The following is a 54,877-nucleotide window of genomic DNA, read 5'->3' as shown; positions in this document are numbered from 1 at the left end:
AGCGGGTCGATCCGGACCGGGTGCTGGTGTGTCCCGGCGCGCAGGCCGCCCTGGCCGCCGTGATGCTGGCCTACAGCCGGCCGGGCGACGGCATCATCGCCGAGCCGCTGGTGTATCCGGGCCTCTTGACCGCGGCGCAGCAGTTGGGCCGGCGCGTGCTGGTGGCCGAGACCGACGCCGACGGCATGACCCCCGCCGGGCTGGAGCGCGCCTGCCGCGACGGCGGCCGGCTGGTCTACCTGAACCCCACGCTGCAGAATCCCACCGCCCACACCATGAGCGCGGCGCGCCGCCGCGACCTGGCGCGCGCCGCGGCGGCCCGCGGCGTGCGCATCATCGAAGACGATCCCTATTCACTGTTCCTGGACGACGCGCCGCCGGCGCTGGCCAGCCTGGCGCCGGCCTCGGTGTTCTACATCGCCACGCTGGCCAAGACCCTGACGCCCGGCCTGCGCACCGCGTTCGTGCTGAGCCCGGACGAAGACGGCCGCCGCAACGTGCTCGCGGCGATGCGCGCGTTTGCCGTGATGGCGGCGCCGCTGATGGGGGTGCTGACCACGCAATGGATCGCCAGCGGCACGGCGCGGCAGATCCTGGACGGTGTGCGCGCCGAGGCCCATGCGCGCCAGCAATTGGCGCGCCGGTTGCTGCCGGGGCCATTTCCGGCCGCGGCGGCGGGCATCCACCTGTGGCAGCCGTTGCCCAGCCTCTGGACCGCGGTCGACCTGGAACGGGTGGCGCGCGACGAAGGCCTGAGCGTGACCTCGTCGGACGCCTTCCACCAGGGGCTGGGCGCGCCCAACGCCATCCGCATCTCGCTGGGCAGCATTCCCGGGCGCGAGGCCCTGGCGCAGGCGCTGGAGCGGCTGGCTGGCCTGGTGCGGCGGCGTCCGCGCGGCCTGCGCGACGTGATCGTCTGACGCGCAAGCCGTAACATGGGCGTCATGCCTGTCTTGCCGTAACGCCTCATGTTGTTCGAGACCTTTCATTCCCTGCAGCAGACGCTGGTCGATTTTGCCCGCACCCACGCCGACTGGCTGGCGCCGATGGGATTCGCCTTCGCGTTCCTGAAGTCGCTGCCGCTGGTGGCGCTGGTGATACCGGGCACGGCGTTGCTGCTGTCGATCGGCGCCATCCTGGGGTTGGGCGACAGCGCTTTCGTGCCGGTATGGTTGGCGATCGCGATTGGCGCGGCGCTGGGCGACTGGGTGCAATATGCCTGCGGCGTGTGGTTCGGACCCGGCCTGACGCAATTGAAGCCGCTGCGAAAACGCCCTGAACTCCTGCACCGCAGCGCCGTGTTCATCCAGAAGTGGGGCGTGCTGAGCATCGTGCTGTGCCGCTTCTTCGGCCCCTTGCGCGCCACCGTGCCGATGATCGCCGGCATCTGCGGCATGCGCGCCGCGTCGTTCCAGGCCGCCAACTGGGCCTCGGCCTTCCTGTGGGCGGCGGCGCTGCTGCTGCCCGGCTGGTGGGGCACGCGCGCGTTCCTTTGAGCCGGCGCGCGTGGCACCGGATCCGCCCCGTGGCGGCGCGGGGGGCGCCCGCGCCGCCACGGGGCGCGCGTCAGAACAGATGGCGGATGCCGACCGAGGTCTGCAGCGTGTGCGATGCGCGGATGTCCAGGCGGTTGACGTAGGCGTACAGGTTGGTGCGCTTGGACAGGTCATGCTGGTAGCCCAGGGCCCAGCCGGTGATGTCGGAGCTGGTGGCGCGCTGGTACGACGCCATCAGCGTGCCGGCCTTGCCGGTCGGCATGCTGACGCCGGCGAGGTACGAATTGACCCGGTCGTAGCCCGCCGAAGGGCCGGTATTGGCGTTGCGCAGGTTGCCGTAGGTGCCGTGCAGCTTGATCCACTCGAAGTCGTACGAACCGGCCACTTGCAGGTTGCCGGCCGTCTTCTTGTTCGGCAGTTGCGAATTCGGATTGAGCCGCTCGTAGGTCAGCGCCGCCGCCACCGGGCCGCCGTTGTAGCGCAGGCCCGCGGTCAGCACGCGATCGTGCGCGTCGGTGGCGAAGGCCTCGCCGTCGTGCGATTCGAAGCTGTAGCCCAGCCCGGCCTGCCAGCCGCCCAGGCGCGGGGTGGCATAGAACACCGCGTTGTTGACGCGGCCGCCGGCGCCGAAGTCGCCGTCGTTGTAGCCCAGGCTGGCGTTGTTGGAAGACTGGCCCCAGCCGGTGCCGAACGGCGAGCCGACGCCGGCCCACTCGAAGCCGTAGACCCACTGGCGCCCCAGCCGCACTTCGCCGAAGCCGCCGGCCAGGCCGACGTAGGCCCAGCGGCCGAACATGCGGCCCTGCGCCTGGGTGCCGTTGTTGGCATTGAAGCCGCTCTCCAGGCGGAACACCGCCTTGTAGCCATTGCCCAGGTCCTCGGAGCCGCGCAGGCCCCAGCGCGAGCCCGATTGGTTGCCGCTTTTCTGGCGCAGGCTGGACGCGCCGTCCTTGCGTTCGTAGGTGGTGCCCAGGTCGACCAGGCCATACAGCGTCACGCTGCTGGTTTCGGCGGCCTGGACCGGACTCAGGCATCCCAGCGCCAAGGCGGCGCCCAGGACTCGGCGGTGGCGGATGATTCTTTTCATGGTGTGATCCCCTCGATTGGTATGGCATTGGACAAAAGAAGCCCCTGCCGCCGGCGTGCCGGCGGCAAAGGATGAAGCAAGCGGTTGTCGGGGCCGGGCGCTAACGGGTCATGGCAGGGCCCCATGCGCGGGCAGCGGCGCCAGGTCCCGCGGCGCGGCCACGCACAGCGTGACGCTGGACGGATGCGCGGCCGACAGGTGCACCGTGTTCAGCGCGATGCGCTTTTCGCGGGCGTCGGCGGCCGATTCGCCGCTGTTCGGGTTGACGTCGTACTTCGGGAAGTTGCTGCTGGAGATGTCCAGGCGGATGCGGTGGCCGCGCTGGAACAGATTGCAGGTGGCGAACGGTTCGATGGTGATCTCGTAGACCTTGCCCGGCGTCAGCGGCCGCGCTTCGTCCCAGCCTTCATGGAAGCGGCAGCGGAAGATGCCGTCGGTCAGGTTCAGCGCATAGCCCTGCGGGTAGTCGGCGCTGGGCGGATAGACGTCGATCAGCTTGGCGGTGAAGTCGGTGTCGGGGCAGTCGGACGACACGTACAGCTTGACGCTCACCGGCCCGGCCACCGCCAGATCCTCCGGCAGCGGTTCGGTCTGGAACACCAGCACGTCGTCGCGCGCGGCCAGCGGCAGGCCGGGCTGGCGCACGCCGAAGAAGCGCGCATCCTCGCGCTGGTCGAAGCCGCCGCCCTCGAACACCGGCTGGCCCGAGGTCAGCGCGCCGCCGATCGTGGGCACCGGATTGCGTGGGTCGTACTGGTAGCGCAACCGGCCCGCCGCGTCCGCCGGCGACCGTTGATCCAGGCGGCCGTCGGCGTGCAGGTAGAAGGCGGTGGCGCGGGCCTGCGGCACCGGCCAGGCGTCGGCCTGGATCCAGGCGCCGCCGTGGTCGAAGCGGCCCTGCGCGTCGCGCGCGCCGCTGCCGCCGCCCATCAGGAACAGGCGCGCGGCCGGGTCCGGCGCGGCGCCCGCCGGCGCATCCTGCAGCCAGCGCTGGAACCACGCCAGCCGGAAGTCCAGCCAGTGCCGCGCCAGGTTGCCGTCGAAGGCCGCGCGCGGACCGAATTCGGCGTCGCCGCTGTGGGTGGTGTTGCGGTCGCCATGTAGCCATGGCCCCATGATGAGCCGGACTGGCGACTGCCGGCCCTGCGTCAGGCCGGCGTAGTTCTCCAGGGTGGTGCGCACGTAGGCGTCGTACCAGCTGGACATCAGCGCCACCGGGATGTCGGGAATCGCGTCGTAGTAGCCCTGGGCGTAGATGCCCAGCTGGCGCCAGGACTCGTCGAAGGTATCGGCGCGCCATTGCTCGAACAGGTAGTCCTCGTATTCGGGCACGCTGGCCAGCGGCGAATGGCCGGGACGCCACGGCATGCGCGTGAACCACTGGCGGATGTCCTCGGCCTCGAGCGCGGCCAGCACCAGCGGGTCCTGCTGCGCGGCGGGGCTCAGCTTGGCCTGCTTGTAGGCCCAGGTGGCCTGCTTCAGCTCGAACGCGCCGGATTGGCGGATGCCGCACTGGTAGCCGTTGGAAAACCCGCCCGAGTCCAGCACCATGCAGGCCAGGCCCGGCGGGTTCAGGCAGGCCAGCGCCATTTGCGTGTGCGCGGCGTACGACAGGCCCATGGTGCCGATGCGGCCGTTGCACCACGGCTGTTGCATGATCCACGCCAGCGTGTCGAAGCCGTCCGGGCCTTCCGACAGGTACTTGGTGAACTGGCCTTCCGAGCCGTAGCGGCCGCGGCAGTCCTGGAACACCACGGCGAAACCGTGCGCGGTGAAATAGCGCGCCACCTCGGGCCGCGGCACGCCGAGCCGGCCGTCGATCTGCTCGGAGCGCGACACCTCCGCCTTGCCATAGGGCGTGCGCTCCAGGATCACGGGCAGCGGCGCGTCCAGGCCGGGCCGGTAGCCGGCCGGCAGGTGCACGTCGGTGGCCAGGCGCACGCCGTCGCGCATGCGCACCATCTGGTCCGCCAGCAGCGCGGCGGGAGAAACTTCGGGGGCGGTCATTTTGCTTCCTGTATGTACAGCATGGAGGTGCGTTCGAGCTTGTTGGCGCGCATGACGGTGCCGTCGCGCGCGGCCCAGAAGGCCACCGGGAAATACAGCGGCACGATGCCGACGTCGTTGAAGGCGGCCTCGGCGGCCTGGCGCAGCAGGGCGTCGCGTTGCGCCGGGTCGAACTCCACGGCGGCCCGCGCCAGCAGGCGGTCCACCGCCGGGTTGGAGTAGCGCGCGCGGTTGAAGGCGCCGGTGCCGGCGGCCTTGTCGTAGGTGGCCAGCACGTTGGTCAGGCCGTTCGACGAATCGCCGGTGCTGTTGCCGTACGAGAAGATGAAGGCGCTGTACTGCTGCTTGCCGCTGGCGCCGGCATAGACGTTGTAGGGCTGGGTCACCACGCCGTTGATGCGCAGGCCGGCGCGCGCCATCATCTGCGCCAGCGCCTGGGCCAGGTCGCTGTCGCCGGCGAAGCGGTCGTTGGATGAGTGCAGCGTCAGGCCGAAGCCTTGCGGATAGCCGGCCTGGGCCAGCAGGGCGCGCGCGCCTTCCAGGTCGTAGGCGGGCGCGGGCAGGTTGGGGCTGTGGCCGCCCAGGCCCTCGGGCACCATCTGCCCGGCCGGCACGCCGGCGCCGCTGAGCAGGCGTTCGGTGATCGGGCCGCGCATGAACATCTTCGAGATCGCCTGGCGCACCCGCGCGTCCTTGAGTGGATTGACCGTCATCGGCTTGCCCTGCGCGTCGGTGACGAACGGGCTGGCGTCGCGCGCCGAGTCCAGCGCCAGGTAGATCAGGCGCGCCGACGGCGAGCGATAGAGCGTGTAGCCGGCCTTGCCCTCGAGCGTCCTGGCATCCGTCGGCGGCACGCTGTCGATCAGGTCGACCGTGCCCGACAGCAGCGCCGAGATGCGCGCCGCGTCGTTGGCGATGTAGCGGATCACCACGCGGTCGAAGTCCGGCCGCGCGCCCCAGTAGGTCTCGTTGCGCGCCAGCTCCAGGCTGTCGCCCGGCTGCCAGCGCACGAACCTGTAGGGGCCCGTGCCGATGGCCGCCACGCCGCTGTTGAAGTCTTCCGAGCGCTTGCCTTGCGCGGCGTGGCGCGACAGCATGTAGACCAGCCCGATCTGCTCCATGAAGTCCGGCGTGGGCGCCTTGGTGCGGATGCGCAGGGTCAGCGGGTCGACCACCTCGACCGCGGCGATGGAGCGCACCGCGCCGCTGAAGGGCGCCGGACTGTTGGGCACCTTGGGCGCGCGTTCCAGCGAGAACACCACGTCGTCGGCGCTGAACGGCGTGCCGTCATGGAAGCGCACGCCGGGCCGCAGCCTGATCTCCCAGGTGTCGGGCGCCAGCACCCGCCACGACAGGGCCAGGCCCGGCCGCATCTGCATGTTCTCGTCGGTGGAGACCAACCGTTCGAAGATGTTCTCGGCCGCGGCCTGGTTGTTGCCGGTGCGCGAGAACAGCGGGTCCATCGACGACGGTTCGCTGGAATGGCCGATGGTCAGCAGCGGCCGCGCCACGGCGGGCGCGGCGCCGGCCAGCAGCGCCAGCAGGGCCAGCGCCGCGGCGCCGCGGCGGATCGGGGTAAGCAGGGGATTCATGCGGCGGAGGTTCCTTGTGGGCGCGCGGCGCCGGCGCCGTCGAGCAGGTGACAGGCGGCCTGGTGGCCGTCGGCCGTGACGCGCAGCAGCGGTTGTTCGGCCTTGCATCGCGCCATGGCCTGCGGGCAGCGCGGATGGAAATGGCAGCCGGGCGGCGGATTCAGCGGCGACGGGATCTCGCCCTTGATGGCGTGAAAACGCCGCTTGCGGTTCGACAGCCGCGGCACTTCCTGCAGCAGGGCCTGGGTGTAGGGATGGCGCGGCGCGGCGAACACCTCGGCGGTGGGGCCCGACTCGACCACGCGGCCCAGGTACATGATGACGGTGCGGTCGCTGATGCGCCGCACCACCCCCAGGTCGTGGCTGATGAAGAGATAGGTCAGGCCCAGGTCCTGCCGCAGGTCCATGAAGAGGTTCAGGATCTGCGCCTGGATCGACACGTCCAATGCCGCGATCGACTCGTCGCAGATCAGGAAGCCCGGCTTGACCGCCAGCGCCCGGCCGATGCCCACGCGCTGGCGCTGGCCGCCCGAGAACTGGTGCGGAAAGCGGTTGCGGTAGTCCGGGTCCAGCCCCACGCGCCGCATCACCTGCACCACGTAGTCGTCGTAGTCGCGGCGCGCGATGATGCCGTTGGCCAGCGGCGCCTCGCCGATGATGTCGCGCACCCGCTTGCGCGGATTGAGCGAGGACATCGGGTCCTGGAAGATCATCTGCGTGGCCATGCGCTGCGCGTGCGCGGCGCGGCCGGTCAGGGCGGACAGTTCGCCGGCCGGGGTCTGGATGCTGCCCGTGGTGGCCGGCAGGATGCCCGCCAGCACCCGGCCCAGCGTCGACTTGCCGCAGCCGGACTCGCCCACCAGGCCGACCACTTCGCCCTGGTGGATGGTCAGGTCGACGCGATCGACCGCGTGCACGGTGTGCGAGGCGACCTTGGCGCCCAGCAGGCCGGCCAGGCGTTCGGCGTAGTCGGGCCGCTTCACGAACAGGCGCGACACCTGGTTGGCCTGCATCAGGATCGTCGGGCTCACGAAAGGGCTCCTGTCTGGGGATGGAAACAGCGCAGGCCGCGGCCGCCGGCGGCCTCCAGCGGCGGCTGTTCGGCGCGGCAGCGCTCGGTCGCATGGCCGCAGCGCGGGTTGAAGGCGCAGCCGGCCGGCAGCGCCAGCGGCGACGGCGCCATGCCGGGGATCTGGTACAGGCGGTCGCCGGTGTGCTCGTTGCTGGGCACCGAGCCGATCAGGCCGATGGTGTAGGGATGGCGCGGACGATCGAGGATGTCGTCGGTGCCGCCGGACTCGACCACGCGGCCGGCGTACATCACACAGACGCGGTCGGCCAGGCCCGCCACCACCGCCAGGTCGTGGCTGACCCACACCATGGCGGTGCCGGTCTCGGCGCACAGCTTCTGCATCTCGGCCAGGATCTGCGCCTGGATGGTGACGTCCAGCGCCGTGGTCGGCTCGTCGGCGATGATCAGGTCGGGCTTGTGCAGCATGGCGATGGCGATCGCCACGCGCTGGCGCATGCCGCCCGACAGCTGGTGCGGATAGGCCTTCAGGCGCTCGGCCGGCGAGGGGATGCCGACCGCGGCCAGCGTGTCGCGGGCGCGGTCCCGGGCCGCCTTGCGGCTGCAGCGCTCGTGGCTCAGCACCGTCTCGACCATCTGGGTCTCGATGCGGAACACCGGGTTCAGCGTCATCATCGGATCCTGGAACACCATGGCGATGCGGTTGCCGCGCAGCTGGCGCAGTTCTTCGCGCGACAGCGTCGCCAGGTCGGTGCCCTTGAACAGGATCTGGCCGCCGTCGATGCGCCCGGGCGGATCGATCAGGCCCAGGATGGAAAAGCCGGTGATGGACTTGCCCGAGCCGGACTCGCCGACCAGGCCCAGGATCTCGCCGGGATGGACGTCGAAGCTGACGTCGTCCACCGCCCGCACCAGGCCGGCGCGGGTGTGGAACCAGGTGCGCAGGTTGCGCACGGATAGGGTGGGGGTTGCCGATTGCATGGCGCTTCCTATTTCTGCAGGCGCGGGTTGAGCGCCTCGCGGACGCGGTCGCCCACGATGTTCATGGTGAAGACCACGGTCAGCAGCAGCAGGCCGGGAAACACGCTGATCCAGTACAGGCCGGCCAGCATCTGCTGGTAGCCGTTGGCGATCAACAGGCCCAGCGACGGCTCGGTGACCGGCAGGCCGATGCCCAGGAAGCTGAGCGTGGCCTCGGCGGCGATGGCGTTGGCGGTCTGGATCATGGCGATGACGATGACCGGCGGGATGCAGTTCGGCAGCAACTGGCTGAACAGCGCGCGCCGGTGGCTCAGCCCCAGGCACAGCGCCGCCTCCATGTATTCCTTGCGGCGCTCGACCACGGCGGTGGCGCGCACCGCGCGGGCGAAGTAGGCCCACTGCACCACCACCAGCGCCAGGATCACCTTGTCCACGCCCTGGCCCAGGATGGCCAGCATCATCAGCGCCACCAGGATGGTCGGGAAACCCAGCATCAGGTCCACCAGGCGCATGATCAGCGCATCGATGCGGCCGCCGAAATACGCCGCCGTCAGGCCCAGCACGGTGCCCACGGCCATGGCGAACAGGCCGCTCAGCACGCCCACGGAAAGGCTGGTGCGCAGGCCATACATCATGGCCGACAGCATGTCGCGGCCCTGGGCGTCGGTGCCGGCCCAGTAGATGTCGCCATAGATGCCCTGGCTGCCCGGCGGCATGCGGCCGTCCAGGATGGTGATGGCGGCCAGGTCATACGGGTTCTGCGGCGCGATCCACGGCGCCAGCAGCGCGGCCAGCACCAGCAGCAGGAAGATGATCGCGGCCAGCGTCGCGGGGCGGCTGTCCAGCACGCCGTGCAGCGCCTGGCCGAAAGTGGTGTCGCGGCCGGGCAGCCATTTTTTCGCAAGCAATGTCATTCGGAGGCTCCCACGCGGACACGGGGATCCAGCACGGAATAGATGATGTCCACCAGCAGGTTGAGCACGATGAACATGGTGACCACGATCAGCAGGTAGGCAACCACCACCGGGCGGTCCAACTTCATGATGCTGTCGATGATCAGCTTGCCCACGCCGGGCCAGGCGAAGATGGTTTCGGTGACGGTGGCGAAGGCGATCAGCGAGCCGAACTCCATGCCCACCACGGTGACAATCGGGATCAGGATGTTCTTGAGCACGTGCATGTAGATCACGCGCGATTCGCGCAGGCCCTTGGCGCGGGCGAACTTCACGTAGTCCAGCGGCATCGTCTCGCGCACGCCGCTGCGGGTCAGGCGCACGATCAGCGCGATCTTGAACAGCGCCAGGTTCAGCGCCGGCAGGATCAGGTGGCGGATGCCGTCCCACGACGCCAGGCTGGTGTGGATGCCGAGGATATCGCCGGTGGGGCCGCGCCCGGTCGACGGCAGCCAGCCCAGCGTCACCGAGAAGATCAGCACCAGCATGATGCCCTGCCAGAAGTTCGGCAGGCTGAAGCCCAGGATCGAGCCGGTCATGATGCCGCGATCCAGCGCCGAATCCGGCTTCAGGCCGGCCACCAGGCCCAGCGGCAGGCCGATGGCCAGCGCCAGCAGCAGCGCCACACAGGCCAATTCCAGCGTGGCCGGCAGGCGTTGCAGGATCAGCTGGATGGCGGGCTGGTTGAAGACGAACGAGGTGCCCAGGTCGCCGTGCAGCGCGTTGCCGACGAACTTCAGGTATTGCTGGTACAGCGGCAGGTCCAGGCCCAGCGACTGCACCGCCTGCGCGATCTCGGCCTGCGTGGCGTCGGCCGGCACCAGGATCTCGATCGGGTCGCCGATGGCGTAGACGCCGGCGAAAACGATCAGCGAGGTCAGCGCCAGGATCACCAGGCTCTGGCACAGCCGGCGGATAATGAACGCGGTCATGGCGCCTCGCGGCGACAGGAAGCGGGGAACGGAACGGCGCGCATCTGGGGGCTCCTTGCCGGAAGATATCGGCGATATCGCGTATTGATTGCGGATTCATGAATGGCGAGAATCCGGATGGGCGGAATGTTCGATCCATCGCGCCCGACTGGCAACCGTATGCGAAGGCGGCATATGGCTATGTGAATGACGAGAAATTTGGTGTTAACCCTAGGCCTCGCGCGTGCCGTGCCGCGCGGCGCCGATATTGCGGACCCCGCGGGACAGGATGAATTTCAAGCAGCTCGAGGCTTTCCTCGCCTTCATGACCACCGGCTCGACCATCGAAGCCGCGCAGCGGCTGGGTTCGTCGCAGCCGGCCGTCAGCCGCCTGCTGAGCCAGTTCGAGACCGACCTGGGCGTGCCGCTGTTCGTGCGTCGCAAGGGTCGGTTGCATCCCACCGCCGAGGCCGAATCGCTGCTGCCCGACGTGCAGAACATGATCTCGGACGCCGAGTCGCTGCAGCGCCACGTCAACCAGTTGCGGCTGGGCGGGCAGCGGCGCACGCTGATCCGCGTGCAGCTGCCCAGCACGGTGGCGCAGTCGGTCATGCCCGCCGTGGTCGAATCGTTCCTGGCCGACCATCCCGACGTCGCGCTGGAAGTGCTGGTGGGCACCTACGAAACCAGCGAAGTGGCGGTGCTGGGGCGCGAGGCCGACCTGGCGCTGGTGCGCTCGCCGCCGATGAATTCGGGCCTGGCCATGTTGCGGCGGCTGGCGACCGAGGCGGTCTGCATCATGCCGCCGGGCCATCCGTTGCAGGCGCTGGACGAGATCGGCCCGGCCGACCTGATCGGCGTCGACCTGGTGCTGCTGGGCCGGCAGCGTTCGCTGCGCCTGCAGATCGACCAGGCCTTCCGGCAGGGCCGCATGATGCCGCAGATCAAGGCCGAGGTGCATTCGGTGGAAATGGCCTGCCGGCTGGCGGCGCAGGGCATCGGCGTGTCGATCGTCAACGGCCTGTTCGCGCGCCTGTGCCAGGACATGGGCATCGTCTGCCGGCCGTTCCGGCCGCGCATCGACTACTGCGTGGGCATGGCCACGCTGGCCGGCCAGCCGCCGCACCCGCTGGTGCCCGAACTGGTTCAGCGCATTCTCGACGCCATGGCGCGGCGGGCGGGGCCGGACGCGTTCACGCTGTTGGCGCCGGACGACGCCGCCGCGCCTGCCGCGCCGGCCTGAGGCGCGCGCCGCCGCCGGCACGGACGCGGGATACAGTACGACGCAAAAGCGGCGGTCTTGCGACACAGGCGGGATACAGCGTCTTGGTGCAATGCGGGTTCCTCAATTCCGATACCAGGAGCCATCATGTCCCAAGCGCTGGAAACCGTGCTGTACACCGCCCACACTCACACCACCGGCGGCCGCGAAGGCGCCGGCCGCAGCGATGACGGCGCGCTGCTGCTGCCGCTCAGCCCGCCGGGCTCGGGCCGGCCCGGCACCAACCCCGAGCAACTGTTCGGCATCGGCTATTCCGCCTGCTTCATCGGCGCCATGCAACTGGCCGGCGCCAAGCTCGGCATCGCCGTGCCGCGCGACGTGGCGGTCGATGCCGAGGTGTCGCTGGGCAAGACCGACGGCGGCGCGCGCTACGCGCTGGCAGTCAGGCTGAACATTTCGCTGCCGGGACTGTCGGACGAGCAGCGGCGCCAACTGGTCGACACCGCGCACCAGACCTGCCCCTACTCGGGCGCGATCCGCGGCAATATCGACGTGGAATTGGCGATTCTCTGAGTCCGTAGTTTCAGAAGCAACGCCCCGCGATGGCGACATCGCGGGGCGTTTTTCATCTGGAAAATCGAAGCGCGCGCTACCTCGCCGCGCTCAGGCGGCGGGCCGCAGCAGCACCTGCGCCTCCAGCCCGCCGCCCTCGCGATTGCGCAGCCGCAATTCGCCGTCGATCACGTCGGCCAGTTGCCGCGCGATCGCCAGCCCCAGGCCCGTGCCGCCGCTGTCGCGGTTGCGCGAGCCTTCGAGCCGGTAGAACGGTTGCAGCACCGCCTGCAATTCCTGCTCGGGAATGCCGGGGCCGCGGTCCAGCACGCGAATCGATACACCGTGGCCGTCCTCGGCCGGGCCGATCAGGACTTCTGCCGCGCCGCCGAATTTCAGCGCGTTGTCGATCAGGTTGCCCAGGATCCGGCGCAAGGCGCGCGGCCGGGTCTGCCATGGGCCAGGGCAGTGGCCTTGCAGCGTCACCGGCTTGCCGATGTCGGTGTAGTCGCACACCAGGCTGTCCAGGAACGCGTCCAGGTCGATGCGCGCGGGCGGCTCGGTGGCGGCGCCCGCGCTGCGCGCGTAGGCCAGGCCGTCGCGCACCAGCTGCTCGACTTCCTGCAGGTCGTGCGCCAGCTTGTCGCGGTCGGCCGAATCGTCCATGAATTCCGAACGCAGCTTCATGCGCGTGATCGGCGTTTGCAGGTCGTGCGAAATCGCGCCCAGGATCTGCATGCGCTCGGCCAGGTGCGCGGCGATGCGGTCCTGCATGGCATTGAATGCCGCCGAGGCCTGCGCCACTTCGGCCGGCCCGTCCTCGGCCAGCCGCGGGCTGCGGCGATCGGGGCTCATCGCATCGGCCGCGCCGGCCAGCTGCGTCAGCGGCCGGATCGCCAGCCGCACCGCCAGCCACGCGCACAGGATCAGCAGCGCCAGCTGCGCCAGCAGCACCACCGGCAGCCACATCGCCAGCGGCATCACGCTCATGTGGATGTCGAGCGTGACCGCTTGGCCGTCGGCCAGCGTGGCGCGCGCCTGGATGTGCTTGGGGTCGTCGCCGACCGTGCCGAAGGCCAGCGGATAGGCATTGCCCAGCGCCGCCTGGATCGAGTCGCGCACCGCCTCGGCGGCCGGCGTCTGCAACGGCCGGTCGAAATCGCCGGGTCCCAACAGGTACTGGCGGTTGCTGGCGCTCAGTCGCGGCAGCCAGGCGGCGCGCTCGTCGGCCGGCAGGCGGTTCAGGATCGCCAGCGCGACCACCACGTCGCGTTCCAGGTTGTCGAGCATGACGCTCCTGGCCGACTGGTAGCGCTCGTAGAACTGCAGTCCAAACGACAATCCGTGGGCCAGCACCAGGCCCACCAGGAAGACCAGGAACAGCCGGCTCGCCAGGGTGCGCGGCCAGCGGCGCCAGGCCGGGACCCGGGCGGCCATCTACGTGGCCTCGGACACGTCGACCTGCGCGGCGAATACATAGCCTTCGCTGCGCACCGTCTTGATATACATCGGCTCGCGCGCGTCCTCGCGCAGCCGCTGGCGCAGGCGGCTGACCAGCAGGTCGATCGAGCGGCCGAAGAAATCGGCGTCGCGCCCCTGCGTCAGGTTCAGCAGCTGGTCGCGGTTCAGCACCCGCTGCGGATGGTCCAGGAAGACCCGCAGCAATCGGTATTCGGCGCCGCTCAGCGACACGATCGTGCCTTCGGCATCCAGCAGGTGGCGCGCGGTGGTGTCCAGCGTCCAGGCGCCGAACCGCACGGCGCGGCCGGGCTCGGTGACCTGGAAGTTGGGCGGCAGCATGCGGGTGCGGCGCAGGATCGCCTTGATCCGCGCCAGCAGCTCGCGCGCCACGAAGGGCTTGACCAGGTAGTCGTCGGCGCCCATCTCCAGCCCCAGCACGCGATCCATGTCCTCGTCGCGCGCGGTCAGCAGCAGGATCGGGGTGCGGCGGTGCTTGCCGGCGCGCAGCTCGCGGCACAGCACCAGGCCGTCGTCGCCGGGCATCATGATGTCCAGCACGATCAGGTCGACGGTCAGCGTTTCGAGCAGGTTGCGCATCTGCCGGCCATCGGCCGCCAGCGTGACGTTCAGGCCGTTCTTCTTGAGGAAGTTGCCGGCCAGCTCGCGGATCTCGCGGTCGTCGTCGACGATCAGGATGTGGTCTGGATTGTCCATGGCGCATTCTACTCAGCGGGGGGGGTGCGGCGGCGGTCCTGGCTGTTGACGATCAGCTGGCATGGGCCGGCCTGGACGGCTTCGGCGCCCAGGCCGCCGGCCAGCAGCGCCAGCACGGCCAGCAGCCGGCGCAGGGTGGGGCGGGGACGCGGCGGGGGGGCGGGGTGCTTCATGGTCGGGCTCCGGCAAGGGGTGTCCGGCAGGTTATAGCGCCGCCCGCGGCGCGAAGTGTGTCGTAGTGTATGCGCGGCCGGACACGATACAAAAGCCGCGCAAAAACCCCGCTTTCCGGCACAGGGCGGATACCCGCCGCGCGTCCAATGCGGTCATCGAGACTGAAACGGACCGCCCGCCATGACCACCCTCATCGACACCCCGCTCGCCCTGGCCGCCGGCATGCTGACGGTAGCCTCGCCCTGCGTATTGCCGCTGCTGCCGATCCTGCTGGGCAGCGCGGTCGAGCGCGCCGGGCGCCTGCGGCCGCTGTGCATCGTGCTGGGCTTCGTGCTGGCGTTCTCCGGGCTGGGTATCGCGCTCAGCCTGCTGTCGGGCGCGGTGGAATCGGCCCATGAGGCGGTGCGCTCGGTGTCCGTGGCGGCGCTGGCGCTGTTCGGCCTGGCGCGCATCTGGCCGCGGCCGTACGACTGGCTGGCGGCGCGGCTGAGCGGCCCGCTGCAGGGTGTGATCGGCCTGGGCGCCCGGGGCGGTTCGGGCAATGCCGGCGGCTTCCTGCTGGGCATGTCGCTGGGCGCGGTCTGGACGCCCTGCGCCGGGCCGGTGCTGGCATCGATCCTGATCCTGGCGGCGCGCGCCCAGGACCTGGCCCATTCCAGCCTGCTGTTGCTGGTCTACGGGCTGGGCGCCGGCATCCCGATGCTGGTCATTGCCTACGGCGGCGGCTTCGCGGCCCGCCGGGTCGGCGCCATCGCCCGCCACGCCGTGCGCCTGCAGCGCGCCTTCGGCGTGTTGCTGGTGGCGTCGGCCATCGCCATCCATTTCCAGTACGACGTGCTGGCCTATGCCTGGATCAGCCGCCTGTTCGCGTGACCTGTTTTTTTCCTGTCCGTTTTTCCGCGACCTGTTTTTTTTCAACCCGACTTTCCGCAACCCGATTTTCCGTGACCTGAAGGAGCGCACCATGCCATCCATCCGCCTTTCCGCCCGCCGGGCCCTCGTTTCCGTCAAGCTCGCCGTGGCTGGCCTGTTGCTGGGGACCGCGGCGCATGCCGCCGCCCCGGCGCCGGTTCCCGCGCCGGAATTCACCGGCATCCAGACCTGGCTCAACAGCGAGCCGCGCACCCTGGCCAGCCTGCGAGGCAAGGTGGTGCTGGTGGATTTCTGGACCTACACCTGCATCAACTGCATCAACACGCTGCCGTACGTGAAGCAGTGGCACCAGAAGTACAAGGACCAGGGCCTGGTGGTGGTGGGCGTGCACACGCCGGAATTCCCTTTCGAGCGCACAACGAAGAATGTGGCGGACGCCATCAAGCGCTTCGGCATCGAATACCCGGTGGCGCAGGACAACGACTACAAGACCTGGGACGCCTACCGCAACCAGTACTGGCCGGCGTTCTACCTGATCGACAAGGGGGGCAACATCGTCTATCGCCATTTTGGCGAGGGGCGCTACGCCGAGACCGAGGCCGAGATCCAGCGCCTGCTGGCCCAGCCCCAGTCCTGAGTCCCGCGCACCGGGCCGCCGTCGCGAATGCCGTTGCGGGCGCCATTGAGACGCGTGCGATGGCTCGCTGGCGCGTCCTGTGCCGGCCCCGCGGCGGTTCAGCCGCCGGCCAGCGCCAGCATCAGCAGCGCGCCCAGCAGCGCCGGCGGCATCACCCAGGCGCCCAGTTTCAGGAAGCGCAGCGCGCCCACGTGCTGGCCCTCGCGCCGCACCGCGATCAGCCACAGCAGCGTCGCCAGCGAACCGGTGATCGACAGGTTGGGGCCCAGGTCCACGCCGATCAGCAAGGCGCCGGCGGTCTGCGCCGGCAGGTCGGCGATCTGGCCGACCGACCCGGCGATCAGTCCGGCCGGCAGGTTATTGATGACGTTGCTGGCCAGCGCCGCGACGATGCCGGCGCCCCACAGCGCGCCGCCGGCCGAGTCGCTCGCCAGCCGCAGTAGCGCCCGCGCCAGGGCGTCGATGGCGCCGCTGAGCGCCAGGCCCTCGACCAGCACGAACAGGCCGGCCACCATCGGCAGCACGCCCCAGGCCACGTGGCGCAGCACCGGCAGCGGATTGAGCCGCTGCCGCAGGTGGATGAAACCGGCGGTGGCCAGGCCGGCAATGAAGGTGGGCAACCCCAGGTCGGCATGCAATGCCGAGGCCGCCATCAGCACCAGCGCGGTCAGCAGGATGCCGATGCCGGTCAGGCGCGCGCCGCTGCCCAGCGGCTGCGGCACGATGTCCGCCCGCAATGGCTGGCGCAGCGCCTCGCGCTGGCTGTAGCGCAGCGCCAGGTAGGTCAGGCCGATGGCCGCCAGCGACGGCAGCGTGAAGCGTTGCAGCCAGTCCAGCAGCGGCGGCATCTGGCTGCCGTACACCACCAGGTTGGCGGGATTGGAGATCGGCAGCACGAAGCTGGCGGCGTTGGCGATGAAGGCGCAGATGAACAGATACGGCAGCGGCCGCGCGCCGGCGGCCCGCGCCGCGGCGTACACCGCCGGCGTCAGCACCACGGCGGTGGCGTCGTTCGACAGGAATACGGTGACCAGGATGCCCACCAGGAACACCAGGTCGAACAGCCGCCGCGCCGACCCGCGCGCATGGCGCGCCGCCACCATCGCCAGCCAGTCGAACAGCCCCTGCTGGCGCGCCAGCTCGGCCAGCACCATCATGCCGATCAGGAACAGGTAGACGTCCAGCCCCTTGCCGACCGCGCCCAGCGCTGCCTGCCAGGGGATCAGCCCGGTCGCCGTCAGTAGCAGGGCGGCGCCGCCGGCCCAGACGTATTCGGGCAACTTCCAGGGGCGCAGCAGGATGCCGACGATCGCCAGGGCGGAAATACCCCAGAGGGCGAGGGAGGCGTGGGAGGCTGGCATGAATGGTGGTCGCGTGGCGGGAAGCTGGGCATTATCGCCCGTCTCGCGGCCGCGCGGGCGGGGCGGCCCGCTGCTTCCGCACTGCTCATGCCCCGCGCCGATCCCGGGGGGGGCCTCGTGATGCGAGCAGGTCCTAGCCTAGTTGACCTGCAGTGTGTACATCGCCTGTCCGCGCACCAGCGTCAGCAGTAGCGGTTGCCCCGGCGCCGCGCCGCTCAGCAGGCCGCGCAGGTCGGCCAGCCGGCTCACCGGGCGCTGGTTGACGCCGATGACGATGTCGCCGCGCTGCATCCGCGCCGCCACCGGCCCGCGCTCGGGATAAGTGGCGCTGACCGCCACGCCATCGTTGCCCTTCAGGCGCTGCGCGCGGCCGATCTCGGTGAACTCCACGCCATTCAGGCGCGCATCCAGCGAACCGCCGTGCAGCCGCTCGTTGCGCTCCGGCTCGATGCGCAGCGTCACTTCCGAGCGCTGGCCGCCGCGCGACAGCGTCAGCCGCACCTGCTTGCCCACGGGCAGCAGGCCCTCGGCATTGCGCAGCTGGGCGCTGGTGCCGATCGGCTTGCCGTCCAGCGCCACGACCAGGTCGCGCGCCTGCACGCCGGCCTGTTGCGCCGGTGAACCGTCCGCCACCCGCGCCACCACCACGCCGGTGGCGTTGGGCGCCATGCCCAATTGGCGCGCGTTGCGCGGCGTGATGTCGATGGTGTCCAGCCCCAGGCCGCCGCGCTGCACCTGGCCGTGCTGCAGCAACTGGCGCATGACCTCGCCCGCCAGGTTCGACGGAATCGCGAAGCCGATGCCGACATTGCCGCCCGATGGCGTGTAGATCATGGTATTGATGCCGACCAGTTCGCCGTTCAGGTTGACCAGCGCGCCGCCCGAGTTGCCCGGGTTGATGGAGGCGTCGGTCTGGATGAAGTTCTGGTAGCCGGCCGCGCGCAGGCTGGAGCGTTCCAGCGCCGACACGATGCCGGACGAGGCCGACTGGCCCAGGCCGTAGGGATCGCCGATGGCGACCACGAAATCGCCCACCCGCAGGTCGCTCGAGTCGGACAGCGTCAGGGCCTGCAGCTTGTCGGGCGGAATGCGCAGCACCGCCAGGTCGGTGTCCGGATCGCTGCCGACCACGGTGGCGGTGAAGCTGCGGCCGTCCTGCAACGACACGCGGATGGACGTGGCGCCGCGCACCACGTGGTGATTGGTCAGGATATTGCCCTGGGCCGCGTCGACGATCACGCCCGAGCCGATGCTCTGGCGCCCGCCGCCACCGGCCTGGCCGAAGGCCGACGCCGGCGCGCCATCGCCCTGGGCGGAAATGTTGACCACCGCTGGCGTCACGCGTTCGAGCATGGGCGCCAGCGAGGGCAGGGGCTGGCCGTCCACGGCCATGGGCAGCGCGGCCAGCGCGTGGGACGGGGCGGTGAGCGAGGTCGCCAGGGCGGCGGCCAGCGCCGCGGCGGACAGGATGCGGTTCATAGGGGCCTTGGTGAGTCTGCGCCGCAGTATCGCCGCGCCCCGCGTCGTCCATATGACCGATCAAGCCCCTTTCCGGCGGCGTGTTCCGCCGCCGTGCCCGCCAGCCCTAGAAGCCGACCGCCTGGCCGTCGCGGCGCGAATCGGACGCAGCCACGTAGCCGCCCTGCGGCAGGCGGCAGATCAGTTGCGCCGAGCCGAATTCCAGGCTGTCGGCGGGCGCCACCGCCACGTTGTGGCCGCGCTGGCGCAGCGCCTCGACCACGTCGGCGGGCAGGTGCGCTTCGACGTTCACCACCGGCCCCTTCTCGACCCGGAAACGCGGCGCATCGCTCATGGCCTGCGGGTTCTGGCCGAAGGCCGCCAGGCGCGTCACCATCTGCAGATGGCCTTGCGCCTGCATCGACCCGCCCATCACGCCGAACGACATCACCGGCTCGCCGCCGCGGGTGACGAAGGCCGGGATGATGGTGTGCATGGGCTTCTTGCGCGGCGCCACCTGGTTGGCGTGGCCCGGCGTCAGCACGAAGTTCAGGCCGCGGTTGTGCAGGCTGATGCCGGTGTCCGGCACCACCACCCCGGAACCGAAGCCGTGGTAGTTGGATTGGATGAACGACACCATGGTGCCGCCCGCGTCGGCGGCGGTCAGGTAGACCGTGCCGCCGCTGGCGGGCGTGCCGGCCACCGGCACGGCGGCGCGGTCCATCGAGATCAGGCGCGCGCGCTCGGCCAGGTAGGCGCGATCGAGCAGGGCGCGGGCGTCGGTGCGCATGTGGCGCGGATCGGCCACGTGGTGATGCAGGTCGGCAAAGGCCAGCTTCATGGCCTCGATGCTGACGTGGTAGTAATCGGCGCTGTCGCGGCCCATCGCTTCCAGGTCGAACTGCTCCAGCATGCCCAGCGCCATCAGCGCCGAGATGCCCTGGCCGTTGGGCGGGATTTCGTGCAGTTCGTAGCCGCGGAACGACTGCGAGATCGGCGTCACCCACTCGGGGCGGTGTTCGGCCAGGTCGGCCGCGCCCAGGGTGCCGCCGGTGCGCGCCGCGAAGTCGACGATCCTGCCGGCCAGCGCGCCGCGGTAGAAGCTGTCGCCCCCGCTTTCGGCGATGTCGCGCAAGGTGCGCGCCTGCGCCGGAAAGCGCCACCATTCGCCCGCCCGCGGCGCCCGGCCTTGCGGCAGGAACGCCTCGGCAAAGCCCGGTTCCTGCGCCAGCTTGGGCGCCTGCGTGGCCCATTGGCGCGCAATCGTCGGGCTGACCGCGAAGCCTTCCTCGGCATAGGCGATCGCCGGTTCGAACAGCTTGGCGAAGGGCAGCTTGCCGAAGCGTTCGGACAGCGCCTTCCAGCCCGCCACCTGGCCGGGCACGGTCACCGTGCCCCAGCCGGTGCCAGGCATGGCGTCGCGGCCGGCGAAATACTCCGGCGTCCATGCCGCCGGCGCGCAGCCGCTGGAGTTCAGGCCATGCAACCGCCCTTCGTGCCAGACCAGCGCGAACATGTCGCCGCCGATGCCGTTCATCACGGGTTCGACCACGGTCAGCGCGATGGCGGTGGCGATGGCGCTGTCCACGGCATTGCCGCCCGCCAGCAGCATGCGCAGCCCGGCCTGGGCCGCCAGCGGCTGGCTGGTTGCCACCGCGTTGGCGGCCAGCACCGGCATTTTTCGGGAAGCGTACGGAAAAGACCAATCGAAGGGGGAGGACATGATGGCGTGGAGACTCTGTGGGAAATTACTGCGGGGTGATGCCGGCCTGGTCGATCAACTGCTTGGTGCGCGGGATCTCGGCCTTGATGAAGGCGGCGAATTCCTCGCGGCTGCCGCCACGCGGCTCGGCGCCGGCTTCGGCCAGCTTACCGCGCAACGCGGGATCCGCAAGCACCTTGTTGACGGCGCGGTTGAGCTTGTCCAGGATCGGCGCGGGCGTGCCTTCCGGCGCCACCAGCCCGTACCACGGCGCGATGTCGTAGCCGGCGTAGCCCTGCTCGGCGATGGTCGGGATGTCCGGCGCCAGCGACGAGCGCTGCGAATTGGACATGCCCAGCGCCAGCAGCGCGCCGCTCTTGACCTGCGGCAGGCCGGTCATGATGGTGTCGAAGTACATCGAGACCTGGCCGCTCAGCAGCGCCGGAATGGCTTCGCCGGCGCCCTTGTAGGGCACGTGCAGGATGTCGATGCCGGCCACCGACTTGAGCATTTCCCCCGCCATGTGCGAGGTGGTGCCGGTGCCGAACGAGGCGTAGGTCAACTTGCCCGGATTGGCGCGGGCATACGCGATCATCTCGGGCAGGGTCTTGAACGGCTGCTGCGGATTGGCCAGCAGGATGTTGGGCGTGTAGGCCACCATCGACACCAGCTCGAACTTGTCCGGATCGTAGGCCAGGCGCTTCTGCAGGAAGCGGTTGGTGACGATGGCGGCCGGGCCGCCCATCAGCAGTGTGTAGCCGTCGGCCGCCGAGCGCGCCACCGAGGCGCTGCCGATCGCGGCGGCGGCGCCCGGGCGGGCCTCCACCACGAAGGGCTGGCCCAGTTCGGTCGACAGCGCCGCGCCCAGCTGGCGCGAAATCAGGTCGGTGGCCGAGCCGGCCTGGAACGGCACCACGATGCGCACCGGATGCTGCGGCCAGTCGGTGGCCTGGGCGCCGGCCTGGGCGGCGAAGGCCAGCGCGGCGGCGCCCGCCAGGGCGCGGATGAGACGGAAAGGCATGGATTCCCCTTGAATGCGTTGTATCGGTGAGCGCCAGGCGGGTCTGTCGCCCGTTGCGGTCCCCGGCGGGCGCGCACGGCCGGCGCGCCAGTCACGGATTTGACGCGAGCCATGGCGATCCGAACATAGGTATTTGCATCCATGGATCACTGGATCCAATTTGTGTTATTTTTGCGTTTATCTATCATGGCGGCTTTGAAAACCCGGGGACGAGGATGCTGCAGTATCAGAAGACAGCCGTCAGCGCCGAAGAAGAGGCCTACCAGCACCTGCAGCGCGAAATCCGGCTGGGCAACTATCCGCCCGGCCACCGCCTGGTGCCCGAAGTCATCGCCAGCGAAATCGGCACCAGCCGCATGCCGGTGCGCGGCGCGCTGCGCCGCCTGGCGTCCGAAGGCCTGGTCGAGATCCGCGCCAACCGCGGCGCCGTGGTGCGCGGCCTGAACCAGCAGGAAATGCGCGAAGTCTTCGAAATGCGCTCCGTGCTCGAAGGGCTGGCCGTGCGCAATGCCGTGCGCCACATGAGCGCCGAGCACGTCCGCCGCCTGTCCGGCATGCTCGACCAGTTGGAGCAGGGCCTGGGCGACTACCTGGACTGGACCAGCGCCCACCGCGACTTCCACGAATACCTCTGTAGTTTCTGCCAGCAGCCGCGCCTGTTGCGGCAGATCTCCGAACTGCACTCGGTGGTCGAGCCCTACATGCGCCTGTGGGCCGCCCAGCCCGGCCGCGTGTTGCGGGTGCGCGAATCGCACCAGGAGCTGATAGACGCGCTGCTCACCGGCGACCCCGATCGCTGCGAAGCCGCAATGCGCCAGCATGTGCTGAACACCGTGCCGGCGTTGCAGGCGTTCCTGGAGCAGGGCGGCTGACGGCTGTCCGCCCGCGCCGCGCCGTTCAGGTCCTGCCCGGCGCCGGCTTGCCGCGGCGCTTGAATTTCACCTCGCTGGCCAGCACGCCCGCCACGATCAACGCCGCGCCCACCAGCGCCAGGCCGGGCAGGCGCTCCCCGGCCAGCCGGCCGACGATGCCGCCCCACACCGGCTCGCCGGCGTAGATCACCGTGGCGCGCGTGGGCGACACCGACTTCTGCGCCCAATTCATCGTCAGCTGGATCACCGCGCTGGCCAGGCCAAGTCCGATCGCCCCGCCGGCCCACAGCCATGAAAATTCCGGCACCGCCTCGCCCAGCGCCGGCATCAGCGCGAACGACACCAGCCCGGCCGTCAGCAGCTGCACCGCCGTGACGCGGCGGCTGTCCACCGAGCTGGCGAAATGGCCGATCAGGATGATCTCGGCCGCAATCGCCGCCGCGCCCGCCAGCGTGGCCAGTTCGCCCGCGCTGAAATGCAGCGCGCCGGCCTCCGGACCGGCCAGCAGCACCAGCCCGGTGAACGCCAGCGCCACCCCGACCCAGCTCATCAGTCCGGGCGGGCGCTTGAGCACCGCCCATTGCAGCAGCGGCACGATCGGCACGTACAGCGCGGTGATGAAGGCCGACTGGCTGCTGGTGATGGTGCGCAGGCCGAGGGTCTGCAGGTAATAACCGAGGAACAGCGCGCAGCCGATCGCCACGCCCGCGCCCGCTTCGCGCCGCGTCAGCCGTGCCATGTGCCGGCGGAACAGCTGCATCGACACGACTCCCGCCAGGGTGAACCGCACTCCCACGAAGAACAGCGGTCCGCTATGCTGCATGGCGATATGGATAACGAGGAAAGTGCTTCCCCACAGCATGGTGACCAGCACCAGGGCGATTTCCTGGCGCGACAAGGCAAACATCGATTCGGATTTCACGGCGGACTTCGGGTGTTACAGATTTGAGCAATATACTGCACATTACCAATTCGGACAGCGATGTCCTCACCCACGTGGGGGCCAATCTAAAACGGTTGCGCAAGGCCGCCGGCCTGAGCCAGGGAGCGTTGGCCGAGGCTTCCGGCATCAGCCGCCGCATGATCGCCGGCCTGGAAGCGGGCAACTCCAATATCAGCCTGTCGAGCCTGGACAAGCTGGCGCAGGCGCTGGAGGTTGGGTTCGTCGACCTGGTCAGCGACCCGGCGCGCGAACGGCGCCGCATCGAGGCCCGCGCCTGGCGCGGCAAGCGGCCGGGCAGCCAGGCCATGCTGCTGGGCGCGGCGCCCGCCAGTTGCGAAGCGCAACTCTGGCTCTGGACGCTGGCGCCGGGCGAAACCTACGTGGCCGAACCCGATCCCGAAGGTTGGCACGAGATGATCTACGTCATCGAAGGCACGCTGCAACTGGAACTGTCGGACGTCGTGCAGCAGGTCCAGGCCAACGACTTCGCCATCTATAGCAGCGCGCAGCCGTATTCCTATCGCAATGACGCCGACGCCCCCCTGCGCTTCGTGCGCAATGTGTTGCGGTAGGTCCGCGCCGGCGGGGGAGGGGGCGCCACCCGGGGACGTCGGTTCGCCGCAACGGCCCGGTTTTTCTTGCGCCACGGCGGCGCAACGGTCGGCTAGAATCGAGAATAATATTCATTCCTGAGTCGCTCGGTTGCATGGGCGTCAAGTGCGTCCCATGTCCGACCTGGTTCCCGCTCCTACCCTCGAAGCGCTGTACTGCGACCATCACTCATGGCTGGTCGGCATGTTGCGCCGCAAGCTCGGCAATGGCGACAGCGCCGCCGACCTGGCCCAGGACACCTTCCTGCGCGTACTCGCCAACCGCAATGTCGACGCGATCCTGCGTCCGCGCGAGTATCTCGCCACCATCGCCCGCGGCCTCGTCACCGATGCCTACCGCCGCCAGGCCATCGAGCGGGCCTACCTTGAAACCCTGGCGGCGCGGCCCGAGCCGGTCGCCATCTCGCCCGAAACCCGCGCCATTCTGCTGGAAACCGTGCTGGCCATCGACCGCATGCTGGACCAACTCGGCCCGCGCACCCGCGAGATATTCCTGCTGGCGCAGTTCGAGGAATTGACCTATGCGCAAGTGGGCTCGCGGCTGGGCGTGTCCGTTACCACCGTCAAGAAGCACATGGTGCGCGCGTTGACGCAGTGCCTGTTGCTGGCCGCCGACTGATGCGGCCCGCGGCTGAACTGCTCGAGGCCGCCGCGCAGTGGTATGTGGCCTTGCGCGAGGCCGATGCCGACGATCCCGCCCGCCTCGCCTGGCGCCGCTGGCTGGATGCCGACGTGCGCCACCGCCAGGCATGGGCGCGGATGCTGGCCTTGCAGGAACAGCTTGGCAGCGTGCCCGGCGATTTGCTGTTGCCCACCCTGCGCGGCGCCCGCCGCCAGCAGCGCCGCCGCTTGCTGGCGCTGGCCCTGCTGGCGGGCGGCGGCGCCGCCTTCGGCTGGATCGCCACGCCGCCCTGGCGCGTCCTGGCCGCGGGGCTGCGCACCGCCATCGGCGAGCGTCGCACCGTCACGCTGCCCGACGGTGGCACTCTGTACCTGAACACCGCTTCCGCCGTCGATATCGACTATGGCCCTGAACGCCGCCTGCTGCGCCTGCATCAGGGCGAAGTGCTGGTGCAGACCGCGCCCGACCCCGCCGGCCAGCGGCCGTTCGAGGTCTGGACCGAGGACGGCGGCGCGCGCGCGCTCGGCACCCGCTACAGTGTGCGGCGCGAGGCCGGAGGCACGCGCGTCGCGGTATTCCAGGATGCGGTGCTGCTGCAACCGGCCGATCCGGCGGCGCCATCGCGGCGCCTGGAGGCCGGCCAGCTGAGCCTTCTGACGGCCCGCGCCGCCGCCGCGCCCGCACCGGTGACGGTGGGTCTGGCGGATTGGGTCGACGGCCGGCTGGTCGCCATCGACCAGCCGCTGGGCGACTTCATCGCCGAGCTGGCGCGCTATCGCCAGGGCAGCCTGAGCTGCGATCCCGCGGTGGCGCACCTGCGGCTGTCGGGCGCCTTCCGCCTGGCCGATACCGACGCGGTGCTGGAGAACATCGCCGCATCGCTGCCGGTGGCCCTGCGCACCCGCACCCGTTATTGGGTGCGCGTCGTCCCGCGTTGATTTTTTTCGTCGCGGGGGTTGCTCTTTTTCATTCTCATCCGGCCTACCACGGAAGGCCGCCGGGTCAGGACCTGGCGGCTTCCCGAGTCCCGTTCATGAGAGCCATCGTGTCCCGCAAGCCGCAAGCCGCCGTTCCCCGTTTCGCTTCCCACCTTCGTCGACCTGCGGCCGCGCGCCCGCCCATCCGGGCCAGGCCGCGCCTGTTGCCGGCGCTGGTCGCCGCCGCCGTCTGCGCCGCGGCATCCGCTGGACCGCTGGCCTCCGTGGCGCAGGCCCAGGCCGCGTCCGCGGCGCGCAGCTACGACATCGCCGCCGGGCCGCTGGACGTGGTGCTCAGCCGCTACGCCGCGGCCGCCGACATCACCCTGTCGTTCAACGCCGACCAGACCCGCGGGCGCCAGTCCGCCGGCATCCGCGGCGCCTATGGCGTCGAGGCCGGCCTGGCCCGCCTGCTGGCCGGCAGCGGGCTGGAGGCGCGCCATCGCGGCGGCGGCAATTACGTGCTGCGCGCGCTGCCCGCCGCCGGCGTCGCCACCCTGGATGCCGTGACCGTCACCGGCGAAACCGCCTTCGGTCCGGTGCCGGGCTATGCCGCCAGCCGCACCGCCACCGCCACCAAGACCGACACCCCGATCCTGGAGGTGCCGCAATCGGTCTCGGTGATCGGCCGCGAGGAAATGGAGGCGCGCGGCGCCCTCGACGTGATGGACGCCATCCAGTACACCCCGGGCGTGTCCGTCAACACCTACGGTCCCGACAACCGCGGCTGGGAATACATCAGCCTGCGCGGCTTCATGACCTACAACGTCACCATGCGCGACGGCCTGGCGCAGAATCCGGCCGGCGTCACCTACTACTCCACCGAGCCCTATGGCCTGGAGCGCATCGAGGTGCTGCGCGGCCCATCGTCGATGACCTTCGGCCAGAGCGATGCCGGCGGCCTGCTCAACCGCGTCAGCAAGTTGCCCAGCGGCGACCGCATCCGCGAAGTCGAGGTGCAGTACGGTAGCTTCGAGCGCAAGCGGCTGGCGTTCGACCTGGGCGATGCGTTCGGCCCCGGCGACGCGCTCAGCTACCGCCTGGTGGGCGTGGGGCTGGACAGCGATGACCAGGACAAATACCCCAACGGCGACAAGATCAACCGCAAGCGCCTGTACCTGGCGCCGTCTCTGCGCTGGCAGCCCAGCGCCGCCACCTCGCTGACGCTGCTGGGCGAATACATCAAGGACAAGTCCGGGGAAGATCCGTACTACTTCGCCAAGGACTACAAGCTCACCGACGTCAAGATGGGCGATCCGGGCTTTAGCCGCATCAAGCGCGAGCAGGCCTCGATCGGCTACCAGTTCGAGCATCGCTTCAACGACGCCTGGACCTTCCGCCAGAATTTCCGCTACAGCCATCTGTCGCTCGACCGGCGTGCGGTCTGGACCGACGAGATCAACGAAGACGTCACCGCCATCACCCGCGTGGCCCGCACCTGGGACGATCCGATGAGCCAGTCCGTGCTGGATACGCAGATGCTGGGCAAGCTGCGGCTGGCCGGCGCCGAACACACGGTGCTGTTCGGCGTCGACTGGAACGACCAGCACGCCAAGGCCAACCGCTTTATCGGCCCCGCGCCCGGCCTGGACCTGCTCAATCCGGTCTATGGCGTGCCGATTCCCACCCCAACCCAGCCGCTCGCCAACTACCGCCAGACCATCCGCCAGGCCGGCCTCTACCTGCAGGACCAGATCAAGGTGGATGACCACTGGATCGTGACCCTGGGCGGGCGCCAGGACCGCGTCACCTCCACCACCGACAACCGCCTCGCGGGCACCCATGCTCAGGTCCGCGACAACGCCTTCAGCGGCCGCGTCGGCCTGACCTACGTGGCCGACAACGGCGTGGCGCCCTACATCAGCTATTCGGAATCGTTCCTGCCCAGCAGCGGCGTGGATGGCGACGGCAACCCCTTCAAGCCCAGCCGCGGCAAGCAGGTCGAGGTCGGTGTCAAGTACCAGCCGGCGGGGTCGCGCAGCCTGTACACCGTGGCCGTGTTCGACCTGAACAAGACCAACATCGTCAGCTTCAACCCCATCACCAACGAACAGCGCCAGATCGGCAAGCAACGCGCCCGCGGCATCGAGTTCGAGGCCAAGGGCGAGCTGGCGCGCGGCCTGAACCTGGCGGCCTCGTACACCTGGCTCGACATGACCGTGCGCAACAGCGGCGATCCGCAGGAAGTCGGCAAGATCCCCATGGGCGTGCCCAAGCAGACGGCGGCTTTGTGGCTGGACTACACCCTGGCCGAAGGCCTGGGCGTGGGCGGCGGCGTGCGCTACATCGGCCGGCGCCAGAACGACGAGCACAACACCAGCAGCGAACCGGGCGTGGCGCTCGTCGACGCCGTTGTCCACTACGAGAAAGGCCCGTGGCGCCTGGCGCTCAATGCCACCAACCTGTTCAACCGCGACTACTACTCGATCTGCTACATGGGCGAGTGCTATCGCGGCGCCGAGCGCACGCTGATGATGACGGCGCGCTACCGCTGGTAACGCTTGCAGGCGCCGCCAGCCGCGCGGCGCCTGGCCGCTCACCGGACAGGATTTCACCGTTGCCCCGCCACCCGCATATAGCCGGGAGTAATATGGCGCGTCCGGCGGTCGGCTTCCGTCTCCTCGCATCTCCGATGCCCGTGTACCGAAGCGCCCCGGCGCGACAAGAACACAAGGAGAGAGGCAAGTGGACAAGCAAGCATCGGGCGGCTGGTATTTCGGCTGGAACATCGTCGGCGCCGCCACCGTACTGACCCTGCTCACGGTGGGGCTGCGCATGGGTATCGGGCCGTTCTTCCTGCCCATGGCGGACGGCCTGGGTTTCTCGCGCAGCCTGCTGTCGGGCATCGTCGCGGTCGGCATGCTGTGCTACGGCCTGGGCATGCCGCTGGCCGGCTACCTGGTCAGCACCCGCGGCACCCGCTTCGTGCTGCTCACCGGCACCGCCATCGTGGTGGCTTCGTCGATCTGGACCGTGTTCGCGCGCGGCCCCATCGAATTCCTGCTGGCGTTCGGCGTGGCCCTGTCGATCGGGCTGGCCTTCACCAGCCCGGTGGCGCTGACCCCCGTCATCAGCCGCTGGTTCACGCGCCAGCGCGGCATGGCGCTGTTCTTCCTGTCCACCGGCTCCATGGCCGGCATCGCGCTGATGACCCCCACGCTCACCTTCGCCATCGGCGCCGTGGGCTGGCAGGAAACCCTGCTGGCCTTCGCGGTCCTGTTCGCGCTCTTGACCGTGCCGGTGGCGCTGTTCGTCATGCGCGACCAGGCGCCCGAACACACCGACCTGCTGCCCCACCAGATCGTCGAAAGGAAAGCCGGCGCCCGGCCCGCCGCCAAGGCACCCGACCTGCGCGTTGGCGACGCCGTGCGCACGCTGCCGTTCTGGCAGGTGGCGCTGGGCCTGTTCGCCTGTGGCTTCAGCATGAACCTGCTGGGCACGCATGGCATGCCCATGCTGATGGATCATGGTTTCGACGCCACCACCAGCTCGCTGGGCATCGGCCTGATCGGCCTGGTGGCGATCTTCAGCACCCTGGTGCTGGGACGCATGTCCGACCAGGTCGAGCGCCGCAACATCCTGGCCGTCATCTACCTGGTGCGCGGGCTGGGGTTCTTCGCGCTGGTCATGGTCGGGGCGCACTGGGAACTGTATGCCGCCGCCACCATCGGCGGCGTGGTCTGGGCCGGCAGCATCGCGCTGTCGTCCGCCATCCTGGCCGACGTCTACGGCCTGCGCCTGGTGGGCGTGCTGTACGGGCTGACCTACCTGGGCCACCAGGTCGGCGGCATGATCAGTTCATGGCTGGGTGGCTGGGCCTTCGAGACCTTCCATACCCACTGGGTGGCGTTCGGCGCGGCCGGCGCCTTGCTGCTGCTGGCCGCCGCCATTTCCCTGCAACTGCCGCGGCGCGGCGCCTTGCGCGCCGTGCCGGCGATGGCGGCGGGCGGGCGCTGAACCCGCGCCGCCGTCAGGCTCAACGCTCCCTTAACGGTCCTTGAGCAGCGACACCAGTTCGGGCACGTAGCGTTCGCCGCCGCCCTGGTTGACCGCCTGGTCATAGGTGTGCAGCACCGCGGCGCCGATCTCGCGCACCGCGCCGGTCTCGGCCGCCATGGTGTTGTAGTACGAAAGGTCCTTCTGCGCGTTCGACATGAAAAAGCGCAGCGACGACGGGTCCTGCTCCAGCAGGTAGGGCTTGAGGCGCTCCAGCGCCACGCCGCCGCCGCCGCCCTTGGTCAGCACCTCGGCGAACACCGCCGGATCGATGTCGGCGCGCAGCGCGCACGCGGCCGCTTCCGACAGCAGCGCGATCGCGCCCAGCGACACATAGTTGTGCAGCAGCTTCATGCGATGGCCCGCGCCCACCGGACCGGCATGCGCGATGTTCTCGGCAAAGCATGCCAGGATCGGCTTGCATTCCTCGAACAAGGCCTTGTCGCCGCCCACCAGCAGGTTCAGGCGGCCTTCTGCGGCTTCCTTCGGCGTGCGCGTCATGGGGGCGTCGAGGAAACGGCCGCCTTTCTCGGTGACCGCCTCGGCCACCTTGACGGTGGACGAGGGAATGGCGGTCGAGCAGTCGATGATCACCGTGCCCGGGCGCAGCCCTTCCAGCACGCCGCCCGGCGACAGCAGCACCGCCTCGACCTGCGGGCTGCCCGTGACGCACAGGATGATCACGTCCGACTGCGCCGCCAGCGTCGCGCCGTCGGCGCAACTGGTGGCGCCCGCCGCCTTCAACGCGTCCAGCGGCTGGTTGCCCGGATGCTCCAGCACCGTCAGCGTGTGACCGTGCTTGACCAGATTGCTTGCGATGCCATGGCCCATCAGGCCGATGCCCACCATACCGATTTTTGCCATCTTCCACTGCTCCTGCCACATGGGCTGTTTGTTATGGCTTAAATCTTACTCTCAGATCCACGCGCGGCCGGCCGACGCAGCGCGATGGCGCACGGCGCTCCCCGCCTTGCGGCGCCCCGCCGCATGCCGGGCGGCCAGGCGCCAAGACCAGCCTGGCGCCGGGGACGGCGGCCAAGGCAGCCCGCGCCGCGCCTCAGACGATGCGGATGCTCAACTCCGGCAGGCCGTCCACGTGCGCCACGATCACGTCGCCGCGCACCACCGGCCCCACGTTCTCCGGCGTGCCCGAATAGATCAGGTCGCCCGGGAACAGCTCGAAAGCCTGCGACAGCCGCGCGATCTGCTCGGCCACCGACCAGATCATGTGCGACAGCGTCGCCTGTTGCTTGCGCTCGCCATTGACCGCCAGCCAGATGCTGCCTTCCTTGTAGTGTCCCGTCTGGCTCACCGGATGGATCGGGCCGATCGGCGCCGCGTGGTCGAAACTCTTGCCGATTTCCCACGGCTTCTTCTGGTCGCCCATGCCGCGCTGCAGGTCGCGCCGCGTCATGTCCAGCCCCAACGCGTAGCCGTAGACGCAGTCGAGCGCCCGTTCCACGGGGATGTCGCGGCCGCCTTGCGACAAGGCCGCCACCAGTTCCACCTCGTAGTGGTAGTTCTGGGTCAGCGGCGGGTAGGGGTGATCGGCCACCGTGTCCGGAAGCACCACCTGGATCGCGTCCGTCGGCTTCTGGAAAAAGAACGGCGCTTCGCGGCTGGGGTCCGAACCCATCTCGATGGCGTGCGCGGCATAGTTGCGGCCGATGCAGTAGATGCGGCGCACCGGAAAGCGCAGGTCGCCGCCGGCGATCGGCACGGTGGTCTGCGGCACGGCAAACGGGGTCTGGGCGGATTGGGTCATCGCGGGTCTCCTGAAGGTTGCGAGGGGTCACGGCCAGATTAGGTCCGCGCCACCCGCGTCGCCTGGAGACGATTACGCAATCCGTGGACGATTCCGCGCATTTCGCGGCGTGCCCTGCCGTCCCGTTTGCGTGGCCTTTCGCCCCGTCTTTTGCCCGGCCTCCTGCGCGACCTTCGGCGGCGTCCGCGCGCCGTCGCCGCGCAGACGCTCGCGGTAGCCGGTCGGGCTGACGCCTTCCAGCTGCCGGAAGCGGCGCGAGAAATACGCCTCGTCCGCGAATCCCGCGGCATGCGCCACCTGCGCCACGCCGCGCGCCGTATGCGCCAGCAGATCGCGCGCCAGCGCCATGCGGCGCTCGGCCACCAGCTCGGTGAAGGTCTTGCCGGTCTCTTTCTTGAGCAGGTGCGCCAGGTAATTGGGCGACAGGAACGCCGCCGCCGCCGCGTCATTCAACGTCAGGTTGTCGGCCAGGCGCGCGCCGATGTGCGCCAGCACCCGTCGCACGCTCTCGCGCCGGCTGCTGCCAGCGTGATGGCGCGCCAGGTGCAGCAGGTCGGCCTCGTAGCGTGCGCACACCAGCCCGATCAGCTGCAGCAGCAGCCCGCGGATCGCCGTCGACGAACCGAAGCCGCGCCGCCGGTTCTCCGCCATCAGCCGGGCGATCAGCGTCTCGGCCTCGGCCAGCCCCTGCGCGTCCAGCTCGAAATCCAGGTATTCCTGGAACAGGAACGGCGCCAGCGCCGGCGCCTGCGACACCGGCACGTCCTCCAGGTCCAGCGCGTCCACCGCCAGCTCCGGCCACAGGAAGCGCTGCGCGAAATTGATGATGACGTAGCGCGCGCCGGGCGGATGCGGCACCAGGTGCACCCGGTACGGCAGCACGAAGCTCAGCCCGCCGCGCGGAAACGGCCGCGTGGTGCCGCTGATGGTCTGGCGCGTGTCGCCCTCCAGGTTCACCTGGATCTGGAAATACTCGTGCCGGTGCGGCTGCTCCAGCGGCTCGCGCACCTGCTGCGCCCGGATATCGAAGTCGAAATAATCCGCGCGCTCGGCCATGCCGTAGGTCTTGATGCGGTTCATGCGTGGGGCGGAGAAACGGACGATTGCATGGGCAGAATGTAGCGCCGGCGCGACGGCCGCGCCAGCCGCCGCCGAAATTGTCCGCTCACCGGTCGCCGCCGGCCGGCGCTGGCGCGCGCCGTGCGCTTTGCGCTACCGTGGGGCATTGCGCAGCAGACACTTACCATCCCATGACAGACACCATCCCCGCCGGCTTCGCGCCGTGGCAACCCAGCAGCCAGTTCATGCGCCACCTGGCGGACCTGGGCGGCTTCTACCGGCGCGCGGTCGACGACGTGCTGGCCATGCGCATCGGCGCGGCCCACGGCAACATGCACGGCATGGCCCACGGCGGCCTGCTCGCCACCCTGGCCGACAGCGCCCTCGGCTATGTCATCGCCCATCAATGCCAGGCCTCGGTCGTCACCGCGCAAATGTCGGTCGAATACCTCAACGCCGTCATGCCCGGCGACTGGCTCGAAGCCCACGTCACCATCGACAAGCGCGGCAAGCGCCTGATCTACGCCACCTGCCATCTGAAGGTGGACGAACGCCTGGTGCTCAAGGCCAGCGCCGTCTTCGCCGTGCGCCAGGCCGCGGTGCCGACCTCGGACGGTTGATGCGGCGGGCGGCGAAGCCGCCAAACGCAACCGGCGGCCAGCGGCCGCCGATTTTCCCGCATGCCGGCGCCGCCGGGCTCAGAGGTAGGGCGTGGCCAGCCAGATCACCTTGTTGCGCAGCCGCTTGGCGAACGGCGCCTGCTGCAATTCATCGAGCGTCTGCCGGCGCGCGTCGGCCACCAGCGCATCGATGCGGGCGCCGATCCAGCATGCCACCTGCGGGTCGTAGATCTCCGTATCCAGCTCGAAATTCAGCCGCAGGCTGCGCGGGTCCAGGTTCGACGACCCGACATAGGCCCAGCCGTCATCCACCGTCATCAGCTTGGAATGGTCGAACGCTCCGCGCGAGCGCCACACCCGGCAGCCGGTGCGCACCACCTGGTCCAGCTGCGCCGTCATGGCATAGTCGACCAGCCGCAGATTGTTCTTGCCCGGAATCACGATATCGACGATGACCCCGCGCCGCGCCGCCGTCGCCAGCGCGCCGATCAGCGGTTGGTCCGGCAGGAAATAGGGCGACTGGATCCGCACGTGGCGCTGCGCCACCGCCAGCGCGCCCAGCAGGATGCTGTGCGCGCTGCCCATGGCCCGGTCCGGCCCCGACGGCACGCAGCGCATCGGCACCACTCCATGCACGGGCTGGGCGTGCGGATCGAACCACGGCCGCGCCGGCAGCGACTCGTGCGTCGTGAAATTCCAGTCGTGCGCAAACACCGACATCAACTGCGTCACGATCGGGCCTTCCACCCGGAAATGCGTATCGACATTGGTGGCCGCGCCCGACAGCGCCGTCACGAACGCCGCCCGCACGTTCATGCCGCCGGTGAAACCGATGCGGCCATCCACCACCAGCACCTTGCGGTGGCTGCGCAGATTGGCATACGGCATGCGCAGCACGCCCAGCGGATTGGTCATGAACCGCGCCACCGGCACGCCGCCGCGCGCCAGCATCCGCACGATCGGCGGCCGCGAATACTTGGCGCCGATCGCATCGATCAGCACCCGCACCTGCACCCCGCGCCCGTGCGCCTCGATCAGCGCCTGCGCCATCTCGCGGCCGATCGCGTCGTTGTCGAAGATGTAGCTCTGCATCGCCACCGCGTGGCGCGCCTCGCGGATCGCCTGCAGCATCGCCGGATAGGCCTCATCGCCGCCGGCCAGCGGCCGCACCGCGTTGCCGCCCAGCAGCCGGAAGCGGCTGACCTGGTCGCCCAGCACCTTCAGCGACGCGAACTGCGGGCCCGAGATCGGCGCCACGTCCACGCTGGGCGTCTCCACCAGCGCCGCGTCCACCAGCATGGCTTCGTCACGCTGCTGCGACAGCCGCGTTTTGCGGATCCGGTTGATCCCCGCCACGAAATAGGCCGCCGCCCCGAACAAGGGCGAGAACAGCGCCAACCCGACCCAGCCGATGGCCGAGCGCACGTCCTGCTTGGTCATGGCGGCATGCACCGCCGCGCCCGTGCCCGCCACCACGCTGATGCCGAACACCATGTGCGGCCAGTAAGCGGTCAATAATTCATGTATGCGATCCATGGCAACGGCGCGACGCAGGCCTCCAGAGGGTGATTCGAGCGCCAAGGATAGCAAGGCGGGCAGGCGTGGCAAGAGGGGGCGGACGAGGCCGAGGCGGCAGGATCGCGGGGCGTTTTACACCGCCGAAAAAAACATGCTAGAATTCGGCCTCTTTGCAGTTGAACACGAAATTTCTGGTGTCAGCAATTTGGTGCAGCGGTTTGGTGTCAGCGCAAGAAAAATGTGGTGGCTGTAGCTCAGTTGGTAGAGTCCCGGATTGTGATTCCGGTTGTCGTGGGTTCGAGTCCCATCAGCCACCCCAAAGAATTCCTTTACATTACAGGCACTTAGGTGCCTGTTTTGTTTTTTCGGGGAACATTCGGGGTAATTGCGGATTCCAGGCGGGTCATTTCTAGGTCGTCGTGGGCACCGTCCAGCCACTTGGCATAAGTGGTCAGAAACACCTGAATGCTATGCCCCATCTGCTTGGCGCAGAACGCCGGGCGAATCCCAGCCATCAACATCATCGTCGCGTAAGTGTGCCGGATGTTGTACGGGCGCCTGTATCGGATTCCCAAGATCTTCAAGGCTGGCGACCAATAGCTGCGGCGAAACGTCCGCTCATCCTCCCAGGCCGTTCCGTACCTGGGATCCAGCCAAACCTGCTCACCACGCATCCGCGAGTGTTTCTCCTGCCGATGGAAGGCGGCGAAGCTGCGGCTGTTGAGCTTGACCAGGCGCCCGGTATTGGTCTTCGTGCGGGATTTTCGCTCCCCACGCACAATGGCTTCCACGATTTGCGCCGTCTTGTCCCTTAGATCGACGTTCGGCCATCTGGTGCCGAACACTTCGGACGTGCGAAGGCCCGTGAAAAACCAAGCTTCGATCATGTTGTAGACCGGCTCGGGATACTTCTCTGCCGCGTAGGCGATGATGGCCTCGGCCTCTTCCAGGCTGAAAGAGTCTGGTGGCTCCTTCTGGTGCTTGGCCCGCGGCACGCCCTCGGCCGGGTTGTCGGTCAGAACCTTGTCCTGCACCGCCAGCTCAAGAGCCTGCCGCAGGACGGATATCCTTGCCGGGCCTGCCGGCTATCTGGCTGATGGTTTCCAGCGACATGGCCGCCTCGTGTAGCCTGCCCGCCAGCTCGACACCGACCCGCTCAACTTCCAGCAGGGCGGCATTGTGCGCCTCTGCTGAAACATCCCCGGCGCGCTGCTGGCCGCCGTCCTTGTCCGCCTGGGTCTTGAGGGCGCGCAAGTTTTCAGCCGCCCGTATGCAGTCATTCCAGCCATCTTTCCATGACGCGCCCGCAAGCCCATCATCTTTGTCATAGCGCACCATTTCCGGGAGCGCCGCATTGCGCACGTCCTCGGCGCTGGCCTGGGGCGCGGCATCGAGCAGATCGAGAATCGCGGCCACGGTTGTGCTGATTTGGCCCCGTTGCTTGATGTCGTGTTCCGCCAAGGCCCGCGCATTGCCGTACCGATGCACCGCTTCGAGCAGCAAGTTGCGGAAGGTGTCCGTCGCCTCCCCGGCTACAGGGGCGCTTGCCAGCAATGCCTTGTTCGCCCAATGACGGTAGTCCGCGCCTATGTCATTGCCGCCGTTTGCCGCTGCCTGGGCAGACCACCACGATTCAAAACTGTCGGCTACAGGGGCGCGCAGCTTGGACAGCAGGGCGGTTTCGATGGCGATGGCCATTTCCCGGTCGTGGTTGATCGGCTCGCGGATGAACTGGCACAAGATGCGCTCGCGCTCATCGAACGAAAGCACGGTTTGAGGTTTGGCCGCCTGGGTGGCGTTGTTCTGGTTGGTCATGCTGCCTCTCCGGTCCTCGTGTACGATCGCTTCGCTGCAACACGACCAGCGAGGCGGGCATGACAGAGGTCAAATTTGATGATTGGCGATTGACGGGTTTCTGGGTAGGCGTTTCGGTGGCTACCGCGATAGCCGGCTTTGTCCTGGGCTGGTGCTGGCGGGATCGTCCGGGCGTTCTGGCATCCGTAAGTTTTCTGAATGTGATGACTGCGGTTGGCACCGTCGGCGCGACAGTGGCGGCAGTGGCTGTGCCGATGTATCAGAATTGGGATAGGAGAAGGGAGCAACGATTGAATCAGCTTCTCGCCGACTGGGCGATCGCCGAGGAAGTCCACCGAGTTAGCGGAAGGGTCCGCGATATTGCAGGAAGGTTGCAGGACATCCGGAATACACCTCCCTTGGCGACAGTGCAGCACCTGTATGCTCAATTGGAGATCGCAAAGCAAGGAGCTACGGAGAGGCTTGGCAGGCTGATCATTGCGGATCTGCTTGACTTCACGAATACTGTTCAGGCGGAGATTGAACAACGCCTCGAAAGCAAGGGCACCATGATGGGTGATATGACCTCGTTGGCAAGACTGAAAAACGGGCTGAGCACCGAGCTGGAGAGGGCGGATCAGTTGCACCAGAGCACGTATCGCTGCATGGAGCGCATTCTGGTGCAATTCAAGAAAATGAACGCTGTGCCCCCGTTTTTCGTGATGGGCAGCGGGACGGCGAACATGTCCTTGAATGCGAAGAAATCTACCTGATCGCAGTTTTATAGTCTGTGTCGAGGCAACCCGAGGAAGCGCTTTCATGCGTGTGTCTTCGGTCCAATCAGCAGAGGTCAATTTCCAGCGGGCGGAAAGGATCGTCGCCATGGTCATTTGCTGTCTCCCGAGATGATGACGCGAACGGCTACGGGCTCGCCGACCACTGCCATGTCGTTGTGCTTCTGGAGGGCGATATGCAAACTTTGCTTGGCCTCGCGGATTACCTGTTCACGCAGGCTGGCAAACGTTGCTGTCTCGTTCCAAGCACCGACATGCACCTCAACCTTCAAGGTGACCAGGACCGATGCTGATGTGGGCGTGGTCATGCTGCCTCCCTTTCGATGTCGCGATACATGCGGTCAACCGCCTTCTGCCGGGCGTCCAGCTTCCGGGTGCGCGAAATGTGATCTTGCAGAGCCTTGTCGTATGGTTCGATCTCGCGCAGTAGACGAAGCCTTTCGTGTATGTCTTTGCTGGCATTGCATTGGATAGCCAAGGCATCCCGCTTTTTGAAATCGGGCTTTTCCGCATCCCAGCGGGCAAACTCCGCGTCAAAGTCGGCCATCAGCTTCTTGCTAGCAGTCTTCCAGTGGATGAAAAGCAGGTCTCGGCGACTGATGCGCAGGAATAGCCCCTTTTCACGCACGAAGGCGATGATTTTTTCCTTCGTGAACTCGTTGAGGATATCGATGCCGGTTGTCATTTCTCACCGCCTTTGCCCTGCTGGGCTGCAAAGGCGGTGTCGATGGCTTCGTTGATCGTGTCGCTGAACGCTTCCCCGCCATTCACGCCAGTGGGGCAATATTCGGGATCAAGGACCGTGACAGTCCCCGCGCCCTTCTCCAATTCGATCTGGATCTGCCAGCCCTCGGGAAGCTCGGCGCAAGCGCGATTCAGCGCCTGGCCAATGGCCCGGTGTTCACGGTCGCGGCTGTGATGAGCCGAACCCCGCGCATCGCCAGCAGCGGGAGCGTGGAGACCGACCCATTCGGCCAGGTATTCGAAGCATCGGCGGAACTCGACCCAATCCGAACACAGCCGCAGATCGCCGCCCTGGCTTTCGAACGGGTACGCTTCCAGCCGATCCGCCAGCACACGGCCATTCACGATGGCGCCGCTCGGGAAGCTGGCATACTCCACCATGGATACGCCAGGGGCGGCGGGAGCGGCGTTGAGCATGGCGGTGTAGATCCGGCGTGCTCGCGGGCCGAGCACATTCCCCGCTTCATCAGCATCTGCGACCATGTCAATGGTCGGCTCGATGGGAACCAGCTTCCAGCCGGCGGGAAAGGTGGTGGTCATGTGGGATCTCCAGCGTCGAGTCGGACTCTGACGCATTTTCGGCATTGCGTAGGGATTCTCGTACTGAAGTACGATCGCCTATCTCGAAACTAGGTAGGGGTACGGGAAGATGGAAAGTTGCGAGTTTTCGTGCGGCAGAATCGCTGCAATTGTTGGAGTGGCGGGCCTGGCCGCACTCTTTGTCTGGCAAATGCCGGATTTCAAGAACCACTCGTCTGATTGGGCCTCTTGGGTACAGGCATTTGGCTCGATCGGCGCTATTCTCATCGCGGTTTGGGTGTCCCATCGGGATAACCAGAACGCGGTGGAGCGCGCAGCACGTGCGGAGCAAGAAGAGGGGGAAAGAGCGGCGGAGGCGCTCGGAACCGAATTGCTAGTCCACTGGAAGCACTATCAGGATGTAGCAGGAGCCGCAATCGAGGGTCATAGCGCGGGGACGGCGTTTAAAAGCTACTGGTTACCACCCGAAGACCCTTTCCCGATGTTCCATGCTTACGCCGGGAAGATGCACCTAATCGCGAATGCAAACCTACGTGAGCAGTTGGTGTATGCATACTCAAGCTTCCAGACATTGTTTTCGGCCTACAAATCCAACAACAAATCCATGGACGAGTTGAATGAAATTAATCGCCTGATGTCGCAGAATTACAGTGAGGCGAACGCATTGGGCAAGGTTGTCATAGAGCGAATGACTCGCTATAGCGCATCCGTCAAGAATGCGCATGATCGGGCGAAGCATGCCACTGCAAAAGTGGCAATGCTCCTTGAAGGGTAGGATCTAGAACGGGATGTCGTCGTCCATGTCGGCCAAGTTGGAACCGCCACCCGCGGGTGCGGCCTGCGGTGCCGGACGCTGCTGCGGCGCTGGGCGCTGCGCCGGCGCGCGTTGCTGGCGCGCCGGCGCGTCGTCGTAGCCACCACCGCCGCCGCCGCCGCCGCCGCCGTCTTCGCGGCCGCCCAGCATCTGCATCTGGTCGGCGACGATTTCGATGCTGTAGCAGTCAGCGCCGGTGTCCTTGTCCTGCCACTTACGGGTCTTCAGGCAGCCTTCGATGTAGACCGAGCGGCCCTTCCTCAGGTATTCGCCGGCGATCTCGGCCAGTCGGTTGTACATGACCACGCGGTGCCATTCGGTTTCTTCGCGGCGCTCGCCCGAGGCCTTGAGCACACCTCCTGCTTGGGATGAGGTCGAGCCTTCTCGCCGCTGGGCCCTCAAGATTCTGGTCGAGAACGAACGCAAAGGCGGAAAGCGCTATGCGGTCACGGTCCTCATCATGGCAAAGAGGGCCCTCGGGTTGGCGCTGAACGCCGGGGAGGCCGCGTGATCGTTGTGGAACTATCCTGGCCGCCGAAGGAGCTGAGCCCCAACTACCGCGGCCACTGGGCGCCCATCGCGCGTGCGAAGCAATCCTACCGGTCCGCCGCCAGACTTCTGACCAGGTCTGCCTTGGCCAAAGCCAGGGGCTACTCCCAGTTCGGGGCAGTGCGCCTGTCCTATGAATTCCACCCACCGGCGGCCCGAGCCTACGACCGAGACAACCTGGCGGCGCGCATGAAGGCCGCGACCGATGGCATCGCCGATGCCCTGAACGTCAACGACCGAGGCTTTCACTTCGCGCCGCCTCATATCGGGGGAGATGGTCAAGGGCGGCATGGTGCGGGTCCGTATCGAGCAACTGGGGGAGAGTTGATGCAGATAAGCGCGCCAGCGGTGGGGCGCGGCGCCTTTGCGGAATACTCCATGTCCCACAAGTGGGACATGAGCCCGCCAAAGGTGGGACAGGAAGTGGGACAATTCTCTCGGGCTCTTGCGCCTTGAAGAAGTGAATCTTGGTGCTGCTAACCGGGGCCTTCTCAGTGAAGAAGGCTGTTGATGGCTGCTACAACCCCTGAAGCAACGAGATTCCCAGCTGCGCCTTCACAGATTGTTTTTGCTGACAGAAGCAATCCCCGAATTTTTGACTGATTCGGGGCTGCTGAGACCGATTCTCTTTGTAAATCTGCTACGACGGGCCCAAGTTTCGCGCGAGTCGGCGGCGGCAAATTATCTTGGAGTGCATCCACTTGGTCGAGCATATTCCGCAGGGCCGATGCGTCAATATCCTTGATCGCCGTCTGGTGATTTGACACCTGAGCGTGATCAGTCACATTTCCCAGAACGCCGAGGTTCTGGATATTGAACTGCTGGGTGGCGGGGGCAGCTTTCTCACGTTCCCGTTGGCTGAATGTCATCCCTTCTCCTAGCACGCCAGCCGCCTCCATCTGCAAACTCCAATCGACTATCAGGTTTCTCACGGCATCCACTATTCCGACTACCGCCGCCCGGCTCAACATTAACGCCGGCTCAAGCTGATATTGGATTGCGTCCATTAACATCTTCTTGAGCTGCGGGGATAGATTGAACTGAAGATTGTCGTCGTTGGTTGCGAGGATCGATTCCAGTTCGGGGAGAGCCTGGCCGATGGATGCCTGGGAGCATAAGTCCGCCATCTTCGGATCACCGAAGATGACAGGCTGGTACCCGTGGAAAGGATTGAGGGCTTTGAGAACTCCTCTCAGCTGACGGTACGCGGGGAGCTCATCTCGCGAAATGTCGCGATATCCGTTTAGCTCCCGTTCGACCCACTTCATATCTGTCGCAATATTCAGCTTTGCCGCGGCGACCTTCACCTTTCGTAGCAAGGTTGACACCGGGATCGTCTGATCCAACGCGTCAGCTTGAATTTCATGTATCAGCCCAGTCATAGGTTCTCCTCCTGAGCCTAGTTTATTTCATTTGTAGCTTTCACTTACGTGTCCCGCGCTTCCTGGTAAAGCGGTCACTGGTCCCGAAGAGTTACAGGATCGTTTGAGGCGGCGGGTCCGCGAGATCAATCAAATCCATTTCCTTGAGATTCGACATGGCCCTGACTCCAAAGCAGGAGGCCTTTGCCCTTGCTTATGTGGAGACGGGCAATGCTTCCGAGGCATACCGGCGCGCCTACAACGCCGGGAAGATGAAACCGGACTCCGTCAACCGAAAGGCGAAGGAGCTTCTGGACAACGGCAAGATTACGGCAAGGGTCGCGGAACTGCAGGCCGGTCACGCTGAACGCCACAAGCTGACCGTGGATGACCTTCTGCTCGAGCTGGAAGAGGCTCGCCAAGCCGCGCTGACTGCGGAGACGGCTCAGTCGTCCGCCGCTGTTGCCGCCACGATGGGCAAAGCCAAGCTGCTGGGGATGGACAAGCAAGTCATCGAGCATTCCGGCCCGAACGGCGGCCCCATCCCCACCATGCCCGCTACGATCCAATTGGTTGCGCCAGGTGACGACGGCTGAAATCCAACTCCCCCCTAAGCTAATCCCGGTGTTCTCTGGGCCGGCGCGGTCCGGGGCGGCAAGAGGTGGCCGTGGTAGTGCAAAGACGCGCAGCTTCGCCCTGATGACGGCGGTGCGGGCGTACATGTTCGCTCAGGCCGGCGTGTCGGGTGTGATCCTGTGCGGCCGGGAATACATGAACAGCCTGGAAGACTCCTCGATGGAGGAGGTCAAGCAGGCCATCCGTTCCGTGCCGTGGCTGGACGCCTATTTCGAGATCGGTGAGAAGTTCATCAGGACGCGCAATCGCCGAGTCTCGTACACCTTCACGGGCCTGCGGCACAACTTGGACACCCGACTTTGTGGCGGTAACGTCCTCTCGCTTGGGTACGAGGCCGAGGGCTTGTAGCGGCGCTAAATCTGCAGCGCATGGACGTAATGTGCCACAAGAAAAACTAGCATGTGAGGTTGTAACGATGCAGAGCGGGGCCCGCCTGTGTGCCGCAACCAACGGACATGAATTGTCTGAAATTGTTAAAGTAGGGGCACTACCTGGGGCCTTGGCCCCTCACCATTCAGGAGAAGCAATGAAAAGGACGGGAAAGGTCGCGTTGGCGGTGCTGTGCGTGGCAATGGTGGCCGGCTGCAAGACGACTGTCGAAACTGAGGTCAACCTGACCGATCTGCTGAAGTCGCCGACTAAGCAGGTTGCCGGCAATCTGCTGGTGGAGGTGCCCGCCTGCCAGAGCCATGAAGACTCGCGCCAGCCTTCGGAGATCTTGGTAGACGTTCAGCAAGCAGTCCCAGGGATCTTTTCGGATGCGAAGTATGAGGAGTGCTACAGCAAGGGGTTCGACTCGTTCGCGCGGTTCTCCCTTCCTATCGTTCTCGATAAAGACATGGATGGGAAGCTGGCTTCGAATTCCCATATCAATCTCATCTCGAACGAGAAGGGATTGCTATCGGTGGGCGTTCCTAACGCGATCAAGGCAAAGATCAATAACGCGCAAAGGAAATCGCCCGTTGGCAAGTTGGATCTGAAATTCGCGATCAAGGTCAAGAACGACACGGGGAAAGAGTTCCCGTTCTCGGCAGTCGCCGTGTTCATTGACCAGGCGCCAGTCGTGTACAGCAATCTGACCTCCAAGGCGAACGGGTCATTCCTAGTGACGCTGTCGGACGTGTCCGCGAAGTCTGCCGTCGAGAACGGTAGCGCGTTGGTCCTCTTGCACAAGTACGAGTAGGCTGAAGCCCCGCTGTCCATGCGACTAGCGGGGCAACAAAAAGCCACCCGGAATTTGAATTATCTCGCACGTTATGATTCTCGACGAACTCGGGTATCTGCCATTCAGCCAAGCCGGCGGCGCGTTGCTGTTCCACCTCATCAGCAAGCTCTACGAGCACAGAAGCCTCATCATCATCACCAGTCTCAGCTTCGCTGAATGGGCAAACGTATTTGGGGGCGCAAAAATGACGACCGCTTTGCTCGACCGACTCACCCACCACTGCCACATCGTCGACACCGGCAACGACAGCTACCGATTCAAAAACAGCAGCACACAGCCCAAAAAGGAGCGTAAAACAGCCAAATCTGTAGCAACCCTGACCCAATCAAATTAGGGCTGGGTCAGTTTTCGATGCAAACGCCGGGTCAGTTTTCAGTGCAAACCAACAGAAATACGACTGGTAACCGCCGCTAGACCCTTGTTTCAGGGAGCCGAAATACACTGGGCGCACTTTGGACTCCGTGTTTTGACATGAAAATTCTCTGTAGCCTGGCGATCGTCGCCTCCCTGCTGACGGGCTGTGCGGTGTACACACCGGACGGCGCCGTGATCGTCGACCCGCACCGTGGCGGTGGCGGCGGCGGCTTCTGTCCTCCGGGGCAGGCCAAGAAGGGCAACTGCTGATCTTCCGCCCGAAAAAAAAGCGCCGATGCATGGCGCTTTTTTTCGGGTGCTCCCGGTTCCAATCCTAACGAATCGCCGCCAGCTTCACCGCAAATCCCAGCAGGAACACTCCCGCCAGCCGTTCCAGCAGATTGGCCACGCGCGGGTTGGCGCGCATGCGTTGCGCCAGATGGTGCGTCAGCAGCACCGCGACCAACCCATACAGGAAGGTCAGCGCCGCCACCGTGACCGCCATGAAGGCGAAGGTCACCAGGCCCTGGTGCCTGACCGGGTCGATGAACAGCGGGAAGAACGCCATGTAGAACATGATCGCCTTGGGGTTGAGCAAGGTGATCATCGCGGTCTGGCGCAGGTAGTGGCCGTTGTCCATGCGGCTCGGACGCGGCGGGGCGCCGGGTTTGCTGCGCATCATCTGCACGCCGAGCCAGGCCAGGTATGCGGCGCCCGCCCACTGCACGATATGGAACGCGGTGGGATAGGCCGCCAGCAGGGCCGACACGCCGGCCACCGCGAGCCACATCAACACCTGGTCGCCCAGGATCACGCCGCAGGTGGCGGCCAGTCCGGCCTTGATGCCGCCCTTGCCCGTGGCCGTGAGCAGGGCGAAGTTGCCGGGTCCGGGGATGATCAGCAGCATGATGAAAGCGAGTACGAACGCGCCATAGTCAGTGACACCGAGCATGGAAAGACTCCCGAAAAGATAGCGGCATTGTAGAACCGCTGGCGTCGGCGGAACCGTCGGAATCAATCCATTCGCTCAAGCCTGGGCGCAGTCGCTTCGCTTGGGCCGGCGCTGCGCGCCGGCCGTCCTGTCGCGGCCGTCCTGTCGCGTTACTCCCGCTTGATGCCGGCCTTGCGGATCACTTCCGCCCAGTTCTGGCGCTCCTGCTCCGCATAGGCGCGGAATTCCTCCGCGGACATCGGCATGGGCTGGACGCCGATGTCGGCCATCTTCTGCGTCATGGCGGGCGTTCTGATCGCGGCCTGCAACTCGGCCGACAGCTTCTTCGTGACCGCCTCGGGCAGGCCTTTCGGGCCGACCACGCCCTGCCAGGAATAGACGGTGTAGTCCTTGACCCCCTGTTCGGCCATGGTCGGAACGTCGGGAAGATCCCTCAGCCGCTGCGGCGTGGCGGTGGCCAGGATGCGCAGCTTGCCTGCCTTGATGTTGGGCAGGGCGCTGGTGAGGTCCACGAACATCAGGTCCACCTGATTGCCCAACAGGTCCTGGATGGCGGGCGCGGCGCCCTTGTAGGGCACGTGCAGGATGTCCGCGCCGGTGCGCTGCTTGAACAGTTCCAGCGCCAGATGGTGCGGCGAACCGGTGCCGGCCGAAGAGGCCGTCAATTTGCCGGGGTGCTTCCTGGCCGCCTGCAGCACATCGTCCAGGGTTTTGTAGGCGGAGCCCGCGTTCACCGCCAGCATCATGGGAAACCTGGCGAGCCCGCCGATGTAGGTGAATTTCGACGGGTCGTAGGTCAGGCTGTTGTAGAGCGCCGGGTTGAAGGCGAGGGTGGCGATGTCGGCCGAGCCGAGCACGTAGCCCGACGGCGCCGATTCGGCGATCGCGGTGGCGCCCACGATGGTGGCGGCGCCGGGGCGATTCTCCACCACCACCGTCTGGCCCAGCGGTTTCTCCAGGCCGCTGACGACCGTGCGGGCCAGCACGTCGGTGCCGCCGCCGGCAGGGTAGGGCACGATCCAGCGGATGGGTTGGGTGGGCCAGGACTGGGCCTGGGCCGTGGCGGCCAGCGACAGGGTGGCCAGCGCCAGCAGGCGCTTCGCGTAGGGATGCATGGGAACCTCGTTGTCTCTGTGTGCTTGTCGAACGTGGAAGAACGCTGCTTGTGGCGAGGTGATACGGACCAACTCTTACGGACCAACGCGTTATTTTTAACATGTTAACTATTTGTGGAACAGCCTTGCCACGCGTCGGGTGGGTCAGGGTTTTCGCGCAGGACAGTCCGGTCCAGGGCGCGCCGGACGCCTGTCCGCGACTTGGACCGGGTGCTGGGACTTGTCGCTGGTCGAGAAAATAATATGGAATAAATATTCACAAACTGAAATTTATCTATCAAAATCGAGCTGGTGTGCTGTCCCGTATCCGTGGGTCGGCGCACCCGCGACGCACCGTCGCGCTTCCCGTGCCCGAGGACCGACCCATGCGCACCGCAAGCCGCTTGTTGCAAGATTCGTACCGCCGGACCGACCGCGCGATGTTGCCCCTGCTTTGGCTGCTGTTCATCGTTGGCCTGTGCATGGCGCCGCAGTACGGTCGTTGGGCCGCCGCCCTCGTCGTCGGCGGCTTGGCCGCCGGCATTCCTTCGTTGCTGATTCTCTGGTTGCCCGGGCGCCTGGCCACGCGCCTGGCCGTGGCCTGTGGACTGATGGTGCTGGCCGCGCTGCACATCCACCTGATGTCCGGCATGACCGAAATCCACTTCGGCATCTTCGTCCTGCTCTCGCTGCTGCTGGCGTATCGCGACTGGCGCGCCATCCTGTGCGCGGCGCTGGTGATCGCGGTGCATCACCTGTCCTTCAATTTCCTGCAGCAGTGGGGATACGGGACCATCTGCTTTACCGAGCCCAGCCTGGGCATGGTGCTGTTGCATGCCACCTACGTGGTGGTGCAGGCCGCCGCGCTGGGGTGGCTGGCCTGGAAGATGGAACGGGCCGGCGTCGCCGCCGAAGAACTGGCCCGGCTCAGCGCGCACATCGGGCGCGAAGTCGGCGTGTTCGACCTGCGGTTCGACGGGCAGGGCATGCACAGCGACCTGGGCCGCAGTTTCAAGACCACCATGGACGCGGTGCATCGGACCATGAGCGAGGTGCGGGCGACCGCGACGTCGCTATCCGTCGCCTTGAGCGAGATGATGCAGGGCAATCAGCAGCTCGACGCGCACGCGGGCACGCAGGCCGAATCGCTGGCGCGTACCGCCGCGTCGATGCGCGACCTGGCGGCCAATGTCCATGACAACGCCGCGCGCGCGCAGCAGGCGCGGCAACTGACCGACCAGGCGCGCCAGACCGTCGACGCGGGCAGCGCCGCCGTGGCGGGCGTGGCGACCATGATGGGCGAAATCCAGCAGGAGTCGAAAAAGATCTCGGAAATCATCGGCCTGATCGACAGCATTGCGTTCCAGACCAATATCCTGGCGCTGAACGCGGCGGTGGAGGCGGCGCGCGCCGGTGAGAGCGGGCGCGGCTTCGCGGTGGTGGCCACCGAGGTCCGGGCGCTGGCGCAGCGCAGCGCCAGCGCGGCGCGCGACATTCGCACGTTGATCGGAGGTTCCCTGCACAAGACCAGCGAGGGGTTTCGCCAGGCCGATCACGCGGCTGGGGTGATCCGCGAGGTGGTGTCCAGCATCGACCAGGCGGCGCGCATCGTCGGCCAGATCGGCGAGGCGGGACAAACCCAGAGCGCGGATATCGACGCGGTAAACCTGGCGGTGTCCAACATGGATGAGCTGGTCCGCGAGACCGCGTCCGAGGTGGCCCAGGCCGCTCGCGCCTCGACCGCGCAGCAATCGCAGGCGGCGGCCTTGCTGCGGGCGGTGGAAGTGTTCCGCCTGCAAGCCGACCCATCGGCCGATGCCGTGGCCGCGCCGGGCGCGCGGCCGCCATCCGCCGCGTTGACGCTGGCGGGCGCGTGACCCCAAGTTCCGAAAGGGCGCGGGCCTTGGCGCCGTTTTGATGCGCGGACGCGGCGCGGCCTCCGGTCGTCGCCAGTGCGATGACCGGAGGCCGCGTGGGCCAGGCGCTATTGCGTGATCAACGCAGCAGCGACAGCACCGTCTGCGGCACCTGGTTGGCCTGCGCCAGGACCGACGTGCCGGCCTGTTGCAGGATCTGGGCGCGCGACATGTTCGACACTTCCGTGGCGTAGTCGGCGTCCAGGATGCGCGAGCGGGCGCCGGACAGGTTGTTGATCACGTTGTTCAGGTTGGCGATGGTCGATTCCAGACGGTTCTGCACCGCGCCCAGTTCACCGGTCAACTTGTTCAGCACGTTGAAGGCGGCGTCCAGCGTCTTGAGCGGATCGGCGGTCTTGTCGCCCTTGCTGGTGGTTTCGAACGTCATCTTCCCAGCGCTGTTGATGAACAACTGCTTGCCGAGGCTGTTAGCGTTGGGATCCACGCCGGTGGCGGTGTCCGTGGTGCCAGCCGTCGTGTACGTGTCGCCGCCCGTGATAGCTTGGATCTTGCTTGAGAGCTGGTCGAATTCGAAGCGCTGGACGATCTTGGAAGTTTTCGTCAGTTCCTGATTGGAATCCAGGTACAGGTTTGTACCGCCCGCTTGCACGAGGCCCGTGTTATTTACCGTGATGGTCGCGCTCAGTACGCCCGAGCCCAAGGTGATGGTTGTGTTTTTGCCCGTGGCCATTTTCCCAACGGCGCCGACCAACTCCTCGGTTGTGGCGGTGGCGTTGTGCTGAATGCCGGCAGTACCCGTTGCTGGTACCTTGTACGTAGTGCCGTTGATGCTCAATTGTGCACCTGGGGCGGTGGTCGCCGTGCCCATATAGGTCGTCATGGTGGTCACGGTGGCCTGGTTCCAGGTACCGCCAGCGTCGGTTTCCGACAGGTTGCCCTTGGTGTCCCAGAACAGCACGGCGCCTGCGGCATTGGTGATCTTGCCGTCGGAGGCGATCTGGATGCTGACTTCCTGCGTACTGTTCTTGTACGTGGCGGTGGCCGGCGTGGAGCCGATCTTGCTCGTGATCGCCGTGGCGACGTTGGTGGCCGAGTCGTTCTTGTTGTAGGTGAAATTACCCGCCGCAGCGTCGTACGTGTAGGTGACGTCGTCTGCCGTCGTCGCGCCTTGGACAATAACGGTATTGCCGTTGGTCAGCTTGCTCAGCACGTCGGTGGTCGACGCGCTGGTGTTCTTGGTGGTGACGTCGTATTGGTTGGGCTGGCCGGCCACGCCGGCGACGTTCGGGCCCGTCATGTCGTTGACCTTGGCCACTGCGTTGTCCACGACACCCTTGCCGTTGATGTTGAAACCGTTCAGACCGAGCGTCTTGGCGCTGATTTCCGAAAGGTTCAGGGTGATGGTTTCGCCATCATTGGCGCCGACCTGCAGCGTCAGCGGCGCGGCGTTGGCCGACAGGACCTTCACGCCGTTGAAGTCGGTCTGCTCGGAGATGCGGTCGATGTCCGCCATGCGCTGCTTGATTTCGTCCTGGATGGAGTCGAGCTGTTCTTGCGAGTAGCTGCCGTTGGCGGCTTGCACCGTCAGTTCGCGAACACGTTGCAGGTGGGTGGTGACTTCGGAGGCTGCGCCTTCCGTCGTCTGCGCCAGCGAAATGCCGTCGTTGGCGTTGCGCGAAGCCTGGGTCAGGCCTCGGACGTTCGAGGTGAAGCGATTGGAAATCGCCATGCCCGCGGCATCATCCTTGGCGCTGTTGATGCGCAGGCCCGACGACAGGCGTTCGATGGCGGTGCCCAATGCAGATTGGGACTTGTTCAGGTTGTTCTGCGCAACCAGCGACAGATAGTTGGTGTTGATGACTGCAGCCATGTGTTTGCTCCTAGACAGAGTGGCTCTACTGGCTCGGGCCGCGGAGGCGGCCCGATGGAAACGTGATGAACCGGGGCTCAGCCTGCGGTTCGTCCGTTGCCATGACTACGGCGCTGGGCAATTTGTTCTTTAGAAGTTGGCCGCTGGAAACGGGGCTTTATGATCTTTTATGAGCTTTTGCTCTCTTAATGAATGCGCTTGCGGAACACTCGAAAAAAACGAAGGCCCCGCCCGCCGGTAAGCGGGTGGGGCCTTCGGGTCTTAGCTCTCTTGGGGAAAGTTTTAAGACCTGCGTAGTGTAGAAGCTGTACGGTATCGAAAACTCATCAATACTCAAAGCCCGGGGAAACGGTCTAGGCCTGAGCCGCAATGCTGACGGTGATGTCGCGCACGACCAGCAACGAGCCTTCGGCGTAGATGTTGCGGATCTGCATGGGCGTGCCGCGGATCGTGCCGAGCTTCTTGCGCACGCGGTAGAGCAGGGCATCGATGCGATGCTTGTCGAAGATGATCTCGGGGTAGCCCAGTATCTGTGACATGCGCTCGTGGCTGATGGGAAACTTCGGGCTCTGGATCAGCGAGGCCAGGACGATGGCTTCCTTGGCGGTCAGGTCGACCTGTTCGCCGTCGCTCGACCGCAGTTCGCGCGATTCCACGTCCAGGGTCCAGGCGCCATCGCGGGACGGCGCGGCCGATGAGGTGACCAGCCGGCGTTCAAGTGCGCTCAGCGTGACGGCCAGCAAGGGCAGCTGCACCGGCTTGTTCAGGTAGTGGTCGACGCCATCGCTCATGCCCTGCAGCTGCGTGTTGATGCGCGGGCTGGCGGCGAGCACGACGATGCCCATGGCGGGAAAGGTGCGGTGCAGGGCGGCAATGTGCGCCAGCATGTCGCCGTCGGGCAGCGGCGTGCCGGTGACCAGTATCTCCGGCGGCCGCTGGCGGATATGGTCGAGCGCGTCACGCAGGCCGCCGCAGGTATGCACGGCATGGCCCAGGTCGGCAATGTGCCGGGATATGGTGTCGGCCCATTCCGGGGGATCTTCAACGACGAGGATGCGCATGTTTGCACTGGCCGGTTCCGGCCGCGGACGACATGGGTCGGCGCGGCGCGGGCCCAAGGTTGTGCCTTGAAATCGATACTTCCGGGATTCTAGGGGCGCTGATGCGCGCAAGGCGTGCCCCGGACCCTACCATCAGTCTGATATTGATGCGATCAGTGCGGTGGCGCGTCGCGCGATGCGCGCTGGCGTGCCGTGCCGCCTGCGGCGCTGAGGTTGTAGGCTGTGTTCACCAGGCCGATATGCGAGAAGCCCTGTGGAAAGTTGCCGACCAGGCGCCGGCGCGCCACGTCGTATTCCTCGGACAGCAGACCCAGGTCATTGCGCAGCGACAGCAGCCGGTCGAACAGGCGCTCGGCGTCGTCCAGCCGGCCCAGCATGATGTAGGCGTCCGCGAGCCAGAAGCTGCACGCCAGGAACACGCCTTCGTCGCCCGGCAGGCCATCGTCGCTCAGCGCGGGCGAATAGCGCAGCAGCAGGCCATCGCGCAGCAGCTCGCGCTCGATGGCCCGCACCGTGCCGGCGATGCGCGGATCGTCCGGCGGCAGGAATCCAACCTGGGGGATCAGCAGCAGGCTGGCGTCGAGCGCCGTGCCGCCGTAGTACTGCACGAAGGTGTTGCGGCCGGCGTCATAGCCGCCGGTGCAGATGTCCTCGCGGATTTCATCGGCCAGCGCGCGCCAGCGCTGCACCGGGCCTTCCAGCCCGAAGCGTTCGCTGGATTTGACGCTGCGGTCCAGCGCCACCCAGCACATCAGCCGCGAATGCGTGAACGCGCGCGGCGGTCCGCGCATTTCCCAGATGCCGTGGTCCGGTTCGCGCCAGAGCGCCTCGAGCGGCTGCAGCAGCACCTTCTGCATGCGCCAGGCTTCGGCCAGCGGCGCCAGGTCGGCCACGCGCGCGGCGTGCAGGGTTTCGATCAGTTCGCCGTAGACGTCCAGCTGCATCTGCCCGGCCGCCCCATTGCCCAGGCGCGCGGGGGCGCTGCCTTCGTAGCCGGGCAGCCACGGGATGTCGTGCTCGGGCAGCCAGCGCTGGCCGGCAATGCCGTACATGATCTGCAGCTGGTTGGGGTGGCCGGCGGCGGCGCGCAGCAGCCACTGGCGCCAGGCCTCGGCTTCTTCGCGGTAGCCGGCGTTGAGCAGCGCATACAGGGTCAGGGCGGAGTCGCGCAGCCAGCAATGGCGATAGTCCCAGTTGCGGCTGCCGCCCAGTTGCTCCGGCAGCGACGTGGTGGGCGCGGCGACGATGCCGCCGGTGGGCTGGAAGGTCAGCAGCTTCAGCGTGATCAGCGAGCGCACCACCGCGTCGCGGCGCGCGCCGGGGCCGTCGGGCCAGTGGCAGCGCTTGGCCCATTCGTGCCACCAGGCGATGGTGCGGTCCATGCTTTCCATGCGGTCGGGCACGAAATGCGGCGACTTGTGCGAGCGGTGGTAAGACAGGGTGAAAGGCACGGTCTGCCCCTGCCGCACGCTGAAGGCGGCCACGCTTTTCATGTCGCGGCCTTCCAGCGGCACGGCGGTGTGCAATTCCACCGCGTCCGGACCGGCGATGGCGCTCAGCCCGTAATCGCGCCGCCGCACCCACGGCACCGCCTGCCCATAGTTGAAGCGCAGCGTCAGCTCCATCTGCATGTCCACGTGGCCGGATTCACCCTGGACGATGCGCACCACGTCGACCCGTTCTTCGTCGTCGCTGAGCGGCATGAAATCGTAGACACGCACCGCGCCGGTGGCGGTCTCGTGGCGCGTTTCCAGCACGGCCGTGTCGGGCAGGTAGCGGCGCCGGACCTCGCCCGGCCGGCGCGGCGCTAGCAGCCAGCGGCCGTGGCTGTCGTCGCCGAGCAGGGCGGCGAAACACGCGGGGGAATCGAAATGCGGCAGGCACAGCCAGTCGATGGAGCCGTCGCGCGCGACCAGCGCCGCCGACAGCAGGTTGCCGATCACGCCATAGTCCTCGATGGGCTTGGACATGGGTCAGGGCGCGTCCCGCGGCTCGCCGATGCGGCCGTTGACCACCACGCGCGCGCCGGTGGCCGCCAGTTCCAGGGCGATGCCACGGCCGATGCCGGAAGTGGCGCCCGTGACGATGGCCACCTGTCCGGACAGATCCGTTTGCCGCATGTTGCTCTCCTTGCGGCGGGCGCGAGCACGGGCTGTCGCCAGGCCAGGGCACGCGGGCCGCTGTCGATAGCAAAGGGTCAGGTTAGTCCCGAACGGACGGCGGTTCAACCCGCGGCCGCCCGGCGTCTGGCGCCGGTTCGCCAACCGATTTCTGACATTTTTCTGAAATTTCCTTGATTTTTCACCAGGTTGCTCTTCATTTTGTCCGACATATAATGCGCATGAGAAGTATTGTTATTAGCAAATAGGGGCGGTAAATCTTGACCAAGAATATGAAATCGGCCCGGGCGCGTCGCGTTCCCCGGCACGCGCCGCGACTCGCGCTGGCGCTCGCTTTCCCTTTTTCCAGCGCGCTGGCGCAAAGCGCGGCGCCCACCCTGCCGGCCGTGACGGTCACGGCCAATTCCGCGCAGGACCAGGACTTGCCCGCGCCCTACGCCGGCGGCCAGGTGGCGCAGGGCGCCAGGCTGGGCATGATGGGCAACCAGGACGTGATGGACACGCCCTTCAACGTCACCAGCTACACCGCCGAGCTGATCCAGAACCAGCAGGCCCGCACGCTGGCCGACGTCATGGCCAACGACGCGTCGGTGCGCTTCACGACGTCGAGCGGGCACGCGTATGAGAATTTCCGCATCCGCGGGTTCGACGTCAACCAGAACGATGTCGCGATCAACGGCATGTACGGCCTGGCGCCCATGGGCCGCACGCCGCTGGAATTCGTCGAGCGGGTCGAAGTGCTCAAGGGGCCGAATGCGCTGTTCAGCGGCATGGCGCCCAGCGGCGCGGTGGGCGGCACGATCAATCTGGTGCCCAAGCGCGCCGACGATACGCCCAACGCGACGTTCGGGGTGAACTGGCAGGGAGACGGCCAGCTGGGCACCACCATCGATGCCGGCAGGCGCTTCGGCGACGCCAACCAATGGGGGGCCCGCGTCAACGGCGCTTTCAGCGACGGCGCCACCACGCTGGACGGCCAGTCGCGCAAGCGCGAATTCCTGTCGCTGGGCCTGGACTATCGCGGCAGCGCGCTGAGCGCCTCGATCGACGCCTACCACAGCCAGGAGTCGTTCCAGGGCGGCACGCCCGCCATGTTCTGGTTCGGCGGCTCCGTGGTGCCCAAGGCGCCCGATCCCCGCATCAATCAATTCAGCACCGGCTACGGCAGCATCCAGAGCAACGCCGTGGTCGGCCGCGCCGAATACCGCTTCAACGACAATGTCTCGGTGTTCGGCGGCATCGGCCGGCGCGACAGCCACCAATCGGGCCTGATCAACGGCACGCACGCGCGCCAGATCGACGCCAATGGCAATTTCACCGGCTCCATCATCGGCCAGCGGGCCTACACCGACGCCACCTCGGCCGAGGCGGGCCTGCGGTCGCGCTTCAAGACCGGCGCCGTGGGCCATGAACTGGTGCTGCAGGCCTCCATCCTGGATACCGAGGATGGGGCGGCCACGGGCACGGCCTCGACCTTCCGCTCCAACATCTACGACCCCATCACTCCGGTCATGCCGGGTGTGCCCGACAGCGCGCCCAAGACGGCGGAAAACACCTTGACCAGCCTGGCGCTGGTCGACACGATGTCGTTCCTCGACGACCGGCTGCGGTTGACCGGCGGCCTGCGCAATCAGCGCGTGAAGACGACCAACTTCGACAAGAACGGCAACACCACGTCGCGCTACGACAAGCAAGCCGTGACGCCCGCCGTGGCCTTGGTCGTCAAGCCCTGGGGCCCGGATCTGTCCTTCTATGCGAACTACGTGCAGGGCCTGAGCAAGGGCGACAGCGTCACCGACACCACCGCCACCAACTTCGGCCAGGTCTTCGCGCCCTACAAGACCGAGCAGAAAGAGGTGGGCGTGAAGTGGAACGCCGGCACGTTCACCAATACGCTGGCACTGTTCCAGATCGACAAGCCCATGCTGGTCACCGAAGGCACCACGGCCAGGCCGACCTACGCCGATGGCGGCGAAAAGCGCGTGCGCGGGGTCGAATGGAACACCTTCGGCGAACTGGCGCGCGGCGTGCGCGTGCTGGGCGGGGTGACCTATTCCCAGGGCAAGCAGACCAAGACCTCGTTCGGCCGCTATGACGGCAACACCGCGGTCGGCGCGCCGCGCTGGCAGGCCAATACCGGACTGGAATGGGATACCCCCTGGATTGCCGGCCTGACCCTCAGCGCGCGCGTGCAGGCGACCTCGAGCCAGTACGCCGATGCCGCCAACAAGCTGAAGATCCCGGGTTGGGGCCAGCTCGACCTGGGCGCCCGCTACGCCATGCTGGTCAATGGCAAGGACGTGGTGCTGCGTTTGAACGTCAACAACGTGTTCGACAAGCACTATTACGCCGGCAGTTTCAGCGACACCACGCCGATCGCCACGCTGGGTCCGGCGCGCACCGTCACCGCATCCGCCAGCATCAGCTTCTGACCATGGCGCGCCGCTCCCGCCGCGGGCCATGGGCAGGGCGCGGCGCCCCACCGCATGCGCCGCATGCAAGGACGACTATGCAATCCCTGATTCTTCCCAGCCTGATCGCCTTGTTCCTGGGCTGCCTTGGCATCTATCTCGGGTCGCCCAATCAGCGCTGGCGCCGCGCGCCCTGGCCCCCGCTGGCGGCCCGCGCCGCCGGGAGCGTGGGCTTGGCGCTGGGCGCCTGGGGCTGTCTGCGCGCGTTCTCGATCGTCGCGGCGGTGTTCGTGTTCTGTACCGCCTTGATGCTGTTCTTCAGCCTCATCCCGTACCTTGGCGCGCTGGCGGCCTCGCGCCGGAGCGATAGGCATGACGCCCGCTAAGCCCGCGCCGATCCGGCGCGACTGGATTTCCAAGACCCTGGCGGGCGCGCTGCTCGGCTTCGTTCTGGCGCTCGGCGCCA

At 67.1% G+C, this 54,877-nt stretch carries 54 protein-coding genes, 1 tRNA gene and 2 pseudogenes (2 of these 57 only partly in view); 25 read left to right on the top strand and 32 right to left on the bottom strand.

The features are described 5' to 3' along the window. Both AT699_RS22635 and AT699_RS22630 read left to right on the top strand, forming a co-directional pair. Positions 1-920: the 3' portion of an aminotransferase-like domain-containing protein gene (locus AT699_RS22635; RefSeq protein ID WP_081089708.1), read on the top strand. It extends 466 nt beyond the left edge of the window; only the last 920 of its 1,386 coding nucleotides appear in the window; its start codon lies off the left edge, out of view; the stop codon is at positions 918-920. A 48-nt stretch (positions 921-968) separates the two neighbouring features. Further along, complete coding sequence (locus AT699_RS22630) at positions 969-1,496, top strand: DedA family protein (protein WP_006387561.1); 528 nt, start codon at positions 969-971, stop codon at positions 1,494-1,496. A gap of 70 nt (positions 1,497-1,566) precedes the next feature. Here the strand turns inward: AT699_RS22630 and AT699_RS22625 are convergent, their stop codons facing one another. The 7 genes from AT699_RS22625 to AT699_RS22595 all read right to left on the bottom strand — a co-directional run bounded on the left by AT699_RS22625 (position 1,567) and on the right by AT699_RS22595 (position 10,078). Continuing rightward, positions 1,567-2,583, bottom strand: coding sequence for a porin (locus AT699_RS22625; RefSeq protein ID WP_020928986.1), 1,017 nt, complete (start codon positions 2,581-2,583; stop codon positions 1,567-1,569). 108 nt (positions 2,584-2,691) lie between these two features. Continuing rightward, positions 2,692-4,590, bottom strand: a complete 1,899-nt coding sequence (locus tag AT699_RS22620) for a CocE/NonD family hydrolase (protein WP_024069944.1) — start codon at positions 4,588-4,590, stop codon at positions 2,692-2,694. After that, positions 4,587-6,182, bottom strand: a complete 1,596-nt coding sequence (locus AT699_RS22615; protein ID WP_024069943.1) for an ABC transporter substrate-binding protein — start codon at positions 6,180-6,182, stop codon at positions 4,587-4,589. The genes AT699_RS22620 and AT699_RS22615 overlap by 4 nt, the downstream gene beginning before the upstream one ends. Continuing rightward, the gene (locus tag AT699_RS22610) at positions 6,179-7,213 is read right to left on the bottom strand and encodes an ABC transporter ATP-binding protein (protein WP_024069942.1); all 1,035 of its coding nucleotides are present in this window, start codon (positions 7,211-7,213) and stop codon (positions 6,179-6,181) included. Before AT699_RS22610 ends, AT699_RS22615 begins: the two co-directional genes overlap by 4 nt. Next, the gene (locus tag AT699_RS22605) at positions 7,210-8,193 is read right to left on the bottom strand and encodes an ABC transporter ATP-binding protein (RefSeq protein WP_024069941.1); all 984 of its coding nucleotides are present in this window, start codon (positions 8,191-8,193) and stop codon (positions 7,210-7,212) included. Before AT699_RS22605 ends, AT699_RS22610 begins: the two co-directional genes overlap by 4 nt. 8 nt (positions 8,194-8,201) lie before the next feature. Next, positions 8,202-9,107 (bottom strand): ABC transporter permease, encoded by a 906-nt coding sequence (locus tag AT699_RS22600; RefSeq protein ID WP_006387568.1) that lies wholly within the window; start codon positions 9,105-9,107, stop codon positions 8,202-8,204. After that, positions 9,104-10,078 carry an ABC transporter permease gene (locus AT699_RS22595; RefSeq protein ID WP_020928982.1) on the bottom strand — a complete coding sequence of 325 codons (975 nt, stop codon included), beginning with the start codon at positions 10,076-10,078 and terminating at the stop codon, positions 9,104-9,106. The genes AT699_RS22600 and AT699_RS22595 overlap by 4 nt, the downstream gene beginning before the upstream one ends. Positions 10,079-10,346: 268 nt before the next feature. On the opposite strand from AT699_RS22595, the gene AT699_RS22590 reads away from it, so the two are divergent. Next, positions 10,347-11,300: a LysR family transcriptional regulator gene (locus AT699_RS22590; protein WP_024069940.1), complete on the top strand. Its 954-nt coding sequence runs from the start codon at positions 10,347-10,349 to the stop codon at positions 11,298-11,300. A 126-nt stretch (positions 11,301-11,426) separates the two neighbouring features. After that, on the top strand, positions 11,427-11,852 hold the full coding sequence (locus AT699_RS22585) for an organic hydroperoxide resistance protein (RefSeq protein ID WP_020928980.1): 426 nt from the start codon (positions 11,427-11,429) through the stop codon (positions 11,850-11,852). Positions 11,853-11,942: 90 nt separating this feature from the next. On the opposite strand, the gene AT699_RS22580 is transcribed toward AT699_RS22585, so the two are convergent. Genes AT699_RS22580 through AT699_RS31700 form a run of 3 tightly spaced genes read right to left on the bottom strand, consistent with a single transcriptional unit; the run spans position 11,943 to position 14,179 of the window. Further along, complete coding sequence (locus AT699_RS22580; RefSeq protein ID WP_024069939.1) at positions 11,943-13,268, bottom strand: ATP-binding protein; 1,326 nt, start codon at positions 13,266-13,268, stop codon at positions 11,943-11,945. Then, entirely contained in the window at positions 13,269-14,006 is a 738-nt protein-coding gene (locus tag AT699_RS22575) for a response regulator (RefSeq protein ID WP_006387573.1), read from the bottom strand. Between the two features lie 8 nt (positions 14,007-14,014). Next, positions 14,015-14,179 carry a hypothetical protein gene (locus AT699_RS31700; protein ID WP_024069938.1) on the bottom strand — a complete coding sequence of 55 codons (165 nt, stop codon included), beginning with the start codon at positions 14,177-14,179 and terminating at the stop codon, positions 14,015-14,017. A 181-nt stretch (positions 14,180-14,360) separates the two neighbouring features. Between AT699_RS31700 and AT699_RS22570 the strand changes: the two genes are divergently transcribed. Next, complete coding sequence (locus tag AT699_RS22570; RefSeq protein WP_006387575.1) at positions 14,361-15,053, top strand: cytochrome c biogenesis CcdA family protein; 693 nt, start codon at positions 14,361-14,363, stop codon at positions 15,051-15,053. Between the two features lie 91 nt (positions 15,054-15,144). Next, a complete protein-coding gene (locus AT699_RS22565; RefSeq protein ID WP_006387576.1) occupies positions 15,145-15,690 on the top strand; it encodes a thioredoxin family protein in 546 nt (181 codons plus the stop codon). A gap of 98 nt (positions 15,691-15,788) precedes the next feature. Here AT699_RS22565 and AT699_RS22560 read toward each other — a convergent pair whose 3' ends face one another. The 4 genes from AT699_RS22560 to AT699_RS22545 form a co-directional block, all read right to left on the bottom strand. Further along, on the bottom strand, positions 15,789-17,051 hold the full coding sequence (locus AT699_RS22560) for an arsenic transporter (protein ID WP_024069937.1): 1,263 nt from the start codon (positions 17,049-17,051) through the stop codon (positions 15,789-15,791). Between the two features lie 138 nt (positions 17,052-17,189). Further along, on the bottom strand, positions 17,190-18,530 hold the full coding sequence (locus AT699_RS22555; RefSeq protein ID WP_024069936.1) for a trypsin-like peptidase domain-containing protein: 1,341 nt from the start codon (positions 18,528-18,530) through the stop codon (positions 17,190-17,192). Positions 18,531-18,636: 106 nt separating this feature from the next. Then, entirely contained in the window at positions 18,637-20,232 is a 1,596-nt protein-coding gene (gene ggt, locus AT699_RS22550) for a gamma-glutamyltransferase (RefSeq protein WP_058207468.1), read from the bottom strand. 25 nt (positions 20,233-20,257) lie between these two features. Further along, complete coding sequence (locus AT699_RS22545; protein ID WP_024069934.1) at positions 20,258-21,232, bottom strand: Bug family tripartite tricarboxylate transporter substrate binding protein; 975 nt, start codon at positions 21,230-21,232, stop codon at positions 20,258-20,260. A gap of 215 nt (positions 21,233-21,447) precedes the next feature. On the opposite strand from AT699_RS22545, the gene AT699_RS22540 reads away from it, so the two are divergent. Further along, positions 21,448-22,104 (top strand): GntR family transcriptional regulator, encoded by a 657-nt coding sequence (locus AT699_RS22540; RefSeq protein WP_020928973.1) that lies wholly within the window; start codon positions 21,448-21,450, stop codon positions 22,102-22,104. A gap of 25 nt (positions 22,105-22,129) precedes the next feature. Here the strand turns inward: AT699_RS22540 and AT699_RS22535 are convergent, their stop codons facing one another. Continuing rightward, positions 22,130-23,011, bottom strand: a complete 882-nt coding sequence (locus tag AT699_RS22535) for a DMT family transporter (protein ID WP_058207467.1) — start codon at positions 23,009-23,011, stop codon at positions 22,130-22,132. A gap of 38 nt (positions 23,012-23,049) precedes the next feature. Here AT699_RS22535 and AT699_RS22530 point away from each other — a divergent pair, with 38 nt between their 5' ends. The 5 genes from AT699_RS22530 (at position 23,050) to AT699_RS22510 (ending at position 29,214) form a co-directional block, all read left to right on the top strand. After that, the gene (locus AT699_RS22530) at positions 23,050-23,619 is read left to right on the top strand and encodes a helix-turn-helix domain-containing protein (protein ID WP_049054439.1); all 570 of its coding nucleotides are present in this window, start codon (positions 23,050-23,052) and stop codon (positions 23,617-23,619) included. Positions 23,620-23,773: 154 nt separating this feature from the next. Next, complete coding sequence (locus tag AT699_RS22525) at positions 23,774-24,277, top strand: sigma-70 family RNA polymerase sigma factor (protein WP_006387585.1); 504 nt, start codon at positions 23,774-23,776, stop codon at positions 24,275-24,277. After that, on the top strand, positions 24,277-25,218 hold the full coding sequence (locus AT699_RS22520) for a FecR domain-containing protein (RefSeq protein WP_024069931.1): 942 nt from the start codon (positions 24,277-24,279) through the stop codon (positions 25,216-25,218). The genes AT699_RS22525 and AT699_RS22520 overlap by 1 nt, the downstream gene beginning before the upstream one ends. A 95-nt stretch (positions 25,219-25,313) precedes the next feature. Next, the gene (locus AT699_RS22515; protein ID WP_111727693.1) at positions 25,314-27,755 is read left to right on the top strand and encodes a TonB-dependent siderophore receptor; all 2,442 of its coding nucleotides are present in this window, start codon (positions 25,314-25,316) and stop codon (positions 27,753-27,755) included. Positions 27,756-27,942: 187 nt separating this feature from the next. Next, the gene (locus tag AT699_RS22510; RefSeq protein WP_006387587.1) at positions 27,943-29,214 is read left to right on the top strand and encodes an MFS transporter; all 1,272 of its coding nucleotides are present in this window, start codon (positions 27,943-27,945) and stop codon (positions 29,212-29,214) included. Positions 29,215-29,244: 30 nt separating this feature from the next. Here the strand turns inward: AT699_RS22510 and AT699_RS22505 are convergent, their stop codons facing one another. The 3 genes from AT699_RS22505 to AT699_RS22495 all read right to left on the bottom strand — a co-directional run bounded on the left by AT699_RS22505 (position 29,245) and on the right by AT699_RS22495 (position 32,098). After that, positions 29,245-30,117: an NAD(P)-dependent oxidoreductase gene (locus tag AT699_RS22505; protein WP_006387588.1), complete on the bottom strand. Its 873-nt coding sequence runs from the start codon at positions 30,115-30,117 to the stop codon at positions 29,245-29,247. A gap of 193 nt (positions 30,118-30,310) precedes the next feature. Further along, the gene (locus AT699_RS22500; protein WP_006387589.1) at positions 30,311-31,018 is read right to left on the bottom strand and encodes a fumarylacetoacetate hydrolase family protein; all 708 of its coding nucleotides are present in this window, start codon (positions 31,016-31,018) and stop codon (positions 30,311-30,313) included. Between the two features lie 72 nt (positions 31,019-31,090). Further along, positions 31,091-32,098 carry a helix-turn-helix transcriptional regulator gene (locus AT699_RS22495; RefSeq protein ID WP_006387590.1) on the bottom strand — a complete coding sequence of 336 codons (1,008 nt, stop codon included), beginning with the start codon at positions 32,096-32,098 and terminating at the stop codon, positions 31,091-31,093. Between the two features lie 170 nt (positions 32,099-32,268). Between AT699_RS22495 and AT699_RS22490 the strand changes: the two genes are divergently transcribed. Beyond that, positions 32,269-32,697 (top strand): PaaI family thioesterase, encoded by a 429-nt coding sequence (locus tag AT699_RS22490; protein ID WP_024069928.1) that lies wholly within the window; start codon positions 32,269-32,271, stop codon positions 32,695-32,697. 78 nt (positions 32,698-32,775) lie between these two features. Here AT699_RS22490 and AT699_RS22485 read toward each other — a convergent pair whose 3' ends face one another. After that, positions 32,776-34,233: a phospholipase D-like domain-containing protein gene (locus AT699_RS22485; protein WP_024069927.1), complete on the bottom strand. Its 1,458-nt coding sequence runs from the start codon at positions 34,231-34,233 to the stop codon at positions 32,776-32,778. A 225-nt stretch (positions 34,234-34,458) separates the two neighbouring features. Between AT699_RS22485 and AT699_RS22480 the strand changes: the two genes are divergently transcribed. After that, positions 34,459-34,534: transfer RNA gene (locus AT699_RS22480), tRNA-His, on the top strand. A 25-nt stretch (positions 34,535-34,559) separates the two neighbouring features. Here AT699_RS22480 and AT699_RS22475 read toward each other — a convergent pair. Both AT699_RS22475 and AT699_RS22470 read right to left on the bottom strand, forming a co-directional pair. Then, positions 34,560-35,249: a site-specific integrase gene (locus tag AT699_RS22475; protein WP_058207465.1), complete on the bottom strand. Its 690-nt coding sequence runs from the start codon at positions 35,247-35,249 to the stop codon at positions 34,560-34,562. 7 nt (positions 35,250-35,256) lie between these two features. Next, positions 35,257-36,030: a hypothetical protein gene (locus AT699_RS22470; protein ID WP_024069926.1), complete on the bottom strand. Its 774-nt coding sequence runs from the start codon at positions 36,028-36,030 to the stop codon at positions 35,257-35,259. A gap of 59 nt (positions 36,031-36,089) precedes the next feature. Here AT699_RS22470 and AT699_RS22465 point away from each other — a divergent pair, with 59 nt between their 5' ends. Further along, positions 36,090-36,782: a hypothetical protein gene (locus tag AT699_RS22465; RefSeq protein ID WP_145964699.1), complete on the top strand. Its 693-nt coding sequence runs from the start codon at positions 36,090-36,092 to the stop codon at positions 36,780-36,782. A gap of 113 nt (positions 36,783-36,895) precedes the next feature. Here AT699_RS22465 and AT699_RS22460 read toward each other — a convergent pair whose 3' ends face one another. From AT699_RS22460 to AT699_RS22450, 3 genes are read right to left on the bottom strand one after another with little or no spacing between them, the layout of a single operon-like run. Further along, a complete protein-coding gene (locus tag AT699_RS22460; protein ID WP_058207463.1) occupies positions 36,896-37,111 on the bottom strand; it encodes a hypothetical protein in 216 nt (71 codons plus the stop codon). Further along, positions 37,108-37,488: a hypothetical protein gene (locus AT699_RS22455; RefSeq protein ID WP_024069925.1), complete on the bottom strand. Its 381-nt coding sequence runs from the start codon at positions 37,486-37,488 to the stop codon at positions 37,108-37,110. Before AT699_RS22455 ends, AT699_RS22460 begins: the two co-directional genes overlap by 4 nt. Then, entirely contained in the window at positions 37,485-38,087 is a 603-nt protein-coding gene (locus tag AT699_RS22450) for a hypothetical protein (RefSeq protein WP_024069924.1), read from the bottom strand. The genes AT699_RS22455 and AT699_RS22450 overlap by 4 nt, the downstream gene beginning before the upstream one ends. A 109-nt stretch (positions 38,088-38,196) precedes the next feature. Here AT699_RS22450 and AT699_RS22445 point away from each other — a divergent pair, with 109 nt between their 5' ends. After that, positions 38,197-38,862 (top strand): hypothetical protein, encoded by a 666-nt coding sequence (locus AT699_RS22445; RefSeq protein WP_145964698.1) that lies wholly within the window; start codon positions 38,197-38,199, stop codon positions 38,860-38,862. A gap of 3 nt (positions 38,863-38,865) precedes the next feature. On the opposite strand, the pseudogene ssb reads toward AT699_RS22445, so the two are convergent. Then, positions 38,866-39,249: pseudogene (gene ssb / locus AT699_RS22440) on the bottom strand (single-stranded DNA-binding protein); the annotation flags it as partial. 692 nt (positions 39,250-39,941) lie between these two features. Further along, a complete protein-coding gene (locus tag AT699_RS22435; protein WP_058207460.1) occupies positions 39,942-40,832 on the bottom strand; it encodes an AbiTii domain-containing protein in 891 nt (296 codons plus the stop codon). Positions 40,833-40,987: 155 nt separating this feature from the next. On the opposite strand from AT699_RS22435, the gene AT699_RS22430 reads away from it, so the two are divergent. The 5 genes and pseudogenes from AT699_RS22430 (at position 40,988) to AT699_RS31995 (ending at position 43,296) form a co-directional block, all read left to right on the top strand. Beyond that, positions 40,988-41,407 carry a terminase small subunit gene (locus tag AT699_RS22430; RefSeq protein WP_024069922.1) on the top strand — a complete coding sequence of 140 codons (420 nt, stop codon included), beginning with the start codon at positions 40,988-40,990 and terminating at the stop codon, positions 41,405-41,407. Between the two features lie 124 nt (positions 41,408-41,531). Further along, positions 41,532-41,795, top strand: a complete 264-nt coding sequence (locus tag AT699_RS32110; RefSeq protein ID WP_232254272.1) for a hypothetical protein — start codon at positions 41,532-41,534, stop codon at positions 41,793-41,795. 178 nt (positions 41,796-41,973) lie between these two features. After that, entirely contained in the window at positions 41,974-42,630 is a 657-nt protein-coding gene (locus tag AT699_RS22420) for a DUF7424 family protein (protein WP_058207459.1), read from the top strand. 70 nt (positions 42,631-42,700) lie between these two features. Beyond that, positions 42,701-43,006 (top strand): annotated as a pseudogene (locus AT699_RS22415) (ATP-binding protein); the annotation flags it as partial. Between the two features lie 137 nt (positions 43,007-43,143). Next, a complete protein-coding gene (locus AT699_RS31995; protein WP_024069918.1) occupies positions 43,144-43,296 on the top strand; it encodes a hypothetical protein in 153 nt (50 codons plus the stop codon). Between the two features lie 64 nt (positions 43,297-43,360). Here AT699_RS31995 and AT699_RS22410 read toward each other — a convergent pair whose 3' ends face one another. Together AT699_RS22410 and AT699_RS22405 are read right to left on the bottom strand one after the other, a co-directional pair. Then, on the bottom strand, positions 43,361-43,978 hold the full coding sequence (locus AT699_RS22410) for a LysE family transporter (protein WP_006387663.1): 618 nt from the start codon (positions 43,976-43,978) through the stop codon (positions 43,361-43,363). Between the two features lie 149 nt (positions 43,979-44,127). Continuing rightward, entirely contained in the window at positions 44,128-45,093 is a 966-nt protein-coding gene (locus tag AT699_RS22405; RefSeq protein ID WP_024069917.1) for a Bug family tripartite tricarboxylate transporter substrate binding protein, read from the bottom strand. A 365-nt stretch (positions 45,094-45,458) separates the two neighbouring features. On the opposite strand from AT699_RS22405, the gene AT699_RS22400 reads away from it, so the two are divergent. Then, entirely contained in the window at positions 45,459-46,949 is a 1,491-nt protein-coding gene (locus AT699_RS22400; RefSeq protein ID WP_058207458.1) for a methyl-accepting chemotaxis protein, read from the top strand. A gap of 118 nt (positions 46,950-47,067) precedes the next feature. Here the strand turns inward: AT699_RS22400 and AT699_RS22395 are convergent, their stop codons facing one another. The 4 genes from AT699_RS22395 to AT699_RS31195 form a co-directional block, all read right to left on the bottom strand. Beyond that, positions 47,068-48,819: a flagellin N-terminal helical domain-containing protein gene (locus AT699_RS22395; RefSeq protein WP_024069915.1), complete on the bottom strand. Its 1,752-nt coding sequence runs from the start codon at positions 48,817-48,819 to the stop codon at positions 47,068-47,070. Positions 48,820-49,172: 353 nt separating this feature from the next. Then, positions 49,173-49,880 (bottom strand): response regulator transcription factor, encoded by a 708-nt coding sequence (locus AT699_RS22390; RefSeq protein ID WP_024069914.1) that lies wholly within the window; start codon positions 49,878-49,880, stop codon positions 49,173-49,175. Between the two features lie 152 nt (positions 49,881-50,032). Continuing rightward, complete coding sequence (locus AT699_RS22385) at positions 50,033-51,850, bottom strand: glycoside hydrolase family 15 protein (RefSeq protein WP_024069913.1); 1,818 nt, start codon at positions 51,848-51,850, stop codon at positions 50,033-50,035. A 3-nt stretch (positions 51,851-51,853) separates the two neighbouring features. Next, complete coding sequence (locus tag AT699_RS31195) at positions 51,854-52,000, bottom strand: SDR family NAD(P)-dependent oxidoreductase (protein WP_020928957.1); 147 nt, start codon at positions 51,998-52,000, stop codon at positions 51,854-51,856. A 260-nt stretch (positions 52,001-52,260) separates the two neighbouring features. Between AT699_RS31195 and AT699_RS22380 the strand changes: the two genes are divergently transcribed. The 3 genes from AT699_RS22380 to AT699_RS22370 form a co-directional block, all read left to right on the top strand. Next, complete coding sequence (locus AT699_RS22380) at positions 52,261-54,432, top strand: TonB-dependent receptor (protein WP_024069911.1); 2,172 nt, start codon at positions 52,261-52,263, stop codon at positions 54,430-54,432. A 77-nt stretch (positions 54,433-54,509) separates the two neighbouring features. Beyond that, a complete protein-coding gene (locus AT699_RS22375; RefSeq protein ID WP_020928954.1) occupies positions 54,510-54,797 on the top strand; it encodes a hypothetical protein in 288 nt (95 codons plus the stop codon). Continuing rightward, positions 54,784-54,877: the 5' end (the start) of a hypothetical protein gene (locus AT699_RS22370; protein ID WP_006387672.1), read on the top strand. The gene runs 197 nt beyond the window's last position; the window shows 94 of its 291 coding nt (coding positions 1-94); the start codon lies at positions 54,784-54,786; its stop codon lies beyond the right edge, outside the window. Before AT699_RS22375 ends, AT699_RS22370 begins: the two co-directional genes overlap by 14 nt.

The organism is Achromobacter xylosoxidans, from assembly GCF_001457475.1.
Taxonomy (GTDB): domain Bacteria; phylum Pseudomonadota; class Gammaproteobacteria; order Burkholderiales; family Burkholderiaceae_B; genus Achromobacter; species Achromobacter xylosoxidans.
Note: the sequence above shows the minus strand (reverse complement) of the source record. Positions and strands in the feature narration are given on the sequence as shown.

Excerpts from the sequence above, each read along its gene's own strand:
- AT699_RS22630 (WP_006387561.1), top strand. The coding sequence starts at position 969 with ATGTTGTTCGAGACCTTTCATTCCCTGCAGCAGACGCTGGTCGATTTT.
- AT699_RS22625 (WP_020928986.1), bottom strand. The coding sequence starts at position 2,583 with ATGAAAAGAATCATCCGCCACCGCCGAGTCCTGGGCGCCGCCTTGGCG.
- AT699_RS22620 (WP_024069944.1), bottom strand. The coding sequence starts at position 4,590 with ATGACCGCCCCCGAAGTTTCTCCCGCCGCGCTGCTGGCGGACCAGATG.
- AT699_RS22615 (WP_024069943.1), bottom strand. The coding sequence starts at position 6,182 with ATGAATCCCCTGCTTACCCCGATCCGCCGCGGCGCCGCGGCGCTGGCC.
- AT699_RS22605 (WP_024069941.1), bottom strand. The coding sequence starts at position 8,193 with ATGCAATCGGCAACCCCCACCCTATCCGTGCGCAACCTGCGCACCTGG.
- AT699_RS22600 (WP_006387568.1), bottom strand. The coding sequence starts at position 9,107 with ATGACATTGCTTGCGAAAAAATGGCTGCCCGGCCGCGACACCACTTTC.
- AT699_RS22595 (WP_020928982.1), bottom strand. The coding sequence starts at position 10,078 with ATGACCGCGTTCATTATCCGCCGGCTGTGCCAGAGCCTGGTGATCCTG.
- AT699_RS22590 (WP_024069940.1), top strand. The coding sequence starts at position 10,347 with ATGAATTTCAAGCAGCTCGAGGCTTTCCTCGCCTTCATGACCACCGGC.
- AT699_RS22585 (WP_020928980.1), top strand. The coding sequence starts at position 11,427 with ATGTCCCAAGCGCTGGAAACCGTGCTGTACACCGCCCACACTCACACC.
- AT699_RS22580 (WP_024069939.1), bottom strand. The coding sequence starts at position 13,268 with ATGGCCGCCCGGGTCCCGGCCTGGCGCCGCTGGCCGCGCACCCTGGCG.
- AT699_RS22575 (WP_006387573.1), bottom strand. The coding sequence starts at position 14,006 with ATGGACAATCCAGACCACATCCTGATCGTCGACGACGACCGCGAGATC.
- AT699_RS31700 (WP_024069938.1), bottom strand. The coding sequence starts at position 14,179 with ATGAAGCACCCCGCCCCCCCGCCGCGTCCCCGCCCCACCCTGCGCCGG.
- AT699_RS22570 (WP_006387575.1), top strand. The coding sequence starts at position 14,361 with ATGACCACCCTCATCGACACCCCGCTCGCCCTGGCCGCCGGCATGCTG.
- AT699_RS22565 (WP_006387576.1), top strand. The coding sequence starts at position 15,145 with ATGCCATCCATCCGCCTTTCCGCCCGCCGGGCCCTCGTTTCCGTCAAG.
- AT699_RS22560 (WP_024069937.1), bottom strand. The coding sequence starts at position 17,051 with ATGCCAGCCTCCCACGCCTCCCTCGCCCTCTGGGGTATTTCCGCCCTG.
- AT699_RS22555 (WP_024069936.1), bottom strand. The coding sequence starts at position 18,530 with ATGAACCGCATCCTGTCCGCCGCGGCGCTGGCCGCCGCCCTGGCGACC.
- ggt (WP_058207468.1), bottom strand. The coding sequence starts at position 20,232 with ATGTCCTCCCCCTTCGATTGGTCTTTTCCGTACGCTTCCCGAAAAATG.
- AT699_RS22545 (WP_024069934.1), bottom strand. The coding sequence starts at position 21,232 with ATGCCTTTCCGTCTCATCCGCGCCCTGGCGGGCGCCGCCGCGCTGGCC.
- AT699_RS22540 (WP_020928973.1), top strand. The coding sequence starts at position 21,448 with ATGCTGCAGTATCAGAAGACAGCCGTCAGCGCCGAAGAAGAGGCCTAC.
- AT699_RS22535 (WP_058207467.1), bottom strand. The coding sequence starts at position 23,011 with ATGTTTGCCTTGTCGCGCCAGGAAATCGCCCTGGTGCTGGTCACCATG.
- AT699_RS22525 (WP_006387585.1), top strand. The coding sequence starts at position 23,774 with ATGTCCGACCTGGTTCCCGCTCCTACCCTCGAAGCGCTGTACTGCGAC.
- AT699_RS22520 (WP_024069931.1), top strand. The coding sequence starts at position 24,277 with ATGCGGCCCGCGGCTGAACTGCTCGAGGCCGCCGCGCAGTGGTATGTG.
- AT699_RS22515 (WP_111727693.1), top strand. The coding sequence starts at position 25,314 with ATGAGAGCCATCGTGTCCCGCAAGCCGCAAGCCGCCGTTCCCCGTTTC.
- AT699_RS22505 (WP_006387588.1), bottom strand. The coding sequence starts at position 30,117 with ATGGCAAAAATCGGTATGGTGGGCATCGGCCTGATGGGCCATGGCATC.
- AT699_RS22500 (WP_006387589.1), bottom strand. The coding sequence starts at position 31,018 with ATGACCCAATCCGCCCAGACCCCGTTTGCCGTGCCGCAGACCACCGTG.
- AT699_RS22495 (WP_006387590.1), bottom strand. The coding sequence starts at position 32,098 with ATGAACCGCATCAAGACCTACGGCATGGCCGAGCGCGCGGATTATTTC.
- AT699_RS22490 (WP_024069928.1), top strand. The coding sequence starts at position 32,269 with ATGACAGACACCATCCCCGCCGGCTTCGCGCCGTGGCAACCCAGCAGC.
- AT699_RS22485 (WP_024069927.1), bottom strand. The coding sequence starts at position 34,233 with ATGGATCGCATACATGAATTATTGACCGCTTACTGGCCGCACATGGTG.
- AT699_RS22470 (WP_024069926.1), bottom strand. The coding sequence starts at position 36,030 with ATGACCAACCAGAACAACGCCACCCAGGCGGCCAAACCTCAAACCGTG.
- AT699_RS22465 (WP_145964699.1), top strand. The coding sequence starts at position 36,090 with ATGACAGAGGTCAAATTTGATGATTGGCGATTGACGGGTTTCTGGGTA.
- AT699_RS22460 (WP_058207463.1), bottom strand. The coding sequence starts at position 37,111 with ATGACCACGCCCACATCAGCATCGGTCCTGGTCACCTTGAAGGTTGAG.
- AT699_RS22455 (WP_024069925.1), bottom strand. The coding sequence starts at position 37,488 with ATGACAACCGGCATCGATATCCTCAACGAGTTCACGAAGGAAAAAATC.
- AT699_RS22450 (WP_024069924.1), bottom strand. The coding sequence starts at position 38,087 with ATGACCACCACCTTTCCCGCCGGCTGGAAGCTGGTTCCCATCGAGCCG.
- AT699_RS22445 (WP_145964698.1), top strand. The coding sequence starts at position 38,197 with ATGGAAAGTTGCGAGTTTTCGTGCGGCAGAATCGCTGCAATTGTTGGA.
- AT699_RS22435 (WP_058207460.1), bottom strand. The coding sequence starts at position 40,832 with ATGACTGGGCTGATACATGAAATTCAAGCTGACGCGTTGGATCAGACG.
- AT699_RS22430 (WP_024069922.1), top strand. The coding sequence starts at position 40,988 with ATGGCCCTGACTCCAAAGCAGGAGGCCTTTGCCCTTGCTTATGTGGAG.
- AT699_RS32110 (WP_232254272.1), top strand. The coding sequence starts at position 41,532 with ATGTTCGCTCAGGCCGGCGTGTCGGGTGTGATCCTGTGCGGCCGGGAA.
- AT699_RS22420 (WP_058207459.1), top strand. The coding sequence starts at position 41,974 with ATGAAAAGGACGGGAAAGGTCGCGTTGGCGGTGCTGTGCGTGGCAATG.
- AT699_RS31995 (WP_024069918.1), top strand. The coding sequence starts at position 43,144 with ATGAAAATTCTCTGTAGCCTGGCGATCGTCGCCTCCCTGCTGACGGGC.
- AT699_RS22410 (WP_006387663.1), bottom strand. The coding sequence starts at position 43,978 with ATGCTCGGTGTCACTGACTATGGCGCGTTCGTACTCGCTTTCATCATG.
- AT699_RS22405 (WP_024069917.1), bottom strand. The coding sequence starts at position 45,093 with ATGCATCCCTACGCGAAGCGCCTGCTGGCGCTGGCCACCCTGTCGCTG.
- AT699_RS22400 (WP_058207458.1), top strand. The coding sequence starts at position 45,459 with ATGCGCACCGCAAGCCGCTTGTTGCAAGATTCGTACCGCCGGACCGAC.
- AT699_RS22395 (WP_024069915.1), bottom strand. The coding sequence starts at position 48,819 with ATGGCTGCAGTCATCAACACCAACTATCTGTCGCTGGTTGCGCAGAAC.
- AT699_RS22390 (WP_024069914.1), bottom strand. The coding sequence starts at position 49,880 with ATGCGCATCCTCGTCGTTGAAGATCCCCCGGAATGGGCCGACACCATA.
- AT699_RS22385 (WP_024069913.1), bottom strand. The coding sequence starts at position 51,850 with ATGTCCAAGCCCATCGAGGACTATGGCGTGATCGGCAACCTGCTGTCG.
- AT699_RS31195 (WP_020928957.1), bottom strand. The coding sequence starts at position 52,000 with ATGCGGCAAACGGATCTGTCCGGACAGGTGGCCATCGTCACGGGCGCC.
- AT699_RS22375 (WP_020928954.1), top strand. The coding sequence starts at position 54,510 with ATGCAATCCCTGATTCTTCCCAGCCTGATCGCCTTGTTCCTGGGCTGC.